General features: G+C 72.9%; 47 protein-coding genes and 2 pseudogenes. 20 read left to right on the top strand and 29 right to left on the bottom strand.

The window, feature by feature from the left end:
- Positions 1-167: 167 nt before the first annotated feature.
- Entirely contained in the window at positions 168-482 is a 315-nt protein-coding gene (locus HCJ93_RS20695) for a hypothetical protein (protein ID WP_167997257.1), read from the bottom strand.
- 165 nt (positions 483-647) lie between these two features.
- Positions 648-2,858 (bottom strand): ATP-dependent DNA helicase UvrD2, encoded by a 2,211-nt coding sequence (locus HCJ93_RS20690; RefSeq protein ID WP_167997256.1) that lies wholly within the window; start codon positions 2,856-2,858, stop codon positions 648-650.
- Positions 2,859-3,094: 236 nt separating this feature from the next.
- On the opposite strand from HCJ93_RS20690, the gene HCJ93_RS20685 reads away from it, so the two are divergent.
- Positions 3,095-3,352, top strand: a complete 258-nt coding sequence (locus HCJ93_RS20685) for a mycoredoxin (RefSeq protein WP_167997255.1) — start codon at positions 3,095-3,097, stop codon at positions 3,350-3,352.
- Between the two features lie 182 nt (positions 3,353-3,534).
- On the opposite strand, the gene nudC is transcribed toward HCJ93_RS20685, so the two are convergent.
- The 5 genes from nudC to HCJ93_RS20660 form a co-directional block, all read right to left on the bottom strand.
- Complete coding sequence (gene nudC / locus HCJ93_RS20680; RefSeq protein ID WP_167997254.1) at positions 3,535-4,479, bottom strand: NAD(+) diphosphatase; 945 nt, start codon at positions 4,477-4,479, stop codon at positions 3,535-3,537.
- 183 nt (positions 4,480-4,662) lie between these two features.
- Positions 4,663-6,075, bottom strand: a complete 1,413-nt coding sequence (locus tag HCJ93_RS20675; protein ID WP_167997253.1) for a dipeptidase — start codon at positions 6,073-6,075, stop codon at positions 4,663-4,665.
- Positions 6,076-6,085: 10 nt separating this feature from the next.
- Positions 6,086-9,733 (bottom strand): ATP-dependent helicase, encoded by a 3,648-nt coding sequence (locus HCJ93_RS20670; RefSeq protein ID WP_167997252.1) that lies wholly within the window; start codon positions 9,731-9,733, stop codon positions 6,086-6,088.
- Between the two features lie 189 nt (positions 9,734-9,922).
- Positions 9,923-13,381, bottom strand: a complete 3,459-nt coding sequence (locus tag HCJ93_RS20665; RefSeq protein ID WP_167997251.1) for an ATP-dependent helicase — start codon at positions 13,379-13,381, stop codon at positions 9,923-9,925.
- 251 nt (positions 13,382-13,632) lie between these two features.
- Complete coding sequence (locus HCJ93_RS20660) at positions 13,633-14,019, bottom strand: MGMT family protein (RefSeq protein WP_167997250.1); 387 nt, start codon at positions 14,017-14,019, stop codon at positions 13,633-13,635.
- Positions 14,020-14,195: 176 nt separating this feature from the next.
- On the opposite strand from HCJ93_RS20660, the gene HCJ93_RS20655 reads away from it, so the two are divergent.
- The 3 genes from HCJ93_RS20655 to HCJ93_RS20645 all read left to right on the top strand — a co-directional run bounded on the left by HCJ93_RS20655 (position 14,196) and on the right by HCJ93_RS20645 (position 20,304).
- A complete protein-coding gene (locus tag HCJ93_RS20655; RefSeq protein ID WP_167997249.1) occupies positions 14,196-17,024 on the top strand; it encodes a lysylphosphatidylglycerol synthase transmembrane domain-containing protein in 2,829 nt (942 codons plus the stop codon).
- Positions 17,025-17,121: 97 nt separating this feature from the next.
- Complete coding sequence (locus HCJ93_RS20650) at positions 17,122-18,669, top strand: alpha/beta hydrolase (RefSeq protein ID WP_167997248.1); 1,548 nt, start codon at positions 17,122-17,124, stop codon at positions 18,667-18,669.
- A gap of 138 nt (positions 18,670-18,807) precedes the next feature.
- On the top strand, positions 18,808-20,304 hold the full coding sequence (locus tag HCJ93_RS20645) for an alpha/beta hydrolase (protein WP_167997247.1): 1,497 nt from the start codon (positions 18,808-18,810) through the stop codon (positions 20,302-20,304).
- A 101-nt stretch (positions 20,305-20,405) separates the two neighbouring features.
- On the opposite strand, the gene moeZ is transcribed toward HCJ93_RS20645, so the two are convergent.
- From moeZ to HCJ93_RS20610, 7 genes are all read right to left on the bottom strand, one after another.
- Positions 20,406-21,584 (bottom strand): adenylyltransferase/sulfurtransferase MoeZ, encoded by a 1,179-nt coding sequence (moeZ, locus tag HCJ93_RS20640; protein WP_167997246.1) that lies wholly within the window; start codon positions 21,582-21,584, stop codon positions 20,406-20,408.
- Positions 21,585-21,647: 63 nt separating this feature from the next.
- Entirely contained in the window at positions 21,648-22,421 is a 774-nt protein-coding gene (locus HCJ93_RS20635) for a spherulation-specific family 4 protein (protein ID WP_167997245.1), read from the bottom strand.
- Positions 22,409-23,407 (bottom strand): NAD-dependent epimerase/dehydratase family protein, encoded by a 999-nt coding sequence (locus tag HCJ93_RS20630; RefSeq protein WP_167997244.1) that lies wholly within the window; start codon positions 23,405-23,407, stop codon positions 22,409-22,411. Before HCJ93_RS20630 ends, HCJ93_RS20635 begins: the two co-directional genes overlap by 13 nt.
- Before the next feature lie 115 nt (positions 23,408-23,522).
- Entirely contained in the window at positions 23,523-24,632 is a 1,110-nt protein-coding gene (locus HCJ93_RS20625) for a hypothetical protein (RefSeq protein ID WP_167997243.1), read from the bottom strand.
- Positions 24,629-26,329, bottom strand: coding sequence for a DUF3492 domain-containing protein (locus tag HCJ93_RS20620; protein ID WP_167997314.1), 1,701 nt, complete (start codon positions 26,327-26,329; stop codon positions 24,629-24,631). Before HCJ93_RS20620 ends, HCJ93_RS20625 begins: the two co-directional genes overlap by 4 nt.
- Positions 26,330-26,538: 209 nt before the next feature.
- A complete protein-coding gene (locus HCJ93_RS20615) occupies positions 26,539-27,720 on the bottom strand; it encodes a DUF3152 domain-containing protein (protein ID WP_373563594.1) in 1,182 nt (393 codons plus the stop codon).
- Positions 27,721-28,382: 662 nt separating this feature from the next.
- Positions 28,383-29,450, bottom strand: coding sequence for an alpha/beta fold hydrolase (locus HCJ93_RS20610; protein ID WP_167997241.1), 1,068 nt, complete (start codon positions 29,448-29,450; stop codon positions 28,383-28,385).
- A gap of 208 nt (positions 29,451-29,658) precedes the next feature.
- Between HCJ93_RS20610 and HCJ93_RS20605 the strand changes: the two genes are divergently transcribed.
- From HCJ93_RS20605 to HCJ93_RS20590, 4 genes are all read left to right on the top strand, one after another.
- Entirely contained in the window at positions 29,659-29,886 is a 228-nt protein-coding gene (locus HCJ93_RS20605; protein ID WP_167997240.1) for an Rv3202a family protein, read from the top strand.
- A gap of 176 nt (positions 29,887-30,062) precedes the next feature.
- Positions 30,063-30,731 (top strand): TetR/AcrR family transcriptional regulator, encoded by a 669-nt coding sequence (locus HCJ93_RS20600; RefSeq protein WP_167997239.1) that lies wholly within the window; start codon positions 30,063-30,065, stop codon positions 30,729-30,731.
- A gap of 144 nt (positions 30,732-30,875) precedes the next feature.
- A complete protein-coding gene (locus HCJ93_RS20595) occupies positions 30,876-31,103 on the top strand; it encodes a DUF3107 domain-containing protein (protein ID WP_167997238.1) in 228 nt (75 codons plus the stop codon).
- Positions 31,104-31,403: 300 nt separating this feature from the next.
- Positions 31,404-31,673, top strand: coding sequence for a hypothetical protein (locus HCJ93_RS20590; RefSeq protein ID WP_167997237.1), 270 nt, complete (start codon positions 31,404-31,406; stop codon positions 31,671-31,673).
- Positions 31,674-31,839: 166 nt separating this feature from the next.
- Here HCJ93_RS20590 and HCJ93_RS20585 read toward each other — a convergent pair whose 3' ends face one another.
- Positions 31,840-32,595 (bottom strand): ferritin-like fold-containing protein, encoded by a 756-nt coding sequence (locus HCJ93_RS20585; RefSeq protein ID WP_206317713.1) that lies wholly within the window; start codon positions 32,593-32,595, stop codon positions 31,840-31,842.
- 483 nt (positions 32,596-33,078) lie between these two features.
- On the opposite strand from HCJ93_RS20585, the gene HCJ93_RS20580 reads away from it, so the two are divergent.
- Complete coding sequence (locus HCJ93_RS20580) at positions 33,079-35,373, top strand: DEAD/DEAH box helicase (RefSeq protein ID WP_206317712.1); 2,295 nt, start codon at positions 33,079-33,081, stop codon at positions 35,371-35,373.
- Between the two features lie 77 nt (positions 35,374-35,450).
- Positions 35,451-36,320 carry an alpha/beta fold hydrolase gene (locus HCJ93_RS20575; RefSeq protein WP_167997235.1) on the top strand — a complete coding sequence of 290 codons (870 nt, stop codon included), beginning with the start codon at positions 35,451-35,453 and terminating at the stop codon, positions 36,318-36,320.
- A 25-nt stretch (positions 36,321-36,345) separates the two neighbouring features.
- Here the strand turns inward: HCJ93_RS20575 and HCJ93_RS20570 are convergent, their stop codons facing one another.
- On the bottom strand, positions 36,346-37,239 hold the full coding sequence (locus tag HCJ93_RS20570) for an NYN domain-containing protein (protein WP_167997234.1): 894 nt from the start codon (positions 37,237-37,239) through the stop codon (positions 36,346-36,348).
- 174 nt (positions 37,240-37,413) lie between these two features.
- Between HCJ93_RS20570 and HCJ93_RS20565 the strand changes: the two genes are divergently transcribed.
- Positions 37,414-37,569 (top strand): DUF8834 family protein, encoded by a 156-nt coding sequence (locus tag HCJ93_RS20565; RefSeq protein WP_167997233.1) that lies wholly within the window; start codon positions 37,414-37,416, stop codon positions 37,567-37,569.
- A gap of 22 nt (positions 37,570-37,591) precedes the next feature.
- Here the strand turns inward: HCJ93_RS20565 and HCJ93_RS20560 are convergent, their stop codons facing one another.
- The 3 genes from HCJ93_RS20560 to HCJ93_RS20550 all read right to left on the bottom strand — a co-directional run bounded on the left by HCJ93_RS20560 (position 37,592) and on the right by HCJ93_RS20550 (position 39,890).
- Positions 37,592-38,197, bottom strand: a complete 606-nt coding sequence (locus HCJ93_RS20560) for a MarC family protein (RefSeq protein WP_167997232.1) — start codon at positions 38,195-38,197, stop codon at positions 37,592-37,594.
- A 64-nt stretch (positions 38,198-38,261) separates the two neighbouring features.
- Entirely contained in the window at positions 38,262-39,119 is an 858-nt protein-coding gene (locus HCJ93_RS20555; protein WP_167997231.1) for a PHP domain-containing protein, read from the bottom strand.
- A 129-nt stretch (positions 39,120-39,248) separates the two neighbouring features.
- Complete coding sequence (locus HCJ93_RS20550) at positions 39,249-39,890, bottom strand: DUF6758 family protein (protein WP_167997230.1); 642 nt, start codon at positions 39,888-39,890, stop codon at positions 39,249-39,251.
- A gap of 183 nt (positions 39,891-40,073) precedes the next feature.
- On the opposite strand from HCJ93_RS20550, the gene HCJ93_RS20545 reads away from it, so the two are divergent.
- Positions 40,074-40,862 (top strand): MFS transporter, encoded by a 789-nt coding sequence (locus tag HCJ93_RS20545; RefSeq protein ID WP_309141461.1) that lies wholly within the window; start codon positions 40,074-40,076, stop codon positions 40,860-40,862.
- 25 nt (positions 40,863-40,887) lie between these two features.
- Here the strand turns inward: HCJ93_RS20545 and HCJ93_RS29895 are convergent.
- Positions 40,888-40,965: pseudogene (locus HCJ93_RS29895) on the bottom strand (toxin-antitoxin system HicB family antitoxin); the annotation flags it as partial.
- Positions 40,966-41,018: 53 nt separating this feature from the next.
- Positions 41,019-41,870 carry an AraC family transcriptional regulator gene (locus HCJ93_RS20535; RefSeq protein WP_167997229.1) on the bottom strand — a complete coding sequence of 284 codons (852 nt, stop codon included), beginning with the start codon at positions 41,868-41,870 and terminating at the stop codon, positions 41,019-41,021.
- Between the two features lie 150 nt (positions 41,871-42,020).
- On the opposite strand from HCJ93_RS20535, the gene HCJ93_RS20530 reads away from it, so the two are divergent.
- The gene (locus HCJ93_RS20530; protein WP_167997228.1) at positions 42,021-42,854 is read left to right on the top strand and encodes a phytanoyl-CoA dioxygenase family protein; all 834 of its coding nucleotides are present in this window, start codon (positions 42,021-42,023) and stop codon (positions 42,852-42,854) included.
- Between the two features lie 95 nt (positions 42,855-42,949).
- On the opposite strand, the gene HCJ93_RS20525 is transcribed toward HCJ93_RS20530, so the two are convergent.
- Positions 42,950-43,774 (bottom strand): NHL repeat-containing protein, encoded by an 825-nt coding sequence (locus HCJ93_RS20525; protein ID WP_167997227.1) that lies wholly within the window; start codon positions 43,772-43,774, stop codon positions 42,950-42,952.
- A gap of 13 nt (positions 43,775-43,787) precedes the next feature.
- On the opposite strand from HCJ93_RS20525, the pseudogene HCJ93_RS20520 reads away from it, so the two are divergent.
- Positions 43,788-44,261: pseudogene (locus tag HCJ93_RS20520) on the top strand (MFS transporter); the annotation flags it as partial.
- A gap of 52 nt (positions 44,262-44,313) precedes the next feature.
- Here HCJ93_RS20520 and HCJ93_RS20515 read toward each other — a convergent pair.
- Positions 44,314-44,898 carry a suppressor of fused domain protein gene (locus tag HCJ93_RS20515; RefSeq protein WP_167997226.1) on the bottom strand — a complete coding sequence of 195 codons (585 nt, stop codon included), beginning with the start codon at positions 44,896-44,898 and terminating at the stop codon, positions 44,314-44,316.
- Positions 44,899-45,403: 505 nt separating this feature from the next.
- Here HCJ93_RS20515 and HCJ93_RS20510 point away from each other — a divergent pair.
- Complete coding sequence (locus HCJ93_RS20510; RefSeq protein ID WP_167997225.1) at positions 45,404-46,519, top strand: magnesium and cobalt transport protein CorA; 1,116 nt, start codon at positions 45,404-45,406, stop codon at positions 46,517-46,519.
- Between the two features lie 24 nt (positions 46,520-46,543).
- The gene (locus HCJ93_RS20505; RefSeq protein ID WP_167997224.1) at positions 46,544-47,062 is read left to right on the top strand and encodes a hypothetical protein; all 519 of its coding nucleotides are present in this window, start codon (positions 46,544-46,546) and stop codon (positions 47,060-47,062) included.
- An 86-nt stretch (positions 47,063-47,148) separates the two neighbouring features.
- Here HCJ93_RS20505 and HCJ93_RS20500 read toward each other — a convergent pair whose 3' ends face one another.
- Positions 47,149-47,913 (bottom strand): hypothetical protein, encoded by a 765-nt coding sequence (locus HCJ93_RS20500; protein ID WP_167997223.1) that lies wholly within the window; start codon positions 47,911-47,913, stop codon positions 47,149-47,151.
- Positions 47,914-48,127: 214 nt separating this feature from the next.
- Here HCJ93_RS20500 and HCJ93_RS20495 point away from each other — a divergent pair, with 214 nt between their 5' ends.
- From HCJ93_RS20495 to HCJ93_RS20485, 3 genes are read left to right on the top strand one after another with little or no spacing between them, the layout of a single operon-like run.
- Positions 48,128-49,411 (top strand): magnesium transporter MgtE N-terminal domain-containing protein, encoded by a 1,284-nt coding sequence (locus HCJ93_RS20495; protein WP_167997222.1) that lies wholly within the window; start codon positions 48,128-48,130, stop codon positions 49,409-49,411.
- On the top strand, positions 49,401-50,009 hold the full coding sequence (locus tag HCJ93_RS20490; RefSeq protein ID WP_167997221.1) for a DUF1003 domain-containing protein: 609 nt from the start codon (positions 49,401-49,403) through the stop codon (positions 50,007-50,009). Before HCJ93_RS20495 ends, HCJ93_RS20490 begins: the two co-directional genes overlap by 11 nt.
- Before the next feature lie 43 nt (positions 50,010-50,052).
- Positions 50,053-51,186 carry an Mrp/NBP35 family ATP-binding protein gene (locus HCJ93_RS20485; RefSeq protein WP_167997220.1) on the top strand — a complete coding sequence of 378 codons (1,134 nt, stop codon included), beginning with the start codon at positions 50,053-50,055 and terminating at the stop codon, positions 51,184-51,186.
- A gap of 123 nt (positions 51,187-51,309) precedes the next feature.
- Here HCJ93_RS20485 and HCJ93_RS20480 read toward each other — a convergent pair whose 3' ends face one another.
- From HCJ93_RS20480 to sigE, 5 genes are all read right to left on the bottom strand, one after another.
- Positions 51,310-51,981, bottom strand: coding sequence for a hypothetical protein (locus tag HCJ93_RS20480; protein WP_167997219.1), 672 nt, complete (start codon positions 51,979-51,981; stop codon positions 51,310-51,312).
- A gap of 272 nt (positions 51,982-52,253) precedes the next feature.
- Complete coding sequence (locus tag HCJ93_RS20475) at positions 52,254-52,688, bottom strand: sec-independent translocase (RefSeq protein WP_167997218.1); 435 nt, start codon at positions 52,686-52,688, stop codon at positions 52,254-52,256.
- A gap of 84 nt (positions 52,689-52,772) precedes the next feature.
- Positions 52,773-54,821 carry a trypsin-like peptidase domain-containing protein gene (locus HCJ93_RS20470; protein WP_240967727.1) on the bottom strand — a complete coding sequence of 683 codons (2,049 nt, stop codon included), beginning with the start codon at positions 54,819-54,821 and terminating at the stop codon, positions 52,773-52,775.
- A 133-nt stretch (positions 54,822-54,954) separates the two neighbouring features.
- On the bottom strand, positions 54,955-55,869 hold the full coding sequence (locus tag HCJ93_RS20465) for an anti-sigma factor family protein (protein WP_167997217.1): 915 nt from the start codon (positions 55,867-55,869) through the stop codon (positions 54,955-54,957).
- Positions 55,866-56,651, bottom strand: coding sequence for an RNA polymerase sigma factor SigE (gene sigE / locus HCJ93_RS20460; protein ID WP_206317710.1), 786 nt, complete (start codon positions 56,649-56,651; stop codon positions 55,866-55,868). The genes HCJ93_RS20465 and sigE overlap by 4 nt, the downstream gene beginning before the upstream one ends.
- 162 nt (positions 56,652-56,813) lie before the next feature.
- On the opposite strand from sigE, the gene HCJ93_RS20455 reads away from it, so the two are divergent.
- Positions 56,814-57,512 carry an O-methyltransferase gene (locus HCJ93_RS20455; RefSeq protein ID WP_167997310.1) on the top strand — a complete coding sequence of 233 codons (699 nt, stop codon included), beginning with the start codon at positions 56,814-56,816 and terminating at the stop codon, positions 57,510-57,512.
- Position 57,513: the final 1 nt, after the last annotated feature.

The following is a 57,513-nucleotide window of genomic DNA, read 5'->3' as shown; positions in this document are numbered from 1 at the left end:
GTCTTCCTCGTCTGGTCGTGTCCGGCCGGTTGGCCGGATGGGCGGCTGGTACCGGGTCTTTTCTTGTCCCGAGGCCCCTTCGTTCCGCTGTCCGTGTGGGTGGACAAACAGAAGGGCCGCGGATCCCGGATGGGGTTCCGCGGCCCTGAAGGCGCCGGCCTGACGAATCAGGCTGGATCACTCCAGGGTTCTGGCCCACGGAAGGCCCACATCTGGTTGTGCTTCGTCTGCTTCCGGACTCCGGCACCGGTCGCCGCAAAGGCATAGGCCTGGGCCTGCGCCTGTACTGCTTCCAGTGCCTGGGTCGGTCGCGCATCGCGCCCACGAATGGCAAGACCCGCGGGTGCAAAGGCGGACTCCAGGTGCGCGGCGGCACGGAGGCCGGACACACCGGTGCCCTTGTTCGAGGCGCCGAGCATGCACAGGGAGACGGCCGAGCGACCGGTCATCTCGACGTCGGAGCTGAAGTTGATGCTGATCACTGGACTCGCCTCCTCTCGGCGCTTCGGGGACTGGAGCAGAGCCAGTCCGGCGGATATGCAAGTACAACACGGAATCAGCGCCTCCGAGAAGGCCGCCGCTTCCGTGCCTAAGAACCTATGGGGATTCCCGGGGCATGCGCAAACTATTTTTTCGACGAGTTCGTATCAGTCACGTTCCTGCTCCCCGGCGGGCTCCCGACCTGCGCAGATGGCCAGAACGTCCGCGCCGTAGCGGCCCAGCTTGCGCCTGCCCACGCCGGGGATGCGCACGAGTTCGTACTCGTCCTCGGGTGACGACTCGGCGATCGCCATCAGTGTTCTGTCGGTGAAGATGCACCAGTCGGGCTGCCCGCTGCGCCGCGCCTGCCCGGCCCGCCAGTCGCGCAGCCGCTCGTAGAGGCCCTCGTCCATGTCGGACGGGCAGTCGTCGCAGCGCATCAGCTTCATCTCGCCCGCGTCGGTGAGCGTGCGCCCGCAGACCCGGCAACGGGCGGGGCTGCGCAGTCTGCGGCGCGGGCTCCCGGAACCGGACGGCCCGCTGCGCGCCGCCGGGAAGCCGCGCTCCACGCCTCCCGTGCCGCCGGCGGCGGCCCTGCCCCTGGTGCCGGTCGAGCCCGGTCGCAGGCCGTCGAGGAAGCGGCTGGGGCGGCGGTTCGGGCGGCCGCCCGGAGAGCGGGAGAGCGCCCAGGACAGGTGCAGGCGCTCGCGGGCGCGGGTGACACCGACATAGAGGAGGCGGCGTTCCTCCTCGATCTGCTCGTCGGTCTTTGCGTAGGTGATCGGCATCATGCCCTCGGCGACCCCGACCAGGAAGACCACGTCCCACTCCAGGCCCTTGGCCGCGTGCAGGGAGGCGAGGGTGACGCCCTGGACGGTCGGGGCGTGCTGGGCTCCGGCCCGCTCGTCGAGCTCGACGACGAGATCGGGCAGACCGGCCCGCCGGTGGACGGCCGCGAAGTCCTGGGCGAGGTTCACCAGGGCTGCCAGGGACTCCCAGCGTTCCCGCACCGCACCCGAGCCGGCCGGGGGCTCCGGTGTCCAGCCCTCGCCGGAGAGCACCGCGCGCACCTGGGAGGGCAGGTCGACGGCGTCGTCGAGCAGGTGGTCGTTGCCGCCGAAGCGGGCCGCGGCGCGCAGGGCGGCGATCGCCTTGCGCACCTCGGGCCGGTCGAAGAAACGCTCGGCGCCGCGCAGCTGATAGGGCACCCCGGCGTCGGCGAGGGCCTGCTCATACGTCTCGGACTGGGAGTTGGTGCGGAACAGCACGGCGATCTCGCCGGCCGGCACGCCGGAGTCGATCAGTTCCCGGATGCGGTGGGCGGCGCCCTCGGCCTCGGCCGGTTCGTCGGTGTACTCGGTGAAGACCGGCTCGGGGCCCGGGGCGCGCTGGGAGACGAGCTCGAGGCGGTGGTCGGCGGCGCGGCCGCGGGCCTGGGCGAGCAGCCCGTTGGCGAGGTGGACCACCTGGGGGGTGGAGCGGTAGTCGCGGACGAGCTTGACGACGGTGGCGCCCGGGTGACGGGTGCGGAAGTCGAGGAGGTAGTCGGGGGTTGCGCCCGTGAACGAGTAGATCGTCTGGCTGGCGTCGCCGACCACGCACAGGTTCTCCCGGTCACCGAGCCACAGCTCCAGCAGGCGCTGCTGGAGGGGGCTGACGTCCTGGTACTCGTCGACGACGAAGTGCTGGTACTGGGCGCGGACCTGCTCGGCGACGTCGGGGCGGTCCTGCAGCACGGCCACGGTGAGGAGCAGCACGTCCTCGAAGTCGATCACGCCGCGCTCGCGCTTGAGGTCCTCGTAGACGGAGTAGATCTGGGCGATCTCGGCCGGGTCCCGGGGCGTCTCGCGGCCGGCCTTCGCGGCGGCGGGCGCGTAGTCGCCGGGGACGGTCTGGGTGACCTTGGACCACTCGATCTCGGAGGTGACGTCCCGCAGCTCCCCGCGGTCGAGCCGGATGCGGCAGGCGGCCGCCGCGTCGGCGACGAGCTGGACCTTGCGGTCGACGATCCGGGGCATGGAACCGCCGATGGCTTTCGGCCAGAAGTACTGCAGCTGCCGCAGGGCCGCCGAGTGGAAGGTGCGGGCCTGGACGCCGACCGCGCCGAGCTGGCGCAGCCGGCCGCGCATCTCGCCGGCGGCGCGGTTGGTGAAGGTGACCGCGAGCACGCTGGACGGCTGGAGGATGCCGGCGCGCACCCCGTAGGCGATCCGGTGGGTGATCGCCCGGGTCTTGCCCGTACCGGCGCCGGCCAGCACGCACACCGGGCCGTGCAGCGCGGTGGCGACCTCGCGCTGCTCGGGGTCGAGCCCTTCGAGCACCGCATCGGCCGAGTCGGGTACCTGCGGGAAGAGCGAGGAGTGCGTTGCTGCTGTCACACGGCCATGCTGCCAGGTCGACGGAGACGGGTGAGCCGGTTGTCCACAGGCGGGGGCTTGCAGTCATATGAATGCGGCAGGAGTCACTTCCGGCCACGGCGTCAGGCGCCCTGGTCCGGGGTGCGGCGGGCGTCACGTCCGCCGGGCGCCGGCCGCGGGAATTGTGGCGCTTTCAAGTACGTTCCCCTGTCGGCAGCACCGAATTTCCCTCAGCCGCCGAAGGAGCGCACAAGGACATGCTGGGCACTGTGACGATGTACAGCACCACGTGGTGCGGCTACTGCCGCCGACTGAAGAGCCAGCTGGACCGCGAGGGCATCGCGTACACCGAGATCAATATCGAGCAGGACCCGGAGTCCGCGGCGTTCGTGGAGAAGGCGAACAACGGCAACCAGACCGTGCCCACGGTGCGGGTGGTGCCGGCCACCGGCGGCGAGGAGATCGTGATGACGAACCCGAGCCTCGCCCAGGTGAAGCAGGCGCTCGCGGTCTGATGCCCCCGGCGCCCGGCGTCGGCGGAAGAGAAGGGGCGGTTCCCTGTCCGGAACCGCCCCTTTTCGAGCGCCCCCGGCGTGCTCGGTGACGCCTCCCCGTGTTCGTGTTCCCGGAGCCCCGTGTTCCCGGAGCCCCGTGTTCCCGGGGTTCCGTGTTCCCGGGGTTCCGTGTTCTCGCAGTCTCAGACGAAGCTGCGGGTCGGCAGCGGCCTGCCGTACCAGCGTTCGATGAGGCGGGCGGCGATGGAGATGCCGTAGGGCGGGAGGACCTCGCCGGACTCGAAGGCGGCGGTCAGGTCGTCGCGGGAGAACCAGCGGGCCTCGTGGATCTCGTCGCCGTCGACGTCGATCTCGGTGGAGGTGGCCCGGGCGAAGAAGCCCAGCATCAGGCTGGACGGGAAGGGCCACGGCTGGCTGGCGATGTACTCGACCTCGCCGACGCTGATGCCGACCTCCTCGTGCACCTCGCGCCGCACCGACTGCTCGATGGACTCGCCGGGCTCCACGAAGCCGGCCAGCGTCGAGAAGCGGCCCTCGGGCCAGTGGACCTGGCGGCCCAGCAGGATGCGGTCCTCCTGGTCGGTGACCGCCATGATCACGGCGGGGTCGGTGCGGGGGTAGTGCTCGGCGCCGCAGGCCGTGCAGCGGCGGATGTGACCGGCCGCGGCGATCACGGTGCGCTCGCCGCAGCGGGAGCAGAAGCGGTGGGTGCGCTGCCAGTTCTCCAGGCCGACGGCGTGCACCATCAGCGCGGCGTCCCTGGGCGACAGCAGCAGGCCCGCCTCGCGCAGGCCGGCGGAGCGCGCCGACTGGTCCATGCGGCCGGGCAGGGAGTCCTTCTGCAGGGCGAAGTAGGCGACGCCGTCCTCGTCGATGCCGAGGAAGTAGCGGTGCGCCTCGGTGAGCGGGGCCTCGAAGGAGGGCGTCATGACGAGCTCGGTACGGCCGTCGGGCGTCTCGTCGATGAGCACCTGGCCGCCGGAGACCACGAAGCATCGCGTCGAGGGGTGGCTCCACGCCGCCGCGAGCCATGCCTCGTCGAGCCGGTGGTGTGCGGCGCGGTCGATGCCGCTGGGCGCGGTGAGCGAGATGGGGCGGTCGGCGGTGTGGTCGGTCCAGGTGGTCACGGGTGCTTCCAACTCCCCCGGTGGAACGGATCGGGTCGGCGGGCGGTTCGGCGGACGTGGGGCGGGAGGCGACCGGTCCGGCGGCGCTTCCGGCCGGCGGGCGGGGTTCTTCCAGTGTGCCCCGGCCGGGTGGCCGGTCCTGACCCGCCCGCCGGCGGGCCGGGCCCGGGGCCGCTCGGTGCTTCAGGGGGCGTGCCGCCAGTGCTCGGCGAGGTCGCGCCACAGGTGGGCCGAGGTCTCGACGCCTTTGAGCAGCAGGTCGAGCTCGACCTTCTCGTTGGGGGCGTGCCAGCCGTCGGACGGGACGGAGATGCCGAGGAAGAGCACGGGGGCGCCGAGCACGTCCTGCAGATCGGCGGCGGGGCCCGAACCGCCCTCGCGGGTGAAGCGGACGGGTTTGCCGAAGGCCCTGCCCATCGCACGGACCACGGACTGCAGTGCCGGATGGTCCAGCGGGGTCAGGCACGGGCGGGTGGCGGAGCTGAAGCCGACCTCGCAGCGGATGCCGGCGGGCACCCGGGTCCGGACCCAGTCACCGACGATCTTCTCGATGTGCGCCGGGTCCTGGCCCGCGACCAGCCGGAACGACAGCTTCACCATGGCGGAGGACGGGATGATCGTCTTGCTGCCGGCGCCCTGGTAGCCGCCGCCGATGCCGTTGACCTCGGCGGTCGGGCGGGCCCAGACGCGCTCCAGGGTGGTGTAGCCGGCCTCGCCCGCGGTGGCGTGGGACTTGGCGGTGGCCAGCCACTGCCGCTCGTCGAAGGGCAGCTCGGCGAAGAGCTCCCGCTCCCGGTCGGTGAGGTCGATCACTCCGTCGTAGAAGCCGGGGATCGCCACCCGCCCGTTCTCGTCGTGCAGGGCGGCGACCAGGCGTCCGACGGCGGTGGCCGGGTTGGGCACGGCGCCGCCGAAGGAGCCGGAGTGGATGTCCTGGTCGGGGCCGTACAGCCGGATCTCGCACTCGGCGAGGCCGCGCATCCCGGTGCACACGGTGGGGGTGTCCTCGGACCACATCCCGGTGTCGGAGACGATCACGGCGTCGGCGGCGAGCCGCCCGGCGTGCTGCTCGACCAGCGCCCGGAAGTGCGGCGAGCCGGACTCCTCCTCGCCCTCGATCAGCAGCTTCAGATGGACGGCCGGGGTGGTGCGGCCGGTGGTGGCCAGGTGGGCGCGGACGCCGAGCAGGTGGAAGAACACCTGCCCCTTGTCGTCGGCCGCGCCTCGCGCGTACAGGCGGTTCCCCCTGACGACCGGCTCGAACGGCTCGCTGTCCCAGCCGTCCGCGCGGGCGGCGGGCTGCACGTCGTGATGGCCGTAGACCAGCACCGTGGGTGCGCCGGGGTCGTCGCAGGGCCACTCGGCGTAGACGGCCGGGGCGCCCGGGGTCGGCCAGACCTCGGCGACCGGGAAACCGGTCTCCTGGAGCTTGGCGGCGAGCCATTCGGCGCTGCGGTGCACGTCGGCGGCGTGCTCGGGCTGGGCCGAGACGGAGGGGATGCGCAGCCATGCGGCGAGGTCGTCGAGGAAGGCGGCGCGGTGCTGATCGATGTATGCACGGACGGCGTCGACGGCACTGTCAACGGACTGGCTCATGCTCCCGAGCCTATCGGCCCGCGGGGGTGTCCTCGGCGTGCGGTATCTCACCGGAGGGCTCCCCGAGCAGCAGCCGCTCCAGCTCGGCGCGGCCCGGCAGACTCTCGGGGCGGACCACCTCGCCGGTGCGCACGTACAGGAACGCGGCCGTGACGTTCTCCAGCGGTACGCCCTGCTGCTCGGCCCAGGCGAGCCGGTAGACGGCGAGCTGCAGCGGGTCCGCCGTGGGGGCGCGGTTGGTCTTCCAGTCGACGATCTCGTACGTGGCCTGCTCGCCCTCGCCCTCTCCCTCCCCGGTCCGGTAGACGGCGTCGATGCGGCCACGCACCACCCGCCCGGCGAGGCTGATCTGGAAGGGGGCCTCCACGCGGTACGGCGTGCGGCGAGCGTACTCGGTGCGCTCGAAGGCCTCCTTGAGCGCCTCCAGATCACGTTCGTCGGCGATCTCGGCCTCGCTGCCGGGCAGCTCCTCCGGCTCCAGCATGGGCAGGGTCAGTTCCTCGAAGCGGGACTCGACCCAGGCGTGGAAGCGGGTGCCCCGGCGGGCGGCGGGCTGCGGCGGGCGGGGCATGGGGCGGGCCAGCTCCTTGGCGAAGCCGTCCGGGTCGGCGGCCAGGCGCAGCAGCTCGGAGGCGGTGAGCGAGGCCGGAAGCTGCACCTCGGTGACGCTCTCTCGGGCGCGCAGCAGTTCCCCGGTGAGGGCGTCGAGGTCGCGGTCCCAGGAGGCGACGGTGCGGGCCTCCTCCGGGGTGAGGCGGCTGTCCGGTGTCGCCTGGCGGGGGACGGTGGGACGGTTCCCGGCTCGCCCACCCCCGGTCTCGGCGGGCACGGCTCGCCCACCCCCGGTTCCCGTGGGCACGGCTCGCCCACCCCCGGTCTCAGCGGTCAGCGAGTCGCCCTCCCCGGGGAACGAGTCGTCCTCCCCACGGGACGGATCCTCGGGGAACGGATCCTCGGGGAACGGATCCTCGGGGAACGGTTCTTCAGGGAACGCCCCCTCGGGGAACGACGCCCCGGGGAACGGCTCGCCGAGGAACGGACTCTGATCCTCCGGCAGGAGCTCCTCGTCGTCCGGCGGCGGGGGCCAGTCCGGGTCCTCGTAGGTGCCCGCGTAGGCGTCCGGCTCGGGCACCGCCGCCTGGCCGTTCTCGCGGGCGGCGAGGGCGTCGAGGTGGGCCAGGACGGTCTCCGCGGCTGCCCGCCGCCGGGCGAGGGCGGCGTCGTCCAGGGGCAGGGGCCACGCCTGGTCGCCGGCGGGCCGGTGCAGGCTCGGGTTCTCCTCGTCGTCGGCCGGCTTCTCCGCCCACGCCTCGATCTCGCCGTACCCGGCCGCGCAGTGGTCGTGGAGGGCCAGCAGGAACTCGGAGGGACCGCGCGGCTTCTTCTGCGAGGGACCCCACCAGTGGCCGGAGCCGAGCAGCAGGGAGCGGGGCCGGGTGAAGGTGACGTAGCCGAGGCGGAGTTCCTCGGTGTGCTGGTGCTCCTTCATCGCCTCGTGGAAGGCCTTGATGCCGCGGGCGTCCCAGGAGGTGACGTCGGGCAGGGTGGCCGCGTCGCCGCGCAGCCGGTGCGGCAGCACCTTGCCCTGGGAGGTCCACTTCTCCCGGCCCTGGCTGCTGGGGAAGGTGCCCTTGACCAGGCCGGGGACGGCGACCACGTCCCACTCCAGGCCCTTGGACTTGTGCGCGGTGAGCACCTTGACGGTGTTCTCGCCGCCGGGCAGCGCGTTGTCCAGGCCCTTCTCGTACTGGGCGGCGGTGCGCAGGAAGCCGAGGAAGGCGAGCAGGGTCGCCTCGTTGTCGCCGGCGACGAAGGAGGCGGCGATGTCGAGGAAGTTGGACAGGGTCTCGCGGCGGCGGGCGGCGAGCGCGTGCGGGGACGCAGACAGCTCGACCTCGAGGCCGGTGACGGCGAGCACGCGGTGCAGCACGTCCATCAGCGGGTCGGCCAGGCAGCGGCGCAGGTCGCGCAGTTCGGCGGCGAGGCGGGCGAAGCGCACCCGCGCGTCGGGCGAGAAGGGCAGACCGTCGTCGCCGCCGTCGCCGTCCAGCGGGGTCTCCAGGAAGGTGTCGAGGGCGTCGGCGAGCGAGATCACCTCGGCCGGGTCGACTCCTTCGACGGCCTCGGCGAGCCGCCGGTCGGGGTCGTCGTCGCCCTCCACCCGCGCATGCGACACCAGCAGCCGGGCCCGGCGCCCCAGCAGGGCGAGGTCGCGCGGGCCGATGCGCCAGCGCGGGCCGGTCAGCAGCCGGACCAGGGAGGCGTTGGCGCCCGGGTCCTGCAGCACCTCGCAGACGGCGACCAGGTCGGCGATCTCCGGCAGGTGCAGCAGGCCGGACAGGCCGACGACCTCCACGGGCACGTCCCGGGCGACCAGGGCGGCCTGGATGTCGGCGAAGTCGGTGGCGGTGCGGCACAGCACGGCGATCTCGCCGGGCGGCTTCCCGGTGCGCACCAGGTGGGCGATGGAGTCGGCCATCCACTCCAGCTCCTCGGCGTGGGTGCGCAGCAGGGCGCAGCGGACCATGCCGTCGCGTTCGGCGCCGGGCGCCGGGCGCAGCGCCTCCACGCCGGCGTGCAGCTCGCGCAGCGGTTCGGCGAGGCCGTTGGCGAGGTCCAGCAGGCGCCCTCCGCTGCGGCGGTTCTCGCTGAGCGACTGGCGGGTGGCCGGGCGTCCGTCGGCGTGCGGGAAGTGCTCGGGGAAGTCGTCGAGGTTGGCGACGGAGGCGCCGCGCCAGCCGTAGATCGCCTGGCAGGGGTCGCCGACCGCGGTGACGGGGTGGCCGGTGCCGCCGCCGAACAGCCCGGCGAGCAGCACGCGCTGGGCGACGGAGGTGTCCTGGTACTCGTCGAGGAGCACCACCCGGAACTCGTCGCGCAGGACGCGGCCGACCTCCTCGATGGCGGCGAGCCGGGCGGACAGGGCGATCTGGTCGCCGAAGTCGAGCAGGTCGCGTTCGCGTTTGGCGGCGCGGTAGCGCAGCACCAGGTCGGCCAGTTCGCGGCGGGCGGCGGCGGCCTCGGGGACCTTGCGCAGGTCGGCGTTGGTCAGCTCGAGCCGGCTCAGGGTGTCCAGCAGCTCGGTGTCGTGGGCGCGCAGCTCCTCGGGGCGCACCAGGTGTTCGGAGAGTTCGGCATCCAGGGCGAGCAGATCGCCGACGAGGTCCGCGAAGGAACGGGTGAGGGCCGGGTAGGGTCCTGGCGCCTCGCGCAGCACGCGGGCGGCGAGCTGGTAGCGGGTGGCGTCGGCGAGCAGCCGGGAGCTGGGCTCCAGCCCGATGCGCAGTCCGTGGTCGGTCAGCAGGCGGCCCGCGAAGGCGTGGTACGTGGAGATCTCGGGCTCGCCCGGCGGGTTGTCCGGGTCGATGGCGTCGGGGTCGGTGACGCCGGCCTTGATCAGCGCCTTGCGGACGCGCTCGGCGAGCTCGCCTGCGGCCTTGTTGGTGAACGTGAGGCCCAGCACCTGCTCGGGGGCGACCTGGCCGGTGCCGACCAGCCAGACCACGCGCGCCGCCATCACCGTCGTCTTGCCGGATCCCGCTCCGGCCACGATCACCTGCGGGGCGGGCGGCGCGGTGATGCAGGCCGTCTGCTCCGGGGTGAACGGGATGCCGAGGAGCTCCTTGAGCTGCTCGGGATCGGTGATACGTGCGGGCACATCGAGGAAGGCTAGCGGCGGCCACTGACAACGGGTGAAGGGCGGTGCGTGTCGGGGGCAGCGGGGGCACGTGCGCCCCCTTCGCACAGATCCGCGCGCCGAGACCGCGCGCCGAGACCGCGGGCCGAGACCGCGGGCCGCCGTCACTCCATCCCACCCCACTCCGCCCCGCCCCCGGGAGCCGGCCGCCTACTCCACCACGTGCCGTCCCTCCGGCCGGGCGCTGCACGAGGCGCGGAAGGCGCAGCGCGTGCAGTGCTGGCCCGCGCTCGGGGTGAACCGCTCGTCGAGCACCTTGCCGGCGGCGGTGGCCAGCAGTTCGCCCACCCACTCCCCCTCGAGCGGCCGCTGCGCCTGCACCTTGGGCAGGGACTCGCCGCCGTCCCGCTCGGCGGCCCCCTGCCGCAGCTGGACCAGCTCGGCGCCGCCCGGCTCGGGGCGCACTCCGTCGAAGGCGTCGTCGACGGCGCCCTCGCGGACGGCGAGCTGGTAGACGGCGAGCTGCGGATGCCGCTCGACCTCCTTGGCGGTGGGCGCCTGCTTGCCGGTCTTGAAGTCGACGACGTAGGCGCGGCCCTCGCCGTCGGCCTCCACGCGGTCCATCTGGCCGCGGATGCGGACCTGGTAGTCGCCGGCCTCCAGGGTGACGTCGAAGTCGTGCTCGGTGGCCACCGGGGTGCGCCCGGGGCGCAGACGGTTGGAGTCGACGTGCCACCTCAGGAAGCGCTCCAGCGCCACCCGGGCGTTCTCCCTCTCCTGCGCCGACTTCCACGGGGCGTCGAAGGCGAGGGCGTTCCACACGGAGTCGAGGCGCTCCATGAGGACGTCGAGGTCGGCCGGGGTGCGTCCTGAGGCCACCTCGTCGGCGAGCACGTGCACCACGTTGCCGAAGCCCTGGGCGGCGGTGGCGGGAGCGTCCGCCTTCACCTCGCGGCCCAGGAACCACTGCAGGGCGCAGGTGTTGGCGAGCTGGTCGAGGGCGCTGCCGGAGAGCACCACGGGCTGGTCCCGGTCGCGCAGCGGCACCTTGGACTCGGTCGGCTCGTCCATGCCCCACCACCGGCAGGGGTGGGCGGCGGGCACCAGCGGGCGGCCCTCTTCGTCGGTGAGCGCGGCGAGCCGGGCGAGGCGCTGCGCGGCGGCCTGGCGGAGCGCGTCGGAGACCCGCGGGTCCACGGTGGTGGCGCGCAGCTCGGCGACGAGTGCCGCCACGGAGAGCGGGCGGCGCGGGCGGCCGGTGACGTCCCTGGGGTCGACGCCGAGTTCGGTGAGGAAGCGGGAGGGCTGGTCGCCGTCGTCGGCCGGCGCCTTCACCGCGGTCACCACCAGCCGCTCCCGCGCACGGGTGGCGACCACGTAGAACAGGCGGCGCTCCTCGGCGAGCAGCGCACCGGGGGTGAGGGGTTCGGCGAGTCCGTCCCGGCCGATGCGGTCGGCCTCGAGCAGGGAGCCGCGGCGGCGCAGGTCCGGCCACAGTCCCTCCTGCACGCCCGCCACCACGACCAGCCGCCACTCCAGCCCCTTGGAACGGTGCGCGGTCATCAGGCGCACGGCGTCGGGGCGGGCGGCACGCCGGGTGAGGGTGTCGGCGGCGATGTCCTCGGCCTCGATCTCCTCGAGGAAGTTCAGGGCGCCGCGGCCTCCGGTGCGCTCCTCGGCGCGGGCGGCGGTGGCGAACAGCGCGCAGACGGCATCGAGGTCCCGGTCGGCGTTGCGACCGGCCGCGCCGCCGCGCCGGGCGGCGTGCTCCAGACGCCCCGGCCACGGGGTGCCGCTCCACAGCTCCCACAGCACCTCCTCGGCGGTGCCCCCGTCCGCCAGGCGCTCGCGCGCCTTGCGCAGCAACGTGCCCAGTCGCTGCGCCCCTCGCGCATACGCGGGATCGTGCACCGCCAGCCGCTCGGGCTCGGCGAGCGCCCGCGCGAGCAACTCGTCCGACGGCGGCGGCAGGGAGTTGCCCGCAGCCCGCTCCTCCTCCCGCAGCGCCCGCCCGAGCCGCCGCAGGTCGGCGGCATCCATCCCGCCGAGCGGCGAGGCGAGCAACGTGAGCGCGGTCTCGGTGTCCAGCCAGCAGGGCTCTTTGTCCGTGTCACGGTCACGAGCCCCCTCGCCACGCCCGTGACCGGCAGCCTCCGTGTCCTTCCGGCGGCCGGTCTCCGCAGCACCCTCCGGGCTCGCCGCGTCGCCCGCACCGCCCGCGTCCCCGGCGTCGCCCGCGCCCGCATCCCCGGCGTCCCCGGCGTCCCTGCGCCGTGCCTCCGCCGTGGCGACCGCACGCAGGGCCGTCAGCAGGGGGGCCACCGCCGGCTCGTGGCGCAGGGGGACGTCGTCGCCGTCGACATCGACGGGGACGCCGGCCGAGGTGAGGGCGCGGCGGAGGACGGGCAGGGTGCGGGCGCCGGCGCGGACCAGGACGGCCATCTCGCTCCACGGGACGCCGTCCTCCAGGTGGGCGCGGCGGAGGATGTCGGCGATGTTGTCCAGCTCGGTTCCGGGCGTCGGGTAGGTGTACACCTCGACCCGGCCGCCGTCGCGCGCCGCGCTGAGCTCGCGGTGGGCGCGGACCTTGTCGGCGGGCAGCCGCGGCAGCGGCATGCGCTGGGTGATCAGACGGGTGGCGGCGAGCAGCGCCGCGCCGGAACGGCGGGAGGTGCGCAGCACCTGGACCGGGGCCGGCCGGCCGTCGGCCCGGCGGAAGGCGTGCGGGAAGTCGAGGATGCCGTTCACGTCGGCGCCCCGGAAGGCGTAGATCGACTGGTCGGGGTCGCCGAAGGCGACCAGGGTGCGGCCCTCGCCGGCCAGGGCGTGCAGGAGCCGTACCTGGGCGGGGTCGGTGTCCTGGTACTCGTCGACGTACACGGCGTCGTACCGACCGGCGAGGGCGGCGGCGACCTCGGGACGGCGGGCGAGCAGCACCGCGCGGTGGACGAGCTCGGCGTAGTCGAGGACGCCCTGGAGGTCGAGCACGTCGAGGTACTCGGCGAGGAAGGCGGAGGCGGCCCGCCAGTCGGGGCGCCCGATGCGGCGGGCGAAGGCCTCCAGCTCCCGGGGGCCGAGGCCCAGTTCGCGGCTGCGGGCGAGCACCGCGCGGACCTCGTCGGCGAAGCCGCGGGTGGTCAGGCAGGCGCGCAGCTCGTCCGGCCAGCGCACATGCGCGAGGCCGAGTTTCTCCAGGCCGGCCTGCCCGGCCAGCAGCTCGCGGACGGTGACGTCCTGTTCGGGGCCGGACAGCAGCCGCAGCGGCTCCACGAAGAGATCGCTGTCCTGGTGGGCGCGGACCAGGGCGTAGCAGAACGAGTGGAAGGTGGTCGCCTGCGGGGCGCGCGCGGCGCCGGTGCGCAGCGCCAGGCGGTCGCGCAGTTCCACCGCCGCGCGCCGGCTGAAGGTGAGCACCAGGATGCGTTCGGGGTCCTGGCCGCGGGCCACACGGGCGGCGACGGACTCGACGAGCGTGGTGGTCTTCCCGGTGCCCGGACCGGCCAGGACCAGCAGCGGACCGGACTCGTGGTCAACCACACGGCGCTGTGCGGCGTCCAGAGGAGGGGGATTCACGCGAGCCGGCGGGGTGCGCACCAGCCGATAGGCGCCGCGGCTCCCCCGGCGCACCCGGGGGTGCGGCAGGTCGCTGGTGGAGGAAGAGGAGCTCACGTGGTTCGCCGGTCCTGGTGGTCGTGCTGGGTGTCCCGCGCGGTGCGGGCGGGGGCCGCGGGATGAGGGGGACGCGTGCAGCCGACGCTACGCCGGCGGAGACCCCGGAAGCAGGGCTTCCGCTTGTTCCCGCCAGGCACGTGCGCCACCTGCGCCCCTCGCCTCACGAACGTACGTCATGGCACGGACGTGCCCTTCTTCCCCCGTACGGATCACCGGTCACACGGCGCGGCGCCGGATGCCGGAAGCTGTCAGATGTGACCCTCCGTGTGTCCGCCGCCGTCCCACCGCGCGCGTCTCATGTCGAGGCGCGGGAGGTGACCCTCGGCGGCCCGGCTCGCCTCCTTCAGCGGCGTGCCCTCCGCGCGGTAGCGGGCCAGGGCCCGCAGCTCGTGCCCCGGCAGCAGGACGCCGTCCGCGCGGACGACCCGCCACCAGGGGACGGCGCCGCCGTACAGGGACATCGCACGTCCCACCTGGCGCGGACCGCCCTCCCCCAGCCACTCGGCCACGTCCCCGTACGTCATGACCCGTCCCGGAGGGATGAGCTCGGCCACTTCGAGGACGCGTTCCACGTACGGCGGCAGAGCGTCATCCGCCCGTGCCGGCAGTCGGCTCTCCTGACTCATCCGGCCCATCCTGCACCACCCCACCGACAACGCGACGCGCACGGGCGCACGCCGGTGTCTCGCCCCCGGGCAGCGCTTCCGGCAGACTGTGCGGCCCGCATATGGACCCTGATGCCCCCTTGTACCGGTACGGCATGCCACCATCGTGCGGGCGGTGACTGGTGATACGAGACCAAGAAGAGACGATGAAGCAGCAGGGTGCGCACCCCGAGGGCACGGAGGGCACCTCTGACGCTTCGTCGCGCCCGGGGACCCGCCCGCAGGCCCGCCCGGACAACGGGGCCGCCGGCCCGAAGAGCGGCGGCAAGCCGGACAAGGCAACTCAGGGCGACAAGTCAGGCAAGTCGAGCGAGTCGGGCGAATCAGGTAAGAACACCCGGCGCGAGGCGGCAAAGAAGCGGGATGCGCCCGACATGTCCGACACCGTGCACATCGACGAGGTCGAGGGCGACGAACCGCTGCTCCCGGCCCGCGTGCACCGCCCGTCCGACCTCATGCGCCTCCTTGTGGGCGTCCTGGCCGTCGGCGTGCTGCTGGCGATCGCCGCGTTCGCCCACGGCACCACCGCCGGCCTGGAGCAGGACATCAACAAGGGCACCGGACAGGCGCCCGACCTGCTCATCAAGATCGCGGGACTCGCCTCCAGCATCGCGATCCTGCTGGTGCCGGTGGCGTTCGCCATCGAGCGGCTGATCAAACGCGACGGTCTGCGGATCGCCGACGGCGTGCTCGCGGCCGTCCTGGCACACGGGGTGACCCTCGCCACCGACCTGTGGGTGGCACGGGCCGCCCCGGGCTCCATCCAGGAGGCGCTCACCCAGCCCTCCCCCGGCGACATCAACGGCCTGACCGATCCCGTGCACGGCTATCTCGCCCCGGTCATCGCGTACATGACGGCCGTGGGGATGTCCCGCAGACCCCGGTGGCGCGCCGTGCTGTGGGTGGTGCTGCTGCTGGACGCCTTCTCCATGCTGGTCGCCGGGTACACCACCCCGTTCTCGATCATCCTCACCGTCCTGATCGGCTGGACCGTCGCCTACGGCACGCTCTACGCCGTCGGCTCGCCCAATGTGCGGCCCACCGGGCGCACTCTGATGGCGGGCCTGCGCACGGTGGGCTTCCGGCCGGTGACCGCCTCCCGGGTGGAGTCCGCGGAGGCCCCGGAGGCCGGCGACCGGGGCCGCCGCTACTTCGTCACCCTGGAGGACGGTCCGCCGCTGGACGTGACGGTGGTGGACCGCGAGCAGCAGGCCCAGGGCTTCTTCTACCGGGCGTGGCGCAACCTCACCCTGCGCGGCTTCGCCACCCGCCGCAGCCTCCCCTCGCTGCGCCAGACGCTGGAGCAGGAGGCGCTGCTGGCCTACGCGGCGATCGCGGCCGGGGCCAACGCGCCCAAGCTGATCGCGACCTCCGAGCTCGGCCCGGACGCGGTCATGCTCGTGTACGAGCACATCGGCGGGCGCACCCTGGACGCACTGTCCGACGAGGAGATCACCGACGAGCTGCTGCGCGGCACCTGGCTCCAGGTGCGGGCGCTGCAGTCGCGGCGCATCGCGCACCGCAGGCTGGTGGGCGAGGCGATCCTGGTGGATCGTTCCGGCAAGGTGTTCCTCACCGATCTGCGGGCCGGTGAGATCGCCGCCGGCGAGCTGCTGCTGCGCATGGACGTCGCCCAGCTGCTGGTGACGCTCGGCCTGCGGGTGGGCGCCGAGCGGGCGGTGTCCTCGGCGGTGAGCGTGCTCGGACCGGACGCCGTGGCGGACTGCCTGCCGATGCTCCAGCCGATCGCGCTGAGCCGCTCCACCCGCGCGACCCTGCGCAAGCTGGCCCGGGAGCGCGCCGAACGCGAACGCGAGGCGGTCCTCGAGGCATCCCGGCAGGCCAAGCAGCTGCGCGCCGAGCAGTCCGCGGGCACCCCGCAGGGAAAGCCCGACAAGAAGGCCATGCGGGCCGAGCAACGGGCGGAGAAGCGGGCGCTGGACGAGGCGCTGGAGGAAGCGCGCGAGGAGGACCTGCTCACCCAGATCCGGCACCAGGTGCTGCGGATCAGGCCGCAGGCCCCGGTGGAGCCGGCCCGCCTGGAGCGGGTGCGCCCGCGCACACTGATCAGTTTCATCGCCGGCGCCATCGGCGCCTACTTCCTGCTGACCCAGCTCACCCACATCGAGTTCGGGCCGCTGATCGCCAACGCGGACTGGCGCTGGGTGATCGCGGCGGTGCTGTTCTCGGCGGCCACCTACTTCGCTGCGGCCCTGGCGCTGCTGGGGTTCGTGCCGGAGCGGGTGCCGTTCCTGCGGACCGTGGCCGCCCAGGTGGCCGGGTCCTTCGTGAAGATCGTCGCCCCGGCGGCGGTGGGCGGCGTGGCGCTGAACACCAGGTTCCTCCAGCGGGCGGGGGTGCGGCCGGGCCTCGCGGTGGCCAGCGTCGGCGCCTCGCAGCTGTTCGGGCTGGGCTGTCACATCCTGATGCTGCTGGCCTTCGGCTATCTGACCGGCACCGAGAAGACCCCCTCGCTCTCACCGTCCCGCACGGTCATCGCGGGCCTGCTGACGGTGGCGGTGCTGATGCTGGTGGTGACCTCGGTGCCGTTCCTGCGGAAGTTCGTCGTCACCCGGGTGCGCTCGCTGTTCGCGGGTGTGGTGCCGCGCATGCTGGACGTGCTGCAGCGGCCGCAGAAGCTGATCACCGGCATCGGCGGCATGCTGCTGCTGACCGCCTGCTTCGTGCTCTGCCTGGACGCCTCGGTCCGCGCCTTCGGCGACGAGTCGACCTCCATCAGCATCGCCAGCGTGGCCGTGGTCTTCCTCGCGGGCAACGCGCTGGGCTCCGCGGCGCCGACGCCCGGCGGTGTGGGCGCGGTCGAGGTGACCCTCACGGTCGGTCTGATCGCCGTGGGCCTCCCGCAGGCGGTCGCCACCCCGGCCGTGCTGCTGTTCCGGCTGCTGACTCTGTGGCTGCCGGTGCTGCCGGGCTGGCTCGCCTTCAACCACCTCACCCGCAAAGAGGCGCTGTAGGCGACGCGCTGCCGCTCCCGGCGATCATTTCCGGGCCGTTTCGCCCGGACGGCCGGTGCCCCGCGCCTACCGCCGGGTACGGCCGCAGGATGGGGTCATGCCCAAGTCCTTCCGTGCGCGCGCCGCGGCCCTGACCGCCTCCGCCCTGCTGCTGCCGGCGCTGCTGGCCGGCTGCGGCGAGGACGGCGACCCGGGGCAGGACCTGCCGGATCAGAAGCTCAGCTGGAGGGACTGCCCGGCCCCGTCCGAGGCCCAGGGCGGCGGCCCCTCCCCCTCGCCCCTGCCCGGCGGCGGGAGATGGCAGTGCGCCACGATGAAGGCTCCGCTCGACTGGGACGACCCCGAGGGCGACACCATCGACCTGGAGCTGATCCGGGCCAGGTCCAGCGGCCCCGCGGACCGGCGCATCGGCTCCCTGATCTTCAACTTCGGGGGCCCCGGCGGCTCCGGCGTCACCACGCTGCCCGCCTTCGGCGAGGACTACGAACGCCTGCGCACCCGCTACGACCTGGTGAGCTTCGACCCGCGCGGCGTCGGCCGCAGCGCCCCCGTGCTCTGCCTGAACGACCGGCAGATGGATGCGCACTTCCAGCAGGACGCCACCCCCGACGACGACGCCGAACGCGCCGAGCTGCTGGAGAGCACCAAGTCGTTCAACGAGGCCTGCGCGGACCGCTCCGAGCGGATCCTGCCGCATGTGCGCACCACGGACACCGCCCGCGACCTCGACCTGATGCGGCAGGTCCTGGGCGACGACAAGCTGTACTACTTCGGCATCTCCTACGGCACCGAGCTGGGCGGCGTCTACGCCCACCTCTTCCCCGAGAAGGTGGGCCGCGCCGTGTTCGACGCGGTCGTGGACCCCACCCAGGACCCGGAGCAGGGCTCGCTCGGCCAGGCGCGGGGCTTCCAGCGCGCCCTCGGCAACTACGCGGAGAACTGCGTCTCGCAGACCGAGGAGTGCCCCGTCGGCGACACCGCCGAGGACGTCAAGGACCGCATCGCCGCGCTGCTGAAGGACCTCGACAGCAAGCCGATCCCCGGCATCCCGCCCCGCGAGCTCACCCAGACGGAAGCCCTGAACGGGATCGCCCAGGCCCTGTACTCGCAGGAGTTCTGGGAGTTCCTCACCGACGGGCTCGAGCAGGCCTACGAAGGCGACGGCACCATCCTGATGGCCCTGTCCGACAGCATGACCGGCCGCGGCGAGAACGGCGAGTACAGCAACTTCGTCCCCGCCAACGTCGCCATCAACTGCGCCGACGACACGCCCCGCTACACCGCCGAGGACGTGGAGCGCAGCCTGCCCCGGTTCCGTGCCGCCTCCGAACTGTTCGGCGACTACCTGGCCTGGGGGCTGATCACCTGCACCGACTGGGCCGTGCCCGGAGCCGCCGAGCACCCCGATGTGAGCGCGCCCGGCGCCTCGCCGATCCTGGTGATCGGCAACACCGGCGACCCGGCCACCCCCTACGAGGGGACGCGCAGGATGGTGCGGGCGCTCGGTGAGGGAGTCGGCGTCGAGCTCACGTACAAGGGGCAGGGACACGGCGCCTACGACAGCGGCAACGAGTGCGTGCGGAACGCGGTGCACGGCTATCTGCTGGACGGCAAGGTGCCGCCCGCCGGCACCGTCTGCACCTGATTGCGCCGGTCTGCGGCGGAAGCGAGCAGGTCAGAGGGTTGTCCACAGGCCGCAACGGCACGGCCGGGGTGTGCCTACCATGGCCTGACCGCCCGTCCGCGGCACCGTGCGGAGGGCACCCGAGGGGGGATGTGGCACATGACGCGCTTCGTACGGTGGACGGCTCTCGGGGTCGCCGCCGCGCTCCTGACGGCGGGCTGCACCGGCTCGTCCGGCGACGACGGGGCCCGCGACGACGGCAAGTGGGGCGACTCCGCGCTCGACTGGAAGAAGTGCGAGTCCACCGATGACGCCCCCGCCCCGGGCGAGGAGTGGCAGTGCGCCACGCTCGAGGTGCCGCTGGACTGGTCGAAGCCGGACGGCAAGACGATCGGCCTGGCGCTGATCCGCGCCGAGGCCACCGGCGACGAGCGCCGCGGCTCCCTGGTGTTCAACTTCGGCGGCCCCGGCGGCTCCGGCGTGTCGATGCTGCCGTCCTACGCCGGCACGGTCGCGAAGCTGCGCGAGCACTACGACCTGGTGAGCTGGGACCCGCGCGGCGTCGCCGCCAGCGAGGGCGTGAGGTGCCGTGAGGACAAGGACATCCAGGCGGCCGAGGCCACGGTGGACACCACGCCCGACACCCCGGCCGAGGAGCGGACGTTCCTGTCCGACGCCGCCGACTTCGGCAAGGGCTGCGCCAAGTCGGCGGGCGAGCTGCTGGGCCACGTCTCCACCACCGACACGGCCCGCGACCTGGACCGCATCCGCCAGGCCGTCGGTGACGACAAGCTGAACTACTTCGGCATCTCCTACGGCACCGAGCTGGGCGGCGTCTACGCCCACCTCTTCCCGAAGAAGGTGGGCCGGATGGCCCTCGACGCGGTCGTCGACCCGACGGCCGACATGGTGGGCCACGCCCGCAACCAGACCCTCGGCTTCCAGCGCGCCCTCGACGCCTACCTGAAGTCCACCGGCAAGGACCCCGAGCAGGGTTCCCGCGAGATAGCGGACCTGCTGCGGCGGATCGACGCCGAGCCGCTGCCGACCTCCACCAAGGGCCGCAAGCTCACCCAGTCCCTGGCGATCACCGGCATCATCCTCCCCCTCTACAGCAAGGACGGCTGGCCGGCGCTGACCAGCGCCCTGCGGGCCGCCGAGGAGGGTGACGGCTCCCAGCTCCTCGCCCTGGCCGACGGCTACAACGAGCGCGACGCCTCCGGCCGTTACGGCACGACCACCCACTCCCAGCGGGTCATCTCCTGCCTGGACGACAAGGCGCGGCCGAGCCTGGCGGAGACCAAGAAGCTGCTGCCGGAGTTCGAGAAGATCTCCCCCGTCTTCGGCCCCGCCCTCGGCTGGGACATCGCCGGCTGGTGCCACGACTGGCCGGTTCCCGGCCGGCACGACACCCCCGAGGTGAGCGCCCCGGGCGCCGCCCCCATCCTGGTCATCGGCAACACCGGCGACCCGGCCACCCCCTACGAGGGCGCCCGCCGCATGGCCGACGAACTCGGCAAGGACGTAGGTGTGGTCCTCACCTGGAAGGGCGAGGGCCACGGCGCCTACGGCAACGGCAGCGACTGCGTCGACTCCACCGTCAACGCCTATCTCATCGAGGGCACGGTCCCGAAGGACGGGAAGGTCTGCACGTGAGCATGACGGACGTGCGGGTCCGGGCATGAGAGAAGCCCACGGCGTCCGGGCTGTCCGGAGCCGTGGGCTTCTTCGGATCCGCCAGGGGGCGGATGCCGGGGTCAGTACACCGGCTTGTGGGGTTCGATCTGGTTGACCCAGCCGATGACGCCGCCGCCGACGTGGACCGCGTCGGCGAAGCCGGCGGACTTCAGGACGGCGAGCACTTCCGCACTGCGGACACCCGTCTTGCAGTGCAAGACGATCTTCTTGTCCTGCGGGAGGCTCTCCAGGGCGTTGCCCATGAGGAACTCGTTCTTGGGGATCAGGCGGGCGCCCGGGATGGAGACGATCTCGTACTCGTTCGGCTCGCGGACGTCGATGAGCTCGATCTTCTCACCGTCGTCCAGCCACTCCTTGAGCTGCTTGGGAGTGATCGTGGAGTCGGCGGCCGCCGCCTGGGCCTCCTCGGACACGACGCCGCAGAAGGCCTCGTAGTCGATCAGCTCGGTGACGGTCGGGTTCTCGCCGCAGACCGCGCAGTTGGGGTCCTTGCGGACCTTGACCTGGCGGTACTGCATCTCCAGGGCGTCGTAGATCATCAGGCGGCCGACCAGCGGCTCACCGATGCCGGCCAGCAGCTTGATCGCCTCGTTGACCTGGATCGAGCCGATGGAGGCGCACAGCACGCCGAGCACGCCGCCCTCGGCGCAGGACGGAACCATGCCGGGGGGCGGGGGCTCCGGGTAGAGGCAGCGGTAGCAGGGACCGTGCTCCGCCCAGAACACCGAGGCCTGGCCGTCGAAGCGGTAGATGGAACCCCAGACGTACGGCTTGCCGAGCAGCACGCAGGCGTCGTTGACCAGGTAGCGGGTCGCGAAGTTGTCCGTGCCGTCGACGATCAGGTCGTACTGGCTGAAGATGTCCATCACGTTGTCGGCCTCGAGCCGCTCTTCGTGCAGGACCACGTTCACGTACGGGTTGATGCCCTTGACCGTGTCCCGCGCGGACTCGGCCTTGGGGCGGCCGATGTCGGCCTGGCTGTGGATGACCTGGCGCTGCAGGTTCGACTCGTCGACCTCGTCGAACTCCACGATGCCGAGCGTGCCCACGCCCGCGGCGGCCATGTACATCAGCGCCGGCGAGCCCAGGCCGCCGGCGCCCACACACAGCACCTTGGCGTTCTTCAGCCGCTTCTGCCCGTCCATCCCCACGTCGGGGATGATCAGGTGGCGGGAGTACCTGCGGACCTCGTCTACGGTGAGCTCCGAAGCGGGCTCGACCAGGGGTGGCAGCGACACGGGGACTCCGTTGGTCGGTCAATCAGTACGGTTGTTCCTCCCGTAACACTGCCATGGGCTTTTTCATTCCGAGACACCTGTTCCGATCCGCGAGACGATTTCATCCCAGTAGCCGGGCAGCACCTCCCAGGGATTCGTCTCCCAGGTCTCGGACCGGCCCCCGCGCCCGGTGCGATCGCTGTGGTCGGTGAAGTAGATCGTCGCGGCCCCCTGCCAGCGGGCGATGCGCAGCGCCTCCTCCAGGTGGGGGCGCGGCACTCCGTGAACGAAGTGGCAGAACCGCTCCGGCGGCAGGTCGGCCGTCCACTCGGCGACCTGTGACCAGCGGTAGTCGCTCCAGGGGCCGGAGAAGGTGACCAGCTGGTCGGCGATCTCGGCGTAGCCCGGGTGCGGGTGGATGCCGTGGCCGAGGACGATATGGGCACCGTCACACAGCACGCGGAGCGCGGCGGTGGTGCGCCGCACCTCGTACAGCCTCAGCGCGTCGGCGGGAGGGCGGTCCAGCAGGAAGCCGTCGACCTCGTACCAGTCGAGGTAGCGGTGGGCGTCCGCGATCACCTGGCCGAGACCGCGGTCGCCGTGCGCCGAGTCGAGGCGGCCGAGGACACGGACACCGGCGTTGCGCAGTCGTCCGGCCGCGTCCAGGCAGTGCGGGTCGGGCTGGGCGCCGGGCCCGTCGGCCACGTCGAGGACGACCCAGTGCAGGGGTGTGCCGGGCTCGGTGAGCGCCTTCCACTCGGCCGGGGCGACGAGCGGGTGCGCGATACCGGGAATGCCGAAGCCGGTGCGGAAGTCCGTGCAGGTGAGGCCGGGTTCGGCACGGCTCAGATACGGCATGCCGCCTCCATCCAGATGTCGGCCAGGGATTCCTCGAGGTTGATGCGGGGGCGCCAGCCGAGCCGGTCGCGTGCGGTGCGCACATCGGCCTGCTGCCAGCTGCCGCAGCCGTCGGGGTAGGGGAAGGCCACGGGTGCGGGGTGGTGGTCGCCGTCGCCGGAGCGGGGGTGGCCGATGGCCGTCCGCAGATGCGGGCTGTGGGTGTGGACCCCGTGCGGGGCGTGCACGCCGGGGCTGTCGAGCTCGTGGAGCGCGCCGCCGTAGCCGGCGACCCGGGCGAGGATCGCGGCGGCGTCGCGCAGCCGCACCGCCCGGCCGGAGCCGATGTTGATGACGCCCTGTGCCGCGGAGAGCGAGGCGGCGTGCACCGCGCGCGCGACGTCGCGCACGTCGACGAAGTCCCGCTGGGCGCCGAGCCCGCCCAGTTTCAGTTCGCCGTCGCCGGACTGCATGGCCCGGCGCATGGCCTCGGCGAGCCGCCCGAGCGGGGATCCGGCGGGGGTCCCGGGTCCGGCGGGCGAGAACACCCGCAGCACGACGGCGTCCAGGCCGGATCCGAGGACGAGTTCGGTGGCGGCGAGCTTGCTGACGCCGTAGGGGCCGCCGGGCCGCGGCACCGCGTCCTCGGCGGTGGAGGAGCCGGGCTGGCTGGGTCCGTACTCCGAGCTGCACCCGATCTGCACGAGCCGGGCGCCGCAGCCGCTGCGGCGCAGCGCCTCGCAGACGGTGGCCACGGCGACGGTGTTGTGCCGGGTGAGTTCCCGGGCGCCGCCCCGGGTGGCGCCGGCGCAGTTGACCACGACGCCGGGGTGGACCGCGTCGAGGAAGCGGGTGAGCGCCCCGGGGCTGCCGGTGGCGAGGTCGAAGCGGACGTCGGCGTCGTCGCCGCGGCCGAGGGCGGTGAGCTGCACGGCCGGATCGGCGAGCAGGCGGTCCGCCACGAAGCGGCCGATGAATCCGTTGGCTCCGATCAGCAGGACTCTCATCGCGCGACTCCTTCCGCGTCGTACGAGGCTCCTGGACGGATGGTCATGTGGGGTTCTCCTTCGTCGGGGTGAGGCCATGTGCGGTTGCCGGCGGACGCCCCGGCTGCCGGTGGGGTCATCGGCGGGCCTCCGCGTGGGCGTGGGCCGAGGCTCGGGTGAGCCGGCGAGCGGCGTGGAGCAGCAGGACGCAGGCCGCCGCGCCGCAGGTGAGAGCGGGGAGGGCGGCCGGCGTCCCCTCGGTGACCAGGGTCTCCACGGGGGTGGCGAGGGCGGCCAGGCCGGGCAGGCGCGCGGCGAACACGGCGGCCAGGGCGGCCGCCTGGGTGAGTGCCGTGGCGGTGAGGATCACCCGGGGGGCGTGGGTGAAGCCGTGCACGGTGAGCAGGCGGGACAGGTGGAGCAGGGCGCCCAGGGTGAGGGTGGTGCCGAGGGCCGGGGCCTCGTCGAGGAGGGTCGCGGTGAGCAGGGTGAGGGCGGCCACGGCGAGCAGCTGGAGGGCGACCGTGCCGAGCAGCAGCGGGCGCACCGAGGTGGCGAAGTCCTCCAGGGCCCGGCTGGCGGTGAGCCGGCGGTGGGTGCGGGTGCGGAAGAGGTGGGTCGTCCAGGCGGCGGGGGCGCAGGCCAGCGCGAGGGCGGCGAGGGTCGCCGCGGTGAGCGGCCAGTCGGCGCCGGTGGGCGGGGTGTCGGGGCCGCCGGAGAGCGCGGCGCGCAGCAGCCCCTCGCCCAGCAGGGCGTGGGCGACGAGCCAGCAGACCGGCAGGGCCGTGCCCGGGCAGCGGGGTCCGCTCAGGGGACCCCGGCGCAGGGCGGCGCGCAGGCTGAGGTGGACGGCCAGGGCGCCCGCGGCGGCGGTCAGCAGGCGGGTCTGGCCGCCGGTGTGGCGGAGGGCCACGAGGGTGGCGAGGCAGAGCAGGCCGGGCAGCAGGGTGAGGACCGCCCAGGTGGTGCGGGGCGCCGGTGCGGGCGGTGCGGCCGGGGGCGCGTCGGTGTGGTGGTTGGCGCGGGCGTAGAGCTCCTCGGCCAGGGAGAAGACGTCCCGGTGGCGGAAGCGGGCGGCGGTGCGGTCGGTGACGCCGTGCGCCTCGAGGCCGGCCGCGATCTCCAGGGGGTCGACGGCGGTCTCGCACAGCTCGCGGTGGCGGTGCAGCAGGGCCTTCACCGGGTCGGCGCCCCGGCGGGGGGCGGGAGTGCCCGGCTCACGGGCCGGCGCGCTGAGGTCGGTCATCGTGCTGCCTCCGTGACGGGGACCTGCTCCGGCGCGGCCCAGCGGGGCACGGGGCGGGGCGCGGGGTCGGTCCAGTGGCCGGGGACGTGGGCCTCGGCGGGGCTGGCGAAGGGCCGGGGGACGCCGGTGCGGTCCAGCGGCAGGCGGCGGACCGGGGTGCGGGCGACGGTCTCCAGATAGAGACCGTGGAAGGCGGCGATGTTCTGCTCGACGGTGAACAGCTCCAGCGCGCGGGCGCGGGCGGCGGCTCCGAGGCGCTCACGGCGCTCGGGGTCGCGCAGCAGGGAGACGCACGCCTCGGCGAGCGCCCGCGGGTTGCGCGGCGGTACGACCAGGCCGGTGCCGCCGATGACCTCGACGACCGCGCCGACGTCGGTGGAGACGGTGGCCCGGCCGCAGAGCATCGCCTCGACCAGCCGCACGGGGAAGCCCTCCACCACGCTGGACAGCACGGTCACCGCACCGGCGGCGTAGGCGTCGGCCGGGGTGGGCAGTTCGGGGCCGCCGATCTCCTCGAAGGACACCGGGTTGTCGCCCACGGCGTGCGGTCCCTCGGCCTCGTCGGGGAAGAGCTGGGCGGCCAGCATGCGGCAGTGGCCGAGGTAGGCCTCGCCCTCGGGCCCGGCCGGGCCGCCGACGATGCGCAGCCGGGTGCCGGGCTCCTGCTTGCGGATCTCCGCGAAGGCGTGCAGCAGCGACACCAGGTCCTTGGCCGGCTCGACGCGCCCGACCCAGACCAGGGTGTGCGGGTCGGCGCTCGCCTGGCTCTCGCCCACCTCGGCGAAGGGGGCGGCGTCCATGCCGGGGTAGACCGTGCGCAGCTTCGTCCGGTCGGCGCCGCACCGTTCCTGCCAGCGCCGGGCGTGCGTGTTGCCCGGCGTGACGAAGGCGGCCTGCCGGTAGATCTCGGCGGCGAGCCTGCCGTGGAAGGCGGCGAGCAGGGACCGGACGGCCGGTGAGGAGTCGGGCCGGGTGAGGTAGTGCCTGCGCAGCCGCACGCCGTACTCGGTCACCAGCAGCGGGACGCCGAAGAAGTGACGGGCGAGCAGGCCGGGCAGCGCGGCCGTGCCGCCGGAGGCGGCGTGGCACAGATCGACCGCGCCGAGGCCGTTCTCCTCGTACCAGTCGAGGGTCAGGGGGCGCAGGGCGCGCTCCAGGTGCGCGGCCACGGTGAGCAGATCGGGGACGCGCGCCTCGCGCGCGGGGCGCTGGGCACCGGGCGCGCGACAGGCGCACTCCAGGGCGCGTACGGCGGCCTCCGACCGCAGGGCCGCCGCCAGTCCGCCCTCCTCGCGGGCGAGTTCCGCGAGCCCGTAGAGGGCATTGGCGAAACGGTCCGCCTGATGCGGGACGCCGGGCGCCTCGGCGGTGCCGGCGTCGGAACGGGTACCGGCCGGTGCGGGGTCGGCGGTGCAGAGCGCGGCGGCCAGTTCGGCGTAGTGCTCCGTGAAGCGCCGGCGTGCGCGGCGCCCGTACACCACCCCGTCGTCCTCCGACGTCCACAGCGGCGCCGTACGCACCCGGCTGACCTGCGGCGGCAGCGGGACCCAGCCCTCGTCCTCCTCGGCCTGGCTGCGGCTGAACGCATAGACGTCGAACTCGTGCTGACCGAGCCCGCGCACCAGGCGGTCGCACCAGAGCCTGGCGTCACCGCTCACATACGGGTAACCACCCTCCGTAAGCAGTCCGATGCGCACAAGCACCCCCGATCTCCCGTATGGGGAGCCGCCGTTGCCCCGGCGGCTCGCAGCGGGACGAACGTATGCGGACAAGGCGGTGGAGCGACGGACGGTTGTCCGTCGCTCCACCAAAAGGGGTGAACGGTCGTAACTTTCCCGTGCGGGGCGCGTTTGGCCGCGCTACGCGCCCGTCGGCCGCCCGCCGCTCAGAGCCAGGTGATCACCCGTCAGCTGTTCGGGTAGGCCCAGGGGTTGGGGCGGCAGCTGATGCCGTCGTGATCCAGGAACTTGGTCTGCTGCTGCATCACCGGGGCCAGATCGCCGTCCTTGTCACAGGTGACGTGGCCGTAGCCGAGCCGGTGCCCGATCTCGTGGTTGATCAGCATCTGGCGGTAGCCGAGCAGGTCGTCGCCGTAGGTCTCGGCGCCCTGCGCCCACCGGTAGGCGTTGATCATCACGCGTTCGGTGGCGGCCGAGTCGCAGGAGACGTTGTCCTCGGTGGTGTCCAGACCGGACTTGGCGCACCACTTGGCGGTGGTGCCCGGACTCGCCAGGGTGATCACGAAGTCGGGCCGGCCGGAGTGGATCCGCTCGAAGGTGCGCGCCCCGCCATGCGCCCAACTGCGCTGGTCGTTCAGCGTCCTGTGCACGGCCTCGGCGAACAGCTCGCCGTCCAGGCCGAGTCCCTTCTCCACGTCCACCCGGTAGGTGATCTTCTGCCCCTTGCCGGGCGCCTTGTCGACGCCGCGGATCGCCTCGAACACGCCCGAGCCGGTGAGGTCCGCGCCCAGCGGGTACCTCTTGCTCATCTTCTGCTCGTACGTCGCCGGCTTGGCGCCGGGCGTCTCGCGGTCGTCGCCGCGCGAGGCGGGGCCCCGGTCGTCGCGGGACTGCTCGGGGGCGGACTGCGCCTGCACCGCGCCGCCGCTGCGGTCGTCGGCGACCTGCCCGGCGACGACGACGGCCAGCGCGGTGGTGACGGCCGCGGCCGCGATCCCGGTGAACGTGCGCCCCTTGCCGCCCTTCGGCCGCGCGGGCGCACCGGTGGGCGGCGCGTCGTCGTCCGCCGCGTCCGTTTCGTACGGGTCGTCCGCGGCGTCGGCCGGGGAGGCGGTGTCCCATTCGGTGACCGTGGCGTAAGGGTCGGCGCCCCGGCGGGGCGCCGGCTTGGTGCGCGGGGTGAAGAGATCGCCGGGCTCGTCGAAGGCGTCGAGGTACTCCTGCCGGACGCCGCCGGCGCCGACGGGGTTGCCGGCAGGCGCCTGCCGCTGCCGCGGCAGGGGCGGGGCCACCCCGGCCTGCCTGCCCTGACCGGCCGCCGCGGCCGTCCGCCCGTTCAGCTCGCCCCAGCCGCCTCCGCCTTCCCGCTGCTCCGGGTGACCGCCGCGCACCCGCGGCGTGCCGTGCACGGGCGTGCCGTCGGGGAAGCGCGGGACGCCCTGCGCGGGCGTGCCGCCGGGGAAACGAGGGACACCGTGCGCGGGCGTACCGTCGCCGAAACGAGGGACGCCCTGCGCGGGCGTACCGTCGCCGAAACGAGGGACGCCCTGCGCGGGCGTGCCGTCGGGAAAGCGCGGGACTCCGTGCGCCGGAGTCCCGTCCGCGAAACGCGGAACACCCTGCGCCGGCGTCCCGTGGGGCTCGGCCCCGTGGCCGCGTGGCGTCTCGCGTCCCGGCATCGGGCGCGGCGGGCCTCCGTAGGGCGGGGCACCGTACGCCGGGCCGCCCGGCCCCGGAGACCCTCGTCCCGGAGTTCCTCGTCCCGGCGCCCCCCGTCCGGGAGCACCCAGGACCGGCGTCCCGTGGGGCGGGGTGCCATGAGCCGGGGCGTCGTACCGGGCGCCGTCGTAGGCGCCGGCCCCCTGACCCGGGGCCGGGTACGTCCGCCCGCCGGGCCCGGGACCGGGCGGCGCCTGCTGCGGCCGGGCGGCCTGCGGAGCCCTGGTGTCCCAGCGACCCGTGCCTCGGCGCGTCTCGTCCACGCCCGCGCGGCTCTGGCGCGTCGGGGTCGTCTCCGTGGTGCCGCCCTTGGGGGCGGGTCCACGACGGCTGTGGCGTCCCACGTCGCGCCTCAGCCCCTCACGTTGTCGGCGGTGACTCCGCCGTCGGCGGCCGCGTCCGCACCGGCGGACGCGTCCGGGGCGCCCTTCGCGCCCCGGACCAAGGTAGCCCCCTCGGCCGGAGATTCCCCCGCATCGGCGAGGAGTTCACGAAATGCGGCGGCCACCGTCTCGGGATACTCCATCATCGCCACATGGCCGGCGTCGGGCAGCGTCACAAGGCGGGAGTCCCGGAAGGCGCGGGCCGCCCGCTGGGCCATGCGGAAGCCGACGAGCTTGTCCCGGCCGCCGTAGATCAGCAGGGTCGGCGCCAGCACCCGCTCGGCCTGGCGCCACAGAGCGTGCTGGCCACCGAGGGTGTAGGCGTTGACGAGCCCGCGCGCGGAGCGGGCCATCGCGTCCCAGAAGTACGGCAGTCGCATGCGCCGCTCCATCTCGTGCACGGCGTTGCGGAAGCCCTCCGGAGTCACCCGCGAGGGGTCGCCGTAGCAGAGCGCCAGCACGCCGCGCACCCGCTGCTCCGCGGTCCACTCACGGGTGATGCGGGTGAACAGGGGTGCCACCCCGGGCACCGCGAGCAGCGCCGTCGGCACGGCGGTGCGCTGCACCCGCAGTTCGGGCAGGGCGGGCGACACCAGGGTGAGCGTGCGGACCAGGTCGGGGCGCACGGCGGCGACCCGGGTGACGACCGCCCCGCCCAGCGAGTTGCCGAAGAGGTGGACCGGGCCGCGCCCGGACTCGTCCAGATAGCGAATCACCGCGCGGGCGTGCGCGGTGATCGAGTAGTTGCCGTCGTCGGGGGGCGGGGAATCGCCGAAGCCCGGCAGGTCGACGGCCTCGTTGTCGAGGACGTCGTCGAGCAGCGGCATCAGCGCCGACCAGTTCTGCGAGGAGCCGCCCAGGCCGTGGACGTAGAGGGCGGGCGGCAGCCCCTCCCGCGCGGGCCTGCGTGCCCGTAGTGTCAGGGTGACGCCGGGCAGCCGGACCGACCTGAGATGCTCGCCCTCCCCGACCCTCACGGCGGCCGCCTTGGGCAGCACGTTTGCGGGCGGCACGGACGGCAGCTCGGTCGAAGACATGCGGCAATGTTACGAGACGATCACGCGGTGGTTCATGTGTTCGCCGTCACAGCGCCGGTCGAAAACGGCCGGTCACCGGGTGCGCACCGGGTCACCTGAGGGTCGCTCATCGCATAGCGTCCGGATCGGGTGTCTCCTAGGCTCGGACAGAGGGCACCCGCATATGGCCCCTGCATCACCAGGGACGATCGTAGGAAGGGAGCCCGACATGGCCGTTGACCCCACCGACCCGGAGACGCTCGAGGAAGTCGAGGACGCCCAGGAGGGCGAGGAGTACGACGTCGAGGCCCCCAGGGTCGACGCGGCCGAGCAGCAGGCGGACATCATGCCGGAGCACGACGACCCGCTGACGGGCGTCGACCCGGACCGCGCCAACGAGGCGGACCTGCTGGAACAGGCTCGGATCGTCTCCCTGGACGAGGACGACTACCGCTGATCGGAGCAGGGGAGAGACCGCGTGTTGCCCGCTCCTGCGACGTTTGAAACCGTCCGTGCCGCTTTCGTCGTCGTCCGGTCCGTGAAATTCTGCGTTCTCACCGCGCACACCACGGTTACCGAAAAGTACGATGGCGGCGCGGCTCACACCGCATGTGGACGACAATGGGAGGCGGCGTGACAGCCATCGAGCAGACAGAGGCGGTACGCCCGAAGGGCACCCGCCTGCCGCGCCGAGCCCGACGGAACCAGCTGCTGGGCGCCGCCCAGGAGGTGTTCGTCGCGCAGGGCTACCACGCGGCTGCGATGGACGACATCGCCGAGCGCGCCGGCGTGAGCAAGCCGGTGCTCTACCAGCACTTCCCGGGCAAGCTCGACCTCTATCTCGCACTGCTGGACCAGCACTGCGAGTCACTGATCCAGGCCGTGCGCAACGCGCTGGCGTCGACGACGGACAACAAGCAGCGCGTCCGGGCGACCATGGACGCGTACTTCGCCTACGTGGAGGACGACGGCGGGGCCTTCCGCCTGGTCTTCGAGTCGGACCTGACCAACGAGCCCGCCGTGCGCGAGCGGGTCGACAAGGTCACGAACGACTGCGCCGAGGCGATCTGCGAGGTCATCGCCGAGGACACCGGCCTGTCCCGGGACGAGTCGATGCTGCTCGCCTCGGGTCTGGGCGGTCTCGCCCAGGTGGTGGCGCGGGCCTGGCTGCACAGCGACCGCACGGTGCCGCGCGACCAGGCGGTCCAACTGCTCACCTCGCTCGCCTGGCGGGGCATCGCCGGCTTCCCGCTGCACGGCAGCGACGCCGGTCAGCAGCAGGGCGGCGAGCAGCAGCGCTGAGCGCGGCGGGCGGGCGTCTGTTCCCGTCGGCTGTTCGCTCCTGGCGTGGCCGGGCGGACCGTGCAGGTCCCCTCACCGGGCTAATGTGTGCGGAGTACGGCGCGGTAGGTCGCGCACTTCACTGACCGTCGGAGGGACATAGCCGTGGAGGTCAAGATCGGCGTGCAGCACGCGCCGCGCGAGATCGTTCTGGAGAGCGGTCAGAGCGCCGAGGAGGTCGAGCGCGTGGTGGCCGAGGCGCTGGCCGGGAAGTCGCAGCTGCTGAGCCTGGTGGACGAGCACGGCCGCAAGCTCCTCGTCCCGGCCGACCGGGTCGCGTACGTCGAGATCGGCGAGCCCGCTCCGCGCAAGGTGGGCTTCGGCGCGCTGTAGCGGAACGCGCGGGACACATACGGGCGAAGGGCCCGGCGGTACGACACCGCCGGGCCCTTTCTCGTCGTGCTCTCGTCGTGCTGCCGTCCACTCTCGTGGTGCTGCCGTCCGCTCTCGTCCGCTCTCGTGGTGCTGCCGCCCGCTCCCGTCGTGCCCTCGGCGTGCTCGCGCCGTCACCAGGGCGCGCGTCCACGGATGGAGCACGGAACCCCCACAGGGGAGGATTGGATTCCGCAGGTCAGGGGTAAACCGGGCTACGACCGATGTGAGCAGGCCGGCCATGTGGGAGGGACCCCCGAGATGCTCTTGCAAGCGCTCAGCTCCGCGATCCTCGGCCTTGCTCTGTCGTGGGTGGCCGCCCACTGGTTGTCGCACCGGCTTCCGGCCCGTGCGCTGGTGCTGTCCACGGGGGTGGCCGGAGCCCTGTTCGGTGCCTTTCTCGCGGATACGGCGCTGGAGGCGGGTGGCCTGGCGGCCGGCCTGCTGGGTGCGGTGATCGTCTGCGTGGCGTCTCTGTCGTTGCTGCTGCGGCCCGCGGGAAGACTGCGGGGGCGGTCGGCGACCGCGTAAGGGCCGCCGGGGCCGTCGTACCGAAGAGGGCGCGGCGCACGGACCCGGGGGGCGCGGGGAACCGCGTACGGCGCCGCGGACCCGGGCGCCCTCGGTCGAGGTGAGATGCGCGGTCCTCGCCGCCCCCGGGGCAGGTACGGTCACCCTCTCCGACGAGGGAGCCGTGTCAGGCCGCGAGGCCCAGTGCGGCCATGCGCTTGGTGTGGGCCTCGGTGATGCGGGAGAACATCTTGCCGACCTCGGCGAGATCGAAGCCGTCCGCGACGCCGCCGACCAGCATCGTGGACAGCGCGTCCCGGTCGGCGACCACCCGCTGCGACTGGGACAGGGCCTCGCCCATCAGACGCCGCGCCCACAGCGCCAGCCGTCCGCCCACCCGCGGATCCGCCTCGATCGCCGCGCGCACCTTCTCCACGGCGAAGCCGCCGTGCCCGGTGTCGTCCAGTACGGCCAGCACCAGGGCGCGGGTGTCGGAGTCCAGCCGGGCGGCGACCTCACGGTAGAAGTCGCTGGCGATGGAGTCGCCGACGTACGCCTTGACGAGCCCCTCCAGCCAGTCGGAGGGCGCGGTCTGCTTGTGGAAGCCGTCATACGCGGCGACGAACGGCTCCATCGCGCTGGTCGGGTCCTCACCGATCTCCGCCAGCCGGTCCCGCAGCCGCTCGAAGTGGTGGAACTCGGCCGAGGCCATCTTCGCCAGCTCCGCCTTGTCCTCCAGCGTGGGCGCCAGCTTGGCGTCCTCCGCCAGCCGCTCGAACGCCGCCAGCTCCCCGTACGCGAGCGCGCCGAGCAGGTCCACGACGGCGGCGCGGTACTGCGGGTCGGCTGAGGCGGCCGCCCAGTCGAGGGCAGCGACACCGGTGTGTGCGTCGGTGGTCTCGGGGGCGTCCGCGGCGCGATCAGGCTTGTCAGAGCTCGTCATGAAGCGCACAATAGCCCGCCTGCCGCATCCGGGAAGGTCCTGGTCGATCAGTGTGACGACGACTACGTGACCAAATCGGCCATCGCATGTGCGCGAATCCGGGGTATGGTGGTAATGAGCCTGCTGAGCACGTCGACGTACTCGACAGGCCGCATGTATGAGGATGCCCGGTCGGTGGCCCGATCGGCTCCGACCAGACAGCCCTCATGGACCGTACGGCACCTTGCGTACGGGTTCCGGAGGGGGACACCCTCAGCGGTTCGAGCGCTGGAGCGTAGGCAGTGGTCCCGTGCCTCACGGCACAGCCCGTAAGGCAGCCGACGTCCCCGGCACGGTCACATCAAGACCCCCGCGCTCGCCTCGTACCGCGCACACAGAAGAGGCAGCACCCTGACTACGACGTTCCGAGAGCTCGGGATCCTTCCCGAGACCGCCGAGGCCCTGGAAGCCGTCGGCATCACCACACCTTTCCCCATCCAGGAGATGACGCTCCCCGTCGCCCTCTCGGGCACGGACGTCATCGGCCAGGCCAAGACCGGCACCGGCAAGACGCTCGGCTTCGGCCTTCCGCTCCTCGAGCGGGTCACCGTCCCGGCGGACGTGGAGGCGGGCCGCGCCGAGCCGGACGACCTCACCGACGCCCCGCAGGCGCTGGTCGTCGTCCCCACCCGCGAGCTGTGCACCCAGGTCACCAACGACCTGCTCACCGCCGGCAAGGTGCGCAATGTGCGCGTCGTCGCGATCTACGGCGGCCGCGCCTACGAACCGCAGGTGGAGGCGCTGAAGAAGGGCGTCGACGTGGTCGTCGGCACCCCGGGCCGCCTGCTGGACCTGGCCGGCCAGAAGAAGCTGGACCTCAGCCACGTCAAGGCCCTGGTGCTGGACGAGGCCGACGAGATGCTCGACCTGGGCTTCCTGCCCGACGTCGAGAAGATCATCAATCTGCTTCCGGCCCGGCGCCAGACCATGCTGTTCTCGGCCACCATGCCGGGCGCGGTCATCGGCCTGGCCCGCCGCTACATGTCGCAGCCCACGCACATCCGGGCCACCGCGCCGGACGACGAGGGCGCCACGGTGGCGAACATCAAGCAGTTCGTCTACCGCGCCCACTCCATGGACAAGCCGGAGATGGTCGCCCGCATCCTGCAGGCCGAGGGTCGCGGACTGGCGATGATCTTCTGCCGCACCAAGCGGACGGCCGCCGACATCGCCGAGCAGCTCCAGCGGCGCGGTTTCGCCGCCGGCGCGGTCCACGGCGACCTCGGCCAGGGCGCCCGCGAGCAGGCGCTGCGCGCCTTCCGCAACGGCAAGGTGGACGTGCTGGTCTGCACCGACGTCGCCGCCCGGGGCATCGACGTCGAGGGCGTGACGCACGTCATCAACTACCAGTCGCCCGAGGACGAGAAGACCTACCTGCACCGGGTGGGCCGCACCGGCCGCGCGGGCGCCAAGGGCACGGCGATCACGCTGGTCGACTGGGACGACATCCCGCGCTGGCAGCTGATCAACAAGGCGCTGGAGCTGGACTTCAACGACCCGCCGGAGACGTACTCCACCTCCCCGCACCTGTTCAGCGACCTCGGCATCCCCGAGGGCACCAAGGGTGTCCTGCCGCGCTCGGCGCGGACCCGTGCCGGGCTGGACGCCGAGCAGGTGGAGGACCTGGGCGAGCCGGGCGGCCGCGGTCCGCGCGGGCGCGGCGGCCGCTCCGCCGACCGCGAGCGCCCGGCGCGTACGCCGCGCCGCCGCCGGCGTCTGCGCGCGGGCACGCCGCTGGACGAGGCCGGTCAGGCCCAGCCCGCGGTGAGCGAGAGCACCGGTGAGGCCGAGGACGGCACGGCCGCCCGCACACCGCGACGACGCCGCCGCACGCGCGGCGGGGTCGCGGCCGAGGCGGCACCGGCGGCAGAGGCCGCCGTCGCGACGGCCGAGGGCACGGCCGAGGACGCCGCCGAGGCTCCGGCCAAGCCGCGCCGCCGCACCCGCCGCTCGGCCGAGACGGCCGCGGCGGAGACGACGGCCGAGGTCACCCCGGCGGCCGGGGCGAGCACGGACCCGGTGGTGGCCGAGGAGCCCGAGGCTCCCGCCGCCGAGCCGCGCCGCCGCCGCACCCGGAAGTCCGCGGCCGCACAGACCGCGGTCGACTCGGCCGAGGGCGCCGCAGAGACGGCCGGGACGGCCGGGAGCGCCGAGACCGGCGAGGCGAAGCCGCGTCGCACGCGGAAGAAGGCCGCCGAGGCCGTGGCGGACACCGCGGAGGGCGCCGAGGCCAAGCCGCGCCGCCGCACCCGCAAGACCGCCGACACCGCACCCCTGGCCGACATCCCGGCCCAGGCCGCGACGGACACCACGGAAGCGGAGACCAAGCCCCGCCGCACCCGCAAGACCGCCGCCGAGGCGGAAGCCGCCGCCGACACGGCCGAGGCCACCGAGGCCAAGCCGCGCCGCACCCGCAAGAAGGCGGCGACCGCGGAAGCCGCTGACGCCGAGGCCAAGCCGAGCCGTACCCGCAGGAAGGCCGCCGAGGCCGTGGCGGACACCGCGGAGGGCGCCGAGGCCAAGCCGCGCCGCCGCACCCGCAAGACCGCCGACACCGCACCCCTGGCCGACATCCCGGCCCAGGCCGCGACGGACACCACGGAAGCGGAGACCAAGCCCCGCCGCACCCGCAAGACCGCCGCCGAGGCGGAAGCCGCCGCCGACACGGCCGAGGCCACCGAGGCCAAGCCGCGCCGCACCCGCAAGAAGGCGGCGACCGCGGAGCCCACGGAGGGCTGATCGAACGGTGACGGCCCGGTTCCCCGCGCGGGGGCCGGGCCGTCGGCGTGTGCGGGGCCGCCCGTTACGCTCACCGCGTGACCGCCGACCTCACCGTCCCCCCTTACGAGACCCGTCGGCTTCCCACCGCACGCGGGTCGTTCGCCGTCGTCGACGTGCCCGCGGCCCCGGGGTCCGACGCGAAGGGCACCGCGCTGCTGCTGCCCGGGTACACCGGCAGCAAGGAGGACTTCACGCTGCTGCACGGGCCGCTCGCCGCGCGCGGGTACCGCAGCGTCGCCGTGGACGGGCGCGGGCAGCACGAGTCGGACGGGCCGGACGACGAGTCCGCCTACGCGCTGGACGAGCTGGCGCGGGACGTGCTCGCGCAGGTGGCGGCGCTCGGGGAGCGGGTCCATCTGGTCGGGCACTCGCTCGGCGGGCTGATCGCCCGCCGCGCCGTCCTGCTGGACCACTCCCCCTTCCGCTCCCTCACCCTGATGGCCTCGGGTCCTGCGCGCATCTCCGTCTCCCAGGAGCAGCGGGTGCGGCTGCTGCGGGACGCGCTCGCGGTGATGTCGATGGAGGAGTGCTGGAGGGCGATCCTGGCGATGGGCCCGCCGGAGGAGGTCGGCGGACCGGCGCGCGGCATCGGCGGGCCCGAGCTGCTGCGCCGCCGCTGGCTGCGCACCCGGCCCGCGCAGCTCCTCGCCACGGGGCGGCAGCTGTGCACGGAGCCGGACCTGGTGGACCGGCTCGCCGCCGTGCCGCTGCCGTTCCATGTGCTCTCCGGCTCGCGGGACGACACCTGGCCGGTGGCGGACCTGGACGCCATGGCCAGGCGGCTGAACGCGCACCGCTCGGTGATCGAGGGTGCCGAGCACTCCCCCAACGCGGACCGGCCCGAGGAGACCGCCAGGGCGCTCGCGGACTTCTGGGACGGGATCGAGCCCTCGGCCGGCGGCTGATGCCGGACAGAAGCCGATACCGGGCCTAGTACTGCGCCTGCAGGTGGTCCCAGAAGCCGTCCCGCAGAGCCCGGCGCAGGTCCGACTGGCCGCGCAGGGAGTACTGGAGCAGGCCCTCCGCCTCGACCAGCAGGTCCTGGTCGACGGAGCCCGGCAGATAGGGGTGGCCGGGGAGCAGTTCGAGCAGGGAGTCGCGGCCACGGGCGGCGAGCCACTTGGCGGCGATCTGCGCTCCGACGAACCGCACGTCGTCGCGGGTGGGCCGGCCGGCCGCGGGCTCGTAGGTGGCGGGGGTGCGCCGGGTGACGTAGGGCTTGAAGAAGTCCAGGTCGAAGGTGCGCTGGCTGTCCACCTCCCACAGCAGCGGTTCGGCCTGGTTGCGGCCCTCCGGGGCCTCGATGCCCCACAGATGGACCCGGGCGCCGTACCCCTGGGCGGCCTCGACGGCGGAGACCAGGTCCTCGTCGCCGCCGAGCAGGGCGGCGTCGCTGATGGCGCGGTGCCGGGCGAGTGACTCCAGGTCGCTGCGGATCAGGGAGTCGACGCCCTTCTGCTGGTTGTTGGCGTTGAGGTTGCCGAGGCGGACCTTGACGTCCGGCAGTTCGGCGATGGACTGCTGCTCGGCGGTGTGGATGCGGCGCCGGGCGCCGTCGTACCAGTAGACGCGCAGCAGCCTGCTGTCGGCGAAGATGCTGCGGGCGCGGTCGATGAGTGCGTCGATGAGTCCCTCGGCGTCGAGGTCGAAGGCGCGGCGGTCCTCGGTGCCCGCCACGAGCCGGCCGGCCGCCGCGTACAGGTATCCGGCGTCGACGAAGATCGCGTGCGTGGAGGGCGTCTTCGCCACCTCGGCGAGCATGCGCTCGAGCAGCTCGTTGGTGCGGTCGATTCGGGCGCTCAGGGCCGCGAGGTCGTCGTTCATTGCCTCCATTGTCCCGGCGGTCACGCTACGAACACAACCGGTCCCGATCGGTCTCATGCGAAGCACTCACCGAACAGTATTTAGCCGACCAAAAATTTTCCTTAGCGTAGGGAATGTTTGCATCGCACAGTTCGTTGCACAGGTACAGAACGACTCACGAACGAGAGGAGCCCTGTGCGCTTCGAGATCATGCGACTCGACGACACCGACGGCACGCCCGTGGACACCACCATCGTGGATGCCGCGTGCGTCAACACCATCGTCCAGCAGGCCGCCGCCATCGGGCAGCGCCTGTGGATCCGCCCGGCCGAAGTGCCGGCCGCCTCCTGACGAGAGGCCGGCCGCCCCGGCGTCAGGCGCCCTGGATCACCTGGGTGACCCCGTTGATGATCTGCTGCACGGCGATCGCGGAGAGCATCATGCCCGCGAGGCGGGTCACCAGCACCACACCGCCGTCCTTGATGACGCGGATGATCAGCAGCGAATAGCGCATCACCAGCCACAGCACCACATGGATGGCGACGATCGCCGACCACACCGACACCTGCGTGGCGACGGATTCGGCCTTCTCGACGGCGAGGATGACCGAGACGATGGCGCCGGGCCCGGCCAGCAGCGGCATGCCCAGCGGCACCAGGGCGACATTGACGTCCTTGGTCTGCTTGGGCTCGTCGGTCTTGCCGGTGAGCAGGTCCAGGGCGATCAGCAGAAGCAGCAGTCCCCCCGCGATCATCAGCGCGGGCACCGAGACATGCAGATAGTCGAGGATGCGGTGGCCCAGCAGGCCGAACACGGCGATGACTCCGCCGGCCACGCAGACGGCCTGCAGGGCCATCCGCTTCTGCACCTTGCCGGGGCGGCCGGCGGTCAGGGCGAGGAAGATCGGGGTGATCCCGGGGGGATCCATGATGACAAACAGGGTCAGGAACAGAGAGCCGAAGACGGCAGCGTCGAACATGAGTGCCTTGCTGAGGGAGGTACGAGAGGTGTGGTGGGCGTGAGGGCCGCGGTGGCGCGGGGACTCAGGCCCCGCCGGTCCCCGGCACCGGGAAGGCGCCGGTCGCCCGCCGGGTGATCTCGCCGTACACCTCGGGGTCCGTCATGAACTCGCCGAGCACACAGGTCTTGCGGCTGCCGTGGTAGTCACTGGACCCGGTGACCAGCAGGCCCAGTTCCCTGGCGAGGCCGCGCAGCCGGGCCCGGGTGTCGGGGTCGTGGTCCATGTGATCGACCTCGATGCCGTCCAGGCCCGCCTCGGCGAGGTCGGCGATCGCCGACTCCGGCACGGTCCGGCCCCGCTTGGTCGCTGCCGGGTGGGCGAAGACCGCCACCCCGCCCGCGTTCTTGATCAGCCGCAGCGCGTCGAAGGGGTTGGTCTCGTGCTTCTCGACATAGGCCCGGCCGCCGTCGGCCAGCCATTCCTGGGTGAAGGCGTCGTTGACGCTGGGCACGACGCCCAGCTCCACCAGAGCGGTGGCGATGTGCGGGCGGCCGACCGAGCCCTCCCCCGCGATCCGGGCGACCTGCTCCCAGGTGATGGGGACGCCCAGCGCGTTCAGTTTGGCGATCATGCTCTTGGCGCGCGGCACCCGGTCGTCCCTGACCAGCTCGCGCTCGGCGAGCAGCGCCGGCTCCTCGGGGTCGAAGAGGTAGGCCAGCATGTGCATGCTGACGCCGTCGAGCCGGCAGGACAGCTCGGCTCCGGGAACCAGGGTCAGCCCCGCGGGCAGCACGGACAGCGCCTCGGCGTGCCCCCGGGTGGTGTCGTGGTCGGTCAGCGCGATGACGTCGAGCCCGGCGGCGGCCGCCTTGCGGACCAGGTCGGCGGGCGTGTCCGTGCCGTCGGACGCGGTGGAGTGGGTGTGCAGATCGATACGCACGACATACTCCAAGCGGTGGACGGACGGATGGGGACGCTTCAGGATAACCGGATTTTCACCCACCTCTGTCACACCCGAACCGGCCCTGCACCCCCTACACACCGCCCGGCCTCGGAGTGACGCCTCTTCTCAGGCCTCCAGCAGCCGGGGGGACAGGGCTCCGCAGGGCACCAGCTCCACCTCGGCCCCGGCCTCCCGCAGATCCGTGAGGACCAGCTCGTCGTACATCAGCAGCCCCGACTGCTCGGGCCACACCACCGCCCACAGCCACAGCCCGAGGGCCTCACCGGCGAACACGGCACGGTCGTCCGGGGTCTTGGAGACGTGCCAGAGCGGGGTGGGACGGCCGGCGGCCAGCACCTTGGTCTGGGCGGGCTTCTCGACATTCAGGAACGGCCCGGGGTCCGGCCCGTCGATGCCGGCGTAGCGGGCGCCGAGCCCCACGCCGAGCTCCTCGGCCACCAGGATCAGCTCGCCCATCCCCCCGAGGGGCCCGGGCCCGGTGCACGCGACGGCGGTGGCACGCCCGCCGCTGCGGTCGTCCCCCGCGCTCGCCACCCCCGTGAACAGCCAGCCCACGGGCAGCGGCCAGGGCATCCACACCGGCACCTTCGTGCGATGCACCACCACGTTGAGTGCCTCGACGCTCGGCGGCAGCACGGGCTGCAGGGGATGCACGGTGCCGTGCACATCGCACTGCCACGCATCGGAGAAGAGGCCGGGAGCCCGGACCCGGCCACCGCACTTCGGGCAACTGGGTTCGCCCCTCATAGAGCCCCACGGTCCTAGCTCTGCCGCGCCACGTCAAGGACGATCACCCGACCGGGGGGGAACCGAACCGTGAACCACACCCCCGCAGAGATAGATGTAACTTGCATTAATTAGCTCAGCTAACTTAATGTGTGTATCTGCCATCTTTCCGTCCGTTCATGCCGTGGGATTGGAGTTCTCCTGGTGGATCCCTTCGAAGCGGGGGCCGGAAGCGTCCTCAAGCAGCCGGGGGCCGTCTGGGCCACCGCCGGTGCGTCCGTCGTCGCCTTCATGGGGATCGGCCTGGTCGACCCGATCCTGCCCTCCATCGCACAGGGCCTGCACGCCTCGGCCGGGCAGGTGTCCCTGCTGTTCACCTCGTACTTCCTCATCACCGCGCTGGCGATGCTGGTGACCGGCTTCGTCTCCAGCCGGATCGGCGGCCGCAGGACCCTGCTGCTCGGCCTCGCCCTGGTGGTGATCTTCGCAGGGCTGTCCGGCACCTCCTCCTCGGTCGGCGAACTGGTCGGCTTCCGGGCCGACTGGGGCCTCGGCAACGCGCTGTTCGTCTCCACCGCCCTCGCGGTCATCGTCGGCGCGGCGGCCGGGGGCAGCGCGGCGGCGATCCTGCTCTACGAGTCCGCGCTCGGGCTCGGCATGGCCTGCGGTCCGCTGGCCGGCGCGCTGCTCGGCGACGCCAGCTGGCGCTACCCCTTCTTCGGCACGGCCGCGCTGATGGCGATCGGCTTCCTGTGCATCACGGTTCCCGCTCCCGCCACCAGCAGTACACAGACGGCGAGCACCCTGGCCCTCGACGGCCGCACCGAGCCCGTGCGCGTCCCCGCCCGCTCCGTCGTCACCGTGCGCATTCGGACCGACCTGGCCGGAAGGCCGCGTCGAACGCATCGGCGTTCTCCGCGACGAACTGGCGGAAGATGTCCGTGGCGCGGTCGAGGCGCGGATCACGGACCGCACTGCGCGCCGCCTCGGTGATCAGCGAAGTCACCGTGGTGCCTTCGGCCTCGGCGAGCTCCTGCAGCTGCGCGTGCAGCTCTTCGGGGACTCGGATCGTCACCTGCTTCGAAGCTTTCGACATGCGTCGACCGGACAGCAAGGTGTACAGCACGGGTCGCGCTTCCCGGATTTACGTCAGTGCGCCCGGTACGTCCTCCTGTACTCCCGCGGCCGCATCGACTTCAACTCCAGGAAGCGGCGGTTGAAGTTGGAGAGGTTCTGGTAGCCGCTGCGTACCGCGACGTCGGTGATCGGCAGTTCGGTGGTGATCAGCAGGCGGCAGGCGGTCTCGATGCGGAGCTGGTTGACGTAGTCGGTCAGCGTGCGGCCCATGGTGCGGCGGAAGAAGCGGCTGAAGGAGGTGGGCGCCATGTGGACGAGGGCGGCGACGTCGGACAGCTTCACCGGGCGGTGGTGGGCTTCCTGCAGGTGGCGGCAGACCGTGTCGATGCGGCGGCTGACGTCGGCGTCGGGGGCGGTGGTGTAGCCGGGGCCGGTGAGCGGGCGGTCGCCGCCGGTACGTGCCAGGCGGTCCAGGGCGTCGAGCAGGGCGACGGTGGCCGCGGCCGGCTCCAGGTCCGGAAGGCCGGTCAGGATGCGCCGTACGGGTTCGGGCGCCGGCGAGAAGAGCGCGCCGCGCGCCGAGCGGGCGAGCAGCGCGGCGATGGACGCGAACTGCGGCAGGTCGAAGAAGCCGGGCCCGAGGAAGTCGTGCCGGAACTGCGCGACGGCCGCCTCCGCGACCCCGCCCTCGTACGGCTCGGAGCTGAAGGTGTGCGGCAGGTCGGGGCCGAGCAGTACGAGGTCACCGGGCCGGTAGGGCTCCACAGTGGTACCGACGTAACGCGTGCCACACCCTTCGGTGACGAGCGTCACCTCGTACTCGACATGATGGTGCCAGTTGAAGTCAAAGGCGTCCTGACGTCGGATGAAGCACTTCCAGGTGGCGTCGTCGGAGGCGCCGGGCAGTTCGAAACGCGGTTTCACACCCCGCACGCTAGCGGTTCCCCGGCATCACGCGGGAGGGGCAACTGAGTATCGGTTCCGGGCAAGCACGGCGTAGCACCACCCCGTGCCGCGCTGCGAGGGTTGTTCCCGGCATCCCGCACCGGCCATGACATCCAGGGAGAAACCCGCATGACTGCCACCACCGAGTCCCGCGTCCGCGAGATCGACACCCCGTACGAGGGCCTGTCGTCGACGGCGACCGCCGACTTCAACCGCGACGGTTACGTCCGCCTGTCGAACGTCCTCTCTCCAGAGACCATCGCCGAGTACGAGCCGACGATCACCTCCGAGGTGATCCGCCTCAACACCCAGCACCTGCCGCTCGAGGAGCGCGACACCTACGGCAAGGCGTTCCTCCAGGTCACGAACCTGTGGGAGCACAACGACAAGGTCAAGGAGCTGGTGTTCTCCAAGCGGCTCGCGAAGATCGCCGCCGATCTGCTCGGCGTGCACTCCGTGCGCCTCTACCACGACCAGGCCCTCTACAAGGAGCCGTCCGGCGGCATCACCCCCTGGCACGCCGACCAGTACTACTGGCCGCTGTCCTCGGACCGCACCGTGACCGTGTGGATCCCGCTGCAGGAGACCCCGATGGAGATGGGCCCGCTCGGCTTCGCCCGCGGCAGCCACAACTTCTCCCTCGGCCGCGACCTGCCGATCTCCGACGAGTCCGAGCGCGAGATCCGCAGGACCGTCCTGGAGCAGGGCTTCGAGGACGTCGTCGAGCCGTTCTCCCTCGGTGACGTGAGCTTCCACCGCGGCTGGACCTTCCACCACGCGGGCCCGAACCGCGGCGAGGTCCCGCGCCGCGTGATGACCGTCATCTACATGGACGCCGACATCCGCGTCGCCGAGCCCACCAACGACAACCAGCGCGGCGACCTGCACTGGGTCGACCGGACCGCGGTCGGCCAGGTCCCGGACACCCCGAAGAACCCGGTCCTGTACGACGCCCGCGCCTGAGCGCCGCCCGGCAGGGACACGAACGGCCCGGCCCCACCCCTTGGACAGCGGGGACGGGGCCGGGCCTCTTGCGTGCGGTGAGGCGCGGACCGGCCTCAGTCGCGTGCGGTGAGCCGGGTCGTGCGGCCGCCGATCAGCCACTCGGTGACCAGGGGGCGGCCCTCGGTGTCGACGGCGAGGCCGTGCGGGGAGTTGAAGTGGCCGTGGCGCAGGGGCGGGCGGACGGTGCGGCCGTCGGCGGTCTCGGCGTTGGGCCAGCCGGGGCGCTGTGCCGCCTCGTCATCCGCGCCGATGTAGCCGACAAGCCCGTCCTTGCCGTCGAACACGGCGAGCCGCGCCTCGAGTTCGGCCACCAGGAGCAGGTCTCCGGAGGTCGCCATGGAGCAGGGGCGGCGCAGTTCGCCCTCGCCGACGGTGCGGCGGAAGACGCCGTCCACGCCGTACACCTGGATGCGGCTGTTCTCACGGTCCGCGACGTACAGCTCGTGTTCGTCGCCGCGGCGGTCGAGGAGCAGGCCGTGCGGGCAGTCGAACTCGCCCTCCAGGGTGCTCTCGTAGATGCCGTCGGCGGTGAAGGCGTGCACCAGGTTGTTGCCGTAGCCGTCGGCGACCCAGATACGGTCGGTGCCGGCGGCCACGGCGGTCGGGGCGAAGCGGTGCTCCTCGTACGCCGGGTGCGAGGGCACGGGCAGCTCGCGCACGAGCCGCCCGTCCAGCGTGAACTTGGCGACGCGCCCGTGCGCGCCGACCCGCACGAACTCGTACCGCCCGTCCTCGTCGGTGGTGCGGATCTTCTCGGCGGGGTCGGCGACCCACACGCACTCGCCGTCCTCGTCGTCGACGGCGGTGATGCCGTGCGCCTCGGTCAGCCCGGTGGAGAACTCGCGGACCAGCTCGCGCCCGGCGGTGAAGACGCGCATCCGGTCGTCGGCGGCGTGGGGCGTGCTGCTCGCGGTGTTCTCGGTGATCGTGGCGCCCCGGCTGCAGCGGCGGTTCGGCTCCGCGGCCGTGCTGTGCGGCTCACTGGTGCTGCTCGCCGCCGACGTGCTGGTGCTCGGCTACGGCGGCCACACCACCGCCGTGGTCTGCACGGTGCTCTCCGGCGCCCTGATCGGCGTGAACAACACCGTCTACACCGAGCTGGCGCTGGGCGTGTCGGACGCCCCGCGGCCGGTGGCGAGCGCCGGGTACAACTTCGTGCGCTGGTTCGCGGCGGCCGCGGCGCCCTTCTTCGCGCCCCGGATCGAGGAGTGGACCGATGTGCACATCCCGTTCGTGGTGGCTGCGGTCACCGCGGTGCTGGGCGCGCTGGTGGTCCTGCTGCGGCGCGGGGCGCTCACCCCGGCGGCGCAGGAGCCGCAGGTCCGCCGGGCCGCCGGGGACGGCGTTCCGACGCTCACCAACTGAGCCTTCCGCGGACGGAGTTGGCGAGGGGCTCGGTGAGTTTGCTCACGCCGGCTCAGTCCAGCGGGACGGACCTGCGCGCCGGGTCCCGCAGATCCGTCCCGCTGCTGAGCCAGCGTTCCTGAAGCGCCTGGGCCCCGTGCACCCGCTTCCAGGCGGCCTCGTTCGGGGTCATCGGCAGCAGCGGCAGGAACCGCACGGGGTCGAGCGGCGCGTCGAGCTCGAGGTCCTCCACCAGACCGCCCGGCTCGGCCACCAGCACCGAGGTGAACGGGGCGCCCGGCCACAGCGGTTCACCCACGTCGAGCGAGGCGCCGGGCGCCACCACCACGCCCTCGACCTGCGGAGAGGCGGCGAGAACGGCGAGCGGGCGCAGCACCTTGTCGGTGTCCGCGATCCCGGCGCGCACCGAGAGCAGCAGCTCGGCGCGCGGCCCCTTCACCGGGTCGGCGACCACCGCCGTGGGGTCGGTCATGGGGTGCGCGGACATGCCGAGCGTGGCGTAGCGGACGATCTCCCCCTCGCCGAAACGGAGCACCTCGATGCGGTCCGTGCCGAGGAAGGTGACCGCCGCGCGCGCGTCCGGTTCGCCCAGCGCCGTACGCAACCGGGCTTCGACGAGAGGAAGAACATCAGCCATGCGGCGAGCATAGAACTCGTCAGCCACGGGCAAAGCGGCGCCTTGACACGCCGGTCGGCTGATACTCTTGGTCGGTCGGGGCAGCACGCAGCGGCGTCGCGGATCCGAGCCCCGACGCCTGTGCGACTCTCCCCGTCTCAAGGGGAATCCCCCATGGGGATGTGTGGATCGTCCCTCACGAGGGACCGGCCGGAGGAGGTGAGGCTGACATGGACCGAAGTCGACCGTGCAGTATCACCCGCTCTTCCGGCGACGCCTGATGTAGCCGTTTCCCTCCTGGCTGCCACCCCTCGCATGCGCGTTCTTCAACGGAAGAGCACTTCGTTTCGTTCTGTCTGATCTGCCCCAAGCTGTATCAGCGACGAAGCTCGCCGCCGCGACGGTGCGGTGCTCCCCGCTTTGTGGACGTGCCAAACATCCGCAGTTCACGGACGTCCTCATTCCGGGTTGTTCCAGCCGTCGTACTGGCGCGCCTTTCGTTGCCCCGTCTGCGAAGGAGACCGCCATGTCGATGATTCGCGACCTGCGCGCCGTGGTCCGCCCCTCCCGTGTCTCGCTGCGCAAGGCCGGCGCCACCTACGAGACTCCGTGCGAGCGGGCCCGGGCCACCGCCGTCGTCGACTGCGCCGTCTACCGGGACGGACGGCGGGTGGCGACCGAGGGACCGCTCACCCCGCAGGAGGCGATGCGACTGGTCCGCCGGGACGGCGGCTTCGCGTGGATCGGCCTGCACGAGCCGACCGAGGACGAATTCGCCGGAGTGGCCCGCGAGTTCGGCCTCCACCCGCTGGCCGTCGAGGACGCGGTGCGGGCCCACCAGCGGCCCAAGCTGGAGCGCTACGACGACTCGCTCTTCACGGTCTTCAAGACCGTCCACTACGTCGAGCACGACCGGCTCACCTCCAGCAGCGAGGTGGTCGCCACCGGCGAGGTGATGTGCTTCACCGGCCGGGACTTCTTCATCACGGTGCGGCACGGCGGCCAGGGCTCGCTGCGCGCCCTGCGGCACCGCCTGCAGGACAACCCCGAGCTGCTGGCCAAGGGCCCCTCCGCGGTGCTGCACGCAATCGCCGACCACGTCGTCGACGGCTACATCGCGGTCGCCGACGCGGTGCAGGACGACATCGACGAGGTCGAGACCGAGGTGTTCTCGCCCGGCCGCAAGGGCACCCCGCGCGGCACCGACGCCGGGCGGATCTACCAGCTCAAGCGCGAGGTGCTGGAGTTCAAGCGGGCGGTGGCCCCGCTGCTGCGGCCGATGCAGCTGCTCAGTGAGCGGCCCATGCGGCTGATCGACCCGGAGATCCAGAAGTACTTCCGGGACGTCGCCGACCACGTGGCCCGGGTGCAGGAGCAGGTCATGGGCTTCGACGAGCTGCTCAACTCCATCCTCCAGGCCAACCTCGCCCAGGCGTCCGTGGCGCAGAACGAGGACATGCGCAAGATCACCTCCTGGGCGGCGATCATCGCCGTGCCGACCATGGTCTGCGGGGTGTACGGCATGAACTTCGACCACATGCCGGAGCTGCACTGGCGGTACGGCTACCCGATGGTGCTGACGATCATCGTCGGCATCTGCTTCGGCATCCACCGCACGCTCAAGCGCAACGGCTGGCTGTGAACGCCCGCTCGATAGGCTGAGCGCATGACGAGCGAGCTGCTGGAGCGGGCCCTCATCGAGGAGGCCACCAAGAAGTCCGGCCTGGTCTGGGTGCGGGCCGCCGGGGCTCCCGCGGCCCGTGTGCTGTGGCACGTATGGCACGAGGGGGCCGCCTGCGTCGTCGGCGACGGGCCCGGGGAGCAGCCGCTGGCGGGACTCGTGGACGGTGGCACGGCCGAGGTGACGGTGCGCAGCAAGGACAAGGGCGGGCGGCTGGTCACCTGGAACGCGAAGGTGGCGGAGCTGGCCGCCGGGGGCGAGGAGTGGGCGGCGGCGGTCGCCGAGCTCAAGGGGAAGCGGCTGAACGCGCCCGACGGCGAGGCCATGGTCGAACGGTGGGCGCGGGAGTGCAGAGTGCTGCGGCTGGAGCCTACGGGGGAGACGGTGCCGTTGCCGGACGGGTCTCTGTCCGAGCCGCCGCTGCCTTCCCCGGCCACGACGCGTCGGCCGGTTCCCGCAGCCTTGCCGAAGCTGCTGGCTCGTGGCAAGCGCAGGCGCGGGTAGGGCTGCGGGGGCTCACCGGTGCTGGTGGGTGCTGGTGCCGGGCCCCGTCGCCCCAGCGGCACGCCTGCCCGCTGCGGGGGCGCTTCTCAGGAGCTGGGGAGTTGTTTGCCGTAGTCGAGGGTTTCGTCCTTGGCGGGCTTCTTGAGGGGGAAGTCGGCGCCCCAGGAGGAGAAGGTGAGGACGCCCGCCTTGCCGGCCCGGACCAGGCGGAGGGGGAACGGCTGGCCCTCGAGGGAGACGTCGAGGGTGCCGCCGGAGCCGTCGTCGCCGGTGATCCGGATGGTGCGCACTCCCCCCTGCTCGTGGTGGCCGTCCGTGGCCAGCTCGCCGTGCAGGGTCAGCAGCCCGCCGAGCAGCACGTCCTTGTCGGTGAAACCGCTGAACTTCTTGTACGAGGGGTCGCCCTTGGGCACCTTCACGTACTTCTCGGCGAGCTTGGCGGCCGCCGCCGCGTCCGCCCTGGTGCCGCCGCCGTCCGCGCCCTTGCCGCCCCGGCCCCAGAACTCGGCACCGGCCTTGAGGAACAGCTCGTCCCCCACCCGCAGCAGGCGGAACGTCTCCCCCTCGGTGGTGACCGACCCGATCCCGCCCTCGGACTTCACCCGCATGTCGAGCTTGTAGGTGCGGCCCTTGGTGACCACGGTGCCGTGCAGCCGGACCGTGTCGACCGAGGCGGCGGCCTTCTGGGTGCGGCTCTGGATCTCCTGCGGGGACAGCCTGCCGACGCCGTTGGTGCCCGCGTCCGGATCCTCTTCGGAGCACCCGGTGAGTCCCGCTCCCGCCACCAGCAGTACACAGACGGCGAGCGCCGGCGCGGCCCAGCGCGAACGGCCCTGGGAGATCGGAATCACAGGTGCGGCTGCCTCTCTGACGGGGACCTGAACGGCGTACCGCAGAGTACCGGGGGCACACGAGGCGGATGGAGCCAGTCCGTACGGACCGGCCGCCTGCGCGCGGCCGATCAGGACGGGCTAGCCTGAAGCCCACCCGAGCGGGCAATTCGTATAAGCCGACGCACCAGGCAGTCCCCGTAACGACCACCTCGCACGGAAAGGAGACGCGGCCATGGCAGCGGGCGCCCCCCGGTTCTTCGTCTCGCACCTGTCCGGTGTCGCGGTCTTCGACCCGACCGGCGACCAGGTGGGGCGGGTGCGCGACCTGGTCGTCATGCTGCGGGTCGCCCAACGGCCGCCGAGGCTGCTCGGGCTGGTCGTCGAACTCGCCACCCGGCGGCGCATCTTCCTGCCCATGACCCGGGTGACGGCGGTGCAGGCGGGGCAGGTCATCACCACCGGTGTGCTCAATGTGCGGCGCTTCGAGCAGCGGCCCACCGAGCGGCTGGTCTTCGGCGAGCTGCTCGACCGGCGGGTGACGCTGGTGGAGACCGGCGAGGAGGTCACCGTCCTGGACCTGTCGGTGCATCAGCTGCCCGCCCGCCGGGAGTGGGAGATCGACCGGGTCTTCGTGCGCAAGGGCAAGAAGGGCGGGGCCTTCCGGCGCAGCAAGGGCGAGACGCTCACCGTCGAGTGGTCGGCCGTCACCGGCTTCTCGCTGGAGGAGGAGGGGCAGGGCGCCGAGAACCTGCTCGCCACCTTCGAACAGCTGCGCCCCGCCGATCTCGCCAATGTGCTGCACCACCTCTCCCCCAAAAGGCGGGCCGAGGTGGCCGCCGCCCTGGACGACGACCGGCTGGCCGACGTGCTGGAGGAGCTGCCGGACGACGACCAGATCGAGATCTTCATGAAGCTGGCCGAGGAACGCGCCGCCGACGTGCTCGGCGCCATGGACCCGGACGACGCCGCCGACCTGCTCGCCGAGCTGCCCGAGGACGACAAGGAACGCATGCTGAGTCTGATGCGGCCGGGCGACGCGGCCGACATGCGGCGCCTGATGTCGTACGAGGAGCGCACCGCGGGCGGTCTGATGACGACCGAGCCGATCATCCTGCGCCCCGACGCGACCGTCGCCGACGCCCTGGCCCGGATCCGCAACCCGGACCTGTCCCCGGCGCTCGCCGCCCAGGTGTACGTCTGCCGGCCGCCCGACGAGACGCCCACCGGCAAGTACCTCGGCACGGTGCACTTCCAGCGCCTGCTGCGCGACCCCCCGTACACCCTGGTCGGCTCGATGCTGGACGACGATCTGCAACCGCTGGAGCCCGATGCGGCGCTGCCCGTCGTCGCCGGGTTCTTCGCGACCTACGACATGGTGGCGGCACCCGTGGTCGATGAGGCGGGGTCGCTGCTGGGGGCCGTGACCGTGGACGACGTGCTGGACCACATGCTGCCCGAGGACTGGCGGGAGACCGAGTTCCATCTCGACAAGGGGGTGGTCCCGGATGGCGCCTGAGCGCGACGGCGTGCGCGAGCGGCTGCCGTCGGGCGCCACCGCCGCCGGACGGCCCCGTGCGCCCCGCCTCGACCAGCCGCGCCCGCCGCGCCGCCGGATCCTGCCCGAGTACGACCCGGAGGCCTTCGGGCGGATGTCGGAGCGGATCGCCCGCTTCATCGGCACCGGGCGGTTCCTGGCCTGGATGACGGTCACGATCGTCGTCTGGATCGTGTGGAACACGCTGCTGCCCGAGTCGGTGCGGTTCGACGAGTACCCGTTCATCTTCCTGACGCTGGCCCTGTCCCTGCAGGCGTCCTACGCGGCGCCGCTGATCCTGCTCGCGCAGAACCGGCAGGACGACCGCGACCGGGTCAACCTGGAGCAGGACCGCAAGCGCAACGAGCGGTCCATCGCGGACACCGAGTACCTGACCCGGGAGGTCGCCGCGCTGCGCATCGGGCTCGGCGAGGTGGCCACGCGTGACTGGATCCGCTCGGAGCTGCAGGACCTGGTCAAGGAGCTGGAGCTGCGGCAGAACGGACACCGGGAGCACAACGGGGCACTTCCGGCGATGCGCGCACAACGGCCTCCGGGACGTGACGCAGGCGACCACTGACGGGCTTACCGGCCGGTGTACCCGGCGCCGTACCATCGTTCTCATGGCTACGGAAGACGCGGTGCGCGAGGCACTGGCGACGGTGAACGACCCCGAGATCAACCGGCCCATCACCGAGCTCGGGATGGTGAAATCGGTGGAGATCGGCGCGGACGGCGCGGTCGCGGTCACCGTGTACCTGACGGTGTCGGGCTGCCCGATGCGCGAGACCATCACCCAGCGTGTGAAGGACGCGGTCGCCCGGGTCGAGGGCGTCACCCGGGTCGATGTCACGCTCGACGTGATGAGCGACGAGCAGCGCAAGGAGCTGGCCAGCGCGCTGCGCGGCGGCCAGACCGAGCGCGAGGTCCCGTTCGCCAAGCCCGGCAGTCTCACCCGCGTCTACGCGGTCGCCTCCGGCAAGGGCGGCGTGGGCAAGTCCTCGGTGACGGTGAACCTGGCGGCGGCGATGGCGGCCGACGGGCTGAAGGTCGGTGTCGTGGACGCCGACATCTACGGCCACAGCGTGCCCCGCATGCTGGGCGCGGACGGCCGTCCCACACAGGTCGAGAACATGATCATGCCGCCCTCGGCCAACGGCGTGAAGGTCATCTCCATCGGCATGTTCACCCCGGGCAACGCCCCGGTGGTCTGGCGCGGCCCCATGCTGCACCGGGCGCTGCAGCAGTTCCTGGCGGACGTCTACTGGGGCGACCTGGACGTGCTGCTGCTGGACCTGCCGCCCGGCACCGGTGACATCGCGATCTCGGTGGCGCAGCTGGTGCCGAACGCCGAGATCCTGGTGGTGACGACCCCGCAGCAGGCGGCGGCCGAGGTGGCCGAGCGCGCCGGCTCCATCGCCGTGCAGACCCACCAGAAGATCGTCGGCGTGGTCGAGAACATGTCCGGCCTGCCCTGCCCGCACTGCGGCGAGATGGTCGACGTCTTCGGCACGGGCGGCGGCCAGCTGGTCGCGGACGGCCTGACCCGCACCACCGGCACCAATGTCCCGGTCCTCGGCAGCATCCCCATCGACGTGCGCCTGCGCGAGGGCGGCGACGAGGGCAAGCCGGTGGTCCTCACCGACCCGGACTCCCCGGCGGGCGCGGCCCTGCGCTCCGTCGCGGGCAAGCTGGGCGGCCGGCAGCGCGGCCTGTCGGGCATGTCGCTGGGGATCACCCCGCGCAACAAGTTCTGAGACGACACCCTCGACGAGTCCGAGCGGCCCCGCCGCTCCAGGACTCCTCCGGGGCGTCAGGCGCATACGAGGGGCGCCGGTCACCGACCGGCGCCCCTCGCTCATGCCCTCGGACGTGGTGGCTCAGGTGTAGGCGACGATGTCCCTCACCGCGGAAAAGCCCAGTCCGTAGGCGCTCATGCCGCGCCCGTACGCCCCCACGTGCACGCCCGCCTGGGTCGACCCGGCCAGCACCCACCCGAACTCGGACTCCCGGTAGTGGAACGGTGTCGGCACCCCGTCCACGGGGAGGGTCAGCGCCGACCACTGCTCCCCGGACAGGTCGTCGGCCAGCGCCCACGCCGTCTCCGTCTGCTGCTCCAGCCAGTCGTCGCGCAGGGAGTGGTCCATCTGCCCCGGCCAGGTGAAGGACAGCAGTCCCACGCCCGCCAGCCAGGCCGCGGAGGACACCGAGGTGGCCTCCAGCAGGCCCGTGCCGTCGGCGCTGCGCCGCACCGGGTTGGCCGCCACGGTCACCACCACCGCGAACTTCTCCTTGACGTCCTGGCCGGACGCGGCGGCGTGCTCGTTGCGCACCGTCGGCTCGTCGCCGTGCCCGAGGGACCCGTGCTCGACGGCCCCGTCGGCGGCCGTGCCGACCTGCATCAGCCAGCGGGGCCCGGTGAACGCCTCGTCCAGGCCGTACCAGGGAAAGGGCGCCCGCAGGTAGTCGTCGACCGCACGCCGGGCGGGGTGGACCTGTGGTCCGTCCTCCGCGGCCGGCGCCTGCGCGACTGCCCGACTCGTCGTCTCCATGATCCCGGACGCCTCCTCGCTCTCGTCGGACCGGGGCGGCCCGCCCCCCCTACGGGCGTACTCGTCCGATCCGCACAACAACTCGGCAGCATAACCACCCTGTCGGCACACGGCCGGAAAGCGCCCGGCGCGTGGGCCGTCCGGACACCCGGATCAGGCCGCGTGGCGGCACATCGGAGTGTGAAACGCGTCACGTACGCGGGGGCGCGCGCCCCCGCGCGGGCGCAGGCGGGAATGCGGCCGGGCCGTGCGCTGGACGGCGGTCAGCAGGGTCAGGTGGCGTCCGCGTCGAACGGCGGCCGGTCGTCGGCGGGTCGCTTGGTCATGTCGACCCGGCCGCCGGAGGAGGACGCGGCGGCGGACCCGGCGGACCCGGTGTCGGAGTCGCGTCCGTTGACGGCGTCCGTGACCTCGGCCATCTCCTTCTTCAGGTCGAAGCCGTTGCGGATCTCCTTCAGCCCCAGGTCGTCGTTCTCCAGCTGCTTGCGGATGAACGTCTTGGGGTTGAGGTCCTCGAACTCGAAGTCCTTGAACTCGGGGCCCAGCTCCTGCCGGATGTCCTGCTTGGCGCTCTCCGAGAAGTCGCGGATCTTCCGGATGGTGCGGGCCACGTCCTGGATGACCTTGGGCAGCTTGTCGGGTCCGAAGACGAGCACGGCGAGGATGACGAGCGTGACCAGCTCGAGCGGTCCTATGTCGTTGAACACTGCAAGCTCCTCGCGATCCCATCGGGCCGGGTCCACGGTACCCGGCCGGCCGGTACGACCGGTACTGCACCGGCCCCCTGCGTCTCAGTCACCGTCGGAGGAGCCGAGCACCAGCGAGATGGTGCGCTCCTTGCCGTCCCGTTCCAGGGTGAGCTCCAGCCTGTCGCCGGGGCGGTGTGCCCGGGTCTTGACGATGAGCTCCTCACCCGAGTGGATGGGCCGGCCGTCGACCTTGGTGATGACGTCGCCGGGCTTGATGCCCGCCTTGTCGCCGGGGCCGCCGGAGACCACCGGCGGGCCGCCGTCGCTGCCCCTGGTGCCCACGCGGGCGCCGTCGCCGGTGTACTGCATGTCGAGGGTGATGCCGATGACCGGGTGGGTCGCCCTGCCGGTGTTGATCAGCTCCTCGGCGACGCGCTTGCCCTGGTTGATGGGGATGGCGAAGCCGAGGCCTATGGAACCGGCCCGGCCGTCGGAGTCGCCGCCGGCGGAGCGGATGGCCGAGTTGATGCCGATCACGCGGGCGTCGGCGTCCAGCAGCGGGCCGCCGGAGTTGCCCGGGTTGATCGGGGCGTCGGTCTGCAGTGCGTCGACGTAGGACACGTCGCTGCCGTCGCCCTTCTCGCCGCCTGCGGTGATGGGCCGCTCCTTGGCGCTGATGATGCCGGAGGTGACCGTCCCCGCGAGGTCGAAGGGGGCGCCGATGGCGACCACCGGGTCGCCGACCTTCACATTGTCGGAGTTGCCCAGGGGCAGCGGCTCGAGCCCCTTGACGCCCTTGACCTTCACGACGGCGAGGTCGTAGCCGCTGTCCTGGCCGACGACGGTGGCCTCGGCGGTGTCCCCGCTGTGGAAGGTCACGGTGATCTCACCGCCGTCCCCGGCGGGTTCGACGACATGGTCGTTCGTCAGGATGTGCCCCCGGGTGTCGAGCACGAAGCCGGTGCCCGTCCCGGCCTTCCCACCGCCGCTGACATGCAGGGTGACGACGCTGGGCAGCGCCCGCTCCGCGATCCCGGCCACGCTGTCGGGATCCCGCTTCACGTCCTCCTTCGCGGCCTGCGGCAGCTCCACCGCACCCAGTCCGCCGTTGCGCTCGAGATACGCCCCGACGAACCCTCCGGCCAGCCCGCACACCACCGCGAAGACCAGCAGAAAGCCGACCAGCAGCCTCGCCCGCCGCCTGCGCCGCCGCCGCTCCGTCTCGACCGGCTCCCCGTGCAGGTGCAGCGGAGCAGCCGCAGCGGCAGCAGCCCAGGGGTCGTACCGCCGCCAGGGGTCGAGGGCGGCGGATCCGGACGCACCGGAGGTGCCGGGTGCGCCGGGAGCCTGGGCCGGGGCGTCTGAGGCGCCCGGGCCCTGTGCGGGGACGCCGGGCGCGGGGGCGGCCTGCGGGACGGCAGCCTGCGGAGCCGTGGCCTGCGCGGGGATGCCCGGCGCGGGGGCGTGGCCGCCCGGCACGGAAGCGGGTGCGGCGACGGCCTGCTGCTGTGCACCGCCCGCGTGGGCCGCGACGGGCGGTACGGCGATGCCGTGGGCCGGTGTGGTCGCCGGGTGCTGCACGGGCGGCGCCGGGGCCCAGGGACCGGGCTCGCCGTACGGCGGGGTGTTGTAGGGATCGGGATCGTGCAACGGCTTCTGCTGCCGCTCGCCGACCGCCTCCGCAGGCCCACCGTCCGCACCGGACGGGCCTGCCGTACCGGACGCGGCCGCCGGAGCCGCCGGAGCCGCCGGGGCCGCCGGTTCCGTTCCGCCCGCCGGCGCCCCGCGCTGTTCGTCCTCCGGCCCTGAGCCCCTGTCCGGGCTCGCGGCCGCCTCCGCGCCCCCGGCCGCCTGCGGGGCGTGGACCGGGGGGCCGGACTGCCGGGTCTCGCCCGCAGCCTCGGCCGGACCGGAGGACCCGACCGCGCTCGGCGCCTGGTCCGCGGGCTCGTGCTGCTCCTGCTGCCCGGCGGGCTCCGCCTCGCCGGAGGTGGCCGGTGGGGCCGGGGTCGCCGGGCGTTCGAGTTCGTAGTCGCCCTCGTGGGCGGCGGGCCGCTGCGGCCGGGCCAGTTCGAAGTCGGCGTCGGCGGGCCGGGCCGGCTCCGGCGCGCCCTCCCGTTCCCCCGACGGCTCCGGCTTCCCCTCGTTCATGCTCTCCCCGCAGCTGGTCACGGCCGGCCTGTCGGTCCCGGCCGCAGATCATCGACTCCGTGGCGCGCTCGGGCCGGACCCGGGCGCGCCTGATGGATTCAATCAGGTCCGTGCACCCGCGCGCAGGGGCGATTCAGCGAACCGTGCGGGAGGACGGCGTGGGACCGGCCGTCGGCAGCAGGTCCGGGGTCTTGATCCCGGACTTGTCGGCCCAGCCGGTGAGCACCGGCGGCGCCGTCGTGCCGAGGGGACGTATCAGCGGGGACACGGGTGCCGCGTCGCCCAGGGGGGACGCGCCCTGGCCCTGCCCCGCTCCCGGCAGCAGCGGTGCCGACACCACCGTGGGGGCGGTCGGGGTGTCACCGAAGGTGCCCGTGCCCTGCATCTGGCTGAGCAGCGGGGCGGCGCCGCCGCGGCGGCGCTGGCTCTCGGAGGCGGCGGCCGCCCCCGCGCCCTGTGTGCGCGCCGGCGTCACATTGCTGCCCTTGCCCGGGCCGCGCACCTCCGCGTCGGTCGGCGCCATGGTGGCCACCCCGCCGAGTGCGATCGCGGCCAGCGACACCGCTCCGGCGGCGGCGAAGGCGAAACGCAGCCCGCGCGAGGCGGCCCGGTCGTGCTCGGGCCGGGTGACCTCGTGGATGCGGAAGCCGCGGTCCGGCGAGGGGCCCAGCGCCGGGGCGTGCCGCCGCGTCGGGGCGTAGGCGAACTCGAAGCGGTCACCGCGCCGGGCGCCGAAGACGCCGGAGCCCGTGCCCGGCAGTCCGCCGCCCAGCGGTGCGCCGCCGCCGAGGTCGCCGCCCGCGGGCAGGCCCTGGAGGCGGGCCAGCAGGCTCTCGGACGGGGGTGGCGGGGCCGCCTGGGCGAAGACGCTCTTCAGACGGCGCTGCTCGTCCACCTCCGCCTTGCACCGGGCGCAGGTGGCGACATGCGCGAGGACCCGTTCACGTGCGTCATGACCGAGCTCTCCGTCCACCAGGGCGGAGAGTCGGTCTCCCAGATGCTGCTCGGCGAGGTGTCCCTCGGGAGACTTCGGTCGTGATCCGCTCACGCGCCCGCGCCCCCTCCTCCCAGTGCGGCGACTCGCGGCACGAAGGAGCGGCGGTCCGCCCGGGCCTGCGGCGAGCGGTGCGCAAGGGCCTTGCGCAGCTGCGACCGGCCGCGGTGGATCCGGGAGCGGACGGTGCCGAGCTTGACGCCGAGGGTCGCGGCGATCTCCTCGTACGACAGTCCCTCGATGTCGCACAGCACGACGGCGGCGCGGAACTCGGGGGCGAGCGTGTCGAGGGCCTGCTGGACGTCCGCGTCGAAGTGGGCGTCGTTGAAGACCTGCTGAGGGGTGGGCTCCTTGCTGGCCAGCCGCTCGGCCGCGTCCTCGCCCAGCGCGTCGAAACGGATGCGCTGCTTGCGGCGCACCATGTCCAGGAAGAGGTTGGTGGTGATGCGGTGCAGCCAGCCCTCGAAGGTGCCCGGCGTGTACGTCGACAGGGAGCGGAAGACGCGGACGAAGACCTCCTGGGTGAGGTCCTCGGCGTCGTGCTGGTTGCCCGTGAGGCGATAGGCGAGCCGGTAGACCCGGCCGCTGTGCATGCTGACGATCTCCTCCCAGGTGGGCGGAGTCCACGCGTTCCCGTCCGCGTCGGTGGCGAAGCTCGCGGTCTGGGCCGGGCCCTCGGCGGACCCGGAGGCGTGGCTGTGGTCAGCAGCGGTGTCGTTCACGGATTTCGGCCTGCCCGCCGACGGGAGGAAGCGCCGCAGCACTCCGCCCCGGTCTCCGGGCGCAGCCGCACCTCCCCTGTCGGCTCTGGTGGTGTCCAGTGGAGCCCCTACCATAGCCACCTCGCCCGTTAGCTCCGGATAAGCGGTTTTACGAAAATTTGATGTGGGCTGCCATGGCTCGTACGACTGCGTCAGCACTTGCTCGGCGTCCTCGTCCACCCTCTTCCCCCCGTCACGGCTCGCGCCACGTGCTCATCCCCTTAAACGACCGGTCCCATCTGCGGGTTCCCGACGGCAACGGATACAGTCACGCCCAGGCAACCACGGGGACAGGAGAGGGTCATTACCGCCAACCGGCAGACGAGCTGGGCGTTCGCCGACGCCTATGTCGCCGAGGACGACGCGCTGCGCTGGGCCCGCGAACGGGCCCGCGAGGCAGGGCTGCGCTCGGTGTCGCCCGGCACGGGCGCAGTGCTGCGGTTGCTGGCCGCGTCGGTGGACGCCAAGGCCGTCGCCGAGATCGGCACGGGCTGCGGCGTGTCCGGGATCCATCTGCTGCACGGCATGCGCCCGGACGGGGTGCTCACCACGGTCGACCCGGAGCCCGACCACCAGCAGTACGCCCGGCAGGCCTTCCGGGACGCGGGCTTCGCCGCCAACCGGGCCCGCTTCATCCCGGGCCACGCCCTGGACGTGCTGCCGCGGCTGGCGGACGCGGGGTACGACCTGGTGTTCTGCGACGGCGACCGGCTGGAGTACCAGGACTACCTCGCTGAATCGTTGCGCCTGCTGCGTCCGGGAGGCCTCGTCGCCTTCGAGGGCGTGTTCGCGAACGGCCGGACCGTCGACTCCGGGCCGCAGCCCACGGAGGTGCTGCGGCTGCGCGAGCTGGTGCGGACCGTGCGCGACAGCCAGGAGCTGGTGTCCTCCCTGCTGCCGGTGGGCGACGGGCTGCTCTGCGCGGTCAAGCGCTAGC

The organism is Streptomyces composti (assembly GCF_012034205.1).
GTDB lineage: Bacteria > Actinomycetota > Actinomycetes > Streptomycetales > Streptomycetaceae > Streptomyces > Streptomyces composti.
The sequence above is the reverse complement of the archived record's forward strand: the minus strand, read 5'-3'. Positions and strand labels throughout refer to the sequence as shown.

What these genes read in the sequence shown, in the direction of transcription:
- HCJ93_RS20485 (WP_167997220.1), top strand. Translation starts at nt 50,053, where the DNA reads ATGGCTACGGAAGACGCGGTGCGCGAGGCACTGGCGACGGTGAACGAC.
- HCJ93_RS20580 (WP_206317712.1), top strand. Translation starts at nt 33,079, where the DNA reads ATGACGCTCCCCGTCGCCCTCTCGGGCACGGACGTCATCGGCCAGGCC.
- HCJ93_RS20655 (WP_167997249.1), top strand. Translation starts at nt 14,196, where the DNA reads ATGAAGCAGCAGGGTGCGCACCCCGAGGGCACGGAGGGCACCTCTGAC.
- HCJ93_RS20585 (WP_206317713.1), bottom strand. Translation starts at nt 32,595, where the DNA reads ATGACGAGCTCTGACAAGCCTGATCGCGCCGCGGACGCCCCCGAGACC.
- HCJ93_RS20685 (WP_167997255.1), top strand. Translation starts at nt 3,095, where the DNA reads ATGCTGGGCACTGTGACGATGTACAGCACCACGTGGTGCGGCTACTGC.
- HCJ93_RS20635 (WP_167997245.1), bottom strand. Translation starts at nt 22,421, where the DNA reads ATGCCGTATCTGAGCCGTGCCGAACCCGGCCTCACCTGCACGGACTTC.
- HCJ93_RS20480 (WP_167997219.1), bottom strand. Translation starts at nt 51,981, where the DNA reads ATGGAGACGACGAGTCGGGCAGTCGCGCAGGCGCCGGCCGCGGAGGAC.
- HCJ93_RS20560 (WP_167997232.1), bottom strand. Translation starts at nt 38,197, where the DNA reads ATGTTCGACGCTGCCGTCTTCGGCTCTCTGTTCCTGACCCTGTTTGTC.
- HCJ93_RS20645 (WP_167997247.1), top strand. Translation starts at nt 18,808, where the DNA reads ATGACGCGCTTCGTACGGTGGACGGCTCTCGGGGTCGCCGCCGCGCTC.
- HCJ93_RS20505 (WP_167997224.1), top strand. Translation starts at nt 46,544, where the DNA reads ATGACGAGCGAGCTGCTGGAGCGGGCCCTCATCGAGGAGGCCACCAAG.
- HCJ93_RS20470 (WP_240967727.1), bottom strand. Translation starts at nt 54,821, where the DNA reads ATGAACGAGGGGAAGCCGGAGCCGTCGGGGGAACGGGAGGGCGCGCCG.
- HCJ93_RS20530 (WP_167997228.1), top strand. Translation starts at nt 42,021, where the DNA reads ATGACTGCCACCACCGAGTCCCGCGTCCGCGAGATCGACACCCCGTAC.
- HCJ93_RS20570 (WP_167997234.1), bottom strand. Translation starts at nt 37,239, where the DNA reads ATGAACGACGACCTCGCGGCCCTGAGCGCCCGAATCGACCGCACCAAC.
- HCJ93_RS20675 (WP_167997253.1), bottom strand. Translation starts at nt 6,075, where the DNA reads ATGAGCCAGTCCGTTGACAGTGCCGTCGACGCCGTCCGTGCATACATC.
- sigE (WP_206317710.1), bottom strand. Translation starts at nt 56,651, where the DNA reads ATGGTAGGGGCTCCACTGGACACCACCAGAGCCGACAGGGGAGGTGCG.
- HCJ93_RS20590 (WP_167997237.1), top strand. Translation starts at nt 31,404, where the DNA reads ATGCTCTTGCAAGCGCTCAGCTCCGCGATCCTCGGCCTTGCTCTGTCG.
- HCJ93_RS20650 (WP_167997248.1), top strand. Translation starts at nt 17,122, where the DNA reads ATGCCCAAGTCCTTCCGTGCGCGCGCCGCGGCCCTGACCGCCTCCGCC.
- HCJ93_RS20625 (WP_167997243.1), bottom strand. Translation starts at nt 24,632, where the DNA reads ATGACCGACCTCAGCGCGCCGGCCCGTGAGCCGGGCACTCCCGCCCCC.
- HCJ93_RS20495 (WP_167997222.1), top strand. Translation starts at nt 48,128, where the DNA reads ATGGCAGCGGGCGCCCCCCGGTTCTTCGTCTCGCACCTGTCCGGTGTC.
- HCJ93_RS20490 (WP_167997221.1), top strand. Translation starts at nt 49,401, where the DNA reads ATGGCGCCTGAGCGCGACGGCGTGCGCGAGCGGCTGCCGTCGGGCGCC.
- HCJ93_RS20550 (WP_167997230.1), bottom strand. Translation starts at nt 39,890, where the DNA reads ATGAGGGGCGAACCCAGTTGCCCGAAGTGCGGTGGCCGGGTCCGGGCT.
- HCJ93_RS20510 (WP_167997225.1), top strand. Translation starts at nt 45,404, where the DNA reads ATGTCGATGATTCGCGACCTGCGCGCCGTGGTCCGCCCCTCCCGTGTC.
- HCJ93_RS20605 (WP_167997240.1), top strand. Translation starts at nt 29,659, where the DNA reads ATGGCCGTTGACCCCACCGACCCGGAGACGCTCGAGGAAGTCGAGGAC.
- HCJ93_RS20515 (WP_167997226.1), bottom strand. Translation starts at nt 44,898, where the DNA reads ATGGCTGATGTTCTTCCTCTCGTCGAAGCCCGGTTGCGTACGGCGCTG.
- HCJ93_RS20660 (WP_167997250.1), bottom strand. Translation starts at nt 14,019, where the DNA reads ATGGGCCGGATGAGTCAGGAGAGCCGACTGCCGGCACGGGCGGATGAC.
- HCJ93_RS20525 (WP_167997227.1), bottom strand. Translation starts at nt 43,774, where the DNA reads ATGCGCGTCTTCACCGCCGGGCGCGAGCTGGTCCGCGAGTTCTCCACC.
- HCJ93_RS20630 (WP_167997244.1), bottom strand. Translation starts at nt 23,407, where the DNA reads ATGAGAGTCCTGCTGATCGGAGCCAACGGATTCATCGGCCGCTTCGTG.
- HCJ93_RS20610 (WP_167997241.1), bottom strand. Translation starts at nt 29,450, where the DNA reads ATGTCTTCGACCGAGCTGCCGTCCGTGCCGCCCGCAAACGTGCTGCCC.